This is a genomic window from Micromonospora sp. WMMD967, assembly GCF_029626165.1.
Lineage (GTDB): Bacteria > Actinomycetota > Actinomycetes > Mycobacteriales > Micromonosporaceae > Micromonospora > Micromonospora taraxaci.
In genome coordinates this window covers 6,947,200-7,003,197 of sequence record NZ_JARUBK010000001.1, presented here as the reverse complement: position 1 = coordinate 7,003,197, position 55,998 = coordinate 6,947,200, and the positions used below count along the sequence as shown (strand labels likewise).

The 55,998-nt window shown below is 71.4% G+C and carries 60 protein-coding genes and 1 pseudogene (2 of these 61 cut by a window edge); 43 read left to right on the top strand and 18 right to left on the bottom strand.

Going from position 1 to position 55,998, the window contains the following annotated elements; translation table 11 throughout:
- Positions 1-129, top strand: partial view of a GNAT family N-acetyltransferase gene (locus O7631_RS31565; protein ID WP_278147574.1) — the end only. It extends 321 nt beyond the left edge of the window; only the last 129 of its 450 coding nucleotides appear in the window; its start codon lies off the left edge, out of view; its stop codon occupies positions 127-129.
- Between the two features lie 15 nt (positions 130-144).
- On the opposite strand, the gene O7631_RS31560 is transcribed toward O7631_RS31565, so the two are convergent.
- Both O7631_RS31560 and O7631_RS31555 read right to left on the bottom strand, forming a co-directional pair.
- Positions 145-804 carry a DUF6766 family protein gene (locus O7631_RS31560; protein ID WP_278147573.1) on the bottom strand — a complete coding sequence of 220 codons (660 nt, stop codon included), beginning with the start codon at positions 802-804 and terminating at the stop codon, positions 145-147.
- A gap of 63 nt (positions 805-867) precedes the next feature.
- A complete protein-coding gene (locus O7631_RS31555; protein ID WP_278147572.1) occupies positions 868-1,359 on the bottom strand; it encodes a DUF4383 domain-containing protein in 492 nt (163 codons plus the stop codon).
- 231 nt (positions 1,360-1,590) lie between these two features.
- Here O7631_RS31555 and O7631_RS31550 point away from each other — a divergent pair, with 231 nt between their 5' ends.
- Genes O7631_RS31550 through O7631_RS31540 form a run of 3 tightly spaced genes read left to right on the top strand, consistent with a single transcriptional unit; the run spans position 1,591 to position 3,606 of the window.
- Entirely contained in the window at positions 1,591-2,460 is an 870-nt protein-coding gene (locus tag O7631_RS31550; protein WP_278147571.1) for a hypothetical protein, read from the top strand.
- A gap of 31 nt (positions 2,461-2,491) precedes the next feature.
- Complete coding sequence (locus O7631_RS31545; protein WP_278147570.1) at positions 2,492-2,959, top strand: phage holin family protein; 468 nt, start codon at positions 2,492-2,494, stop codon at positions 2,957-2,959.
- The gene (locus O7631_RS31540) at positions 2,956-3,606 is read left to right on the top strand and encodes a DUF3618 domain-containing protein (protein WP_278147569.1); all 651 of its coding nucleotides are present in this window, start codon (positions 2,956-2,958) and stop codon (positions 3,604-3,606) included. Before O7631_RS31545 ends, O7631_RS31540 begins: the two co-directional genes overlap by 4 nt.
- Here the strand turns inward: O7631_RS31540 and O7631_RS31535 are convergent.
- Positions 3,596-4,633, bottom strand: a complete 1,038-nt coding sequence (locus tag O7631_RS31535; RefSeq protein WP_278147568.1) for a glycosyltransferase family 2 protein — start codon at positions 4,631-4,633, stop codon at positions 3,596-3,598. The genes O7631_RS31540 and O7631_RS31535 overlap by 11 nt on opposite strands.
- A 76-nt stretch (positions 4,634-4,709) precedes the next feature.
- The gene (locus tag O7631_RS31530) at positions 4,710-5,957 is read right to left on the bottom strand and encodes a cytochrome P450 (protein ID WP_278147567.1); all 1,248 of its coding nucleotides are present in this window, start codon (positions 5,955-5,957) and stop codon (positions 4,710-4,712) included.
- Between the two features lie 141 nt (positions 5,958-6,098).
- Here O7631_RS31530 and O7631_RS31525 point away from each other — a divergent pair, with 141 nt between their 5' ends.
- Positions 6,099-6,506: a hypothetical protein gene (locus O7631_RS31525; protein WP_278147566.1), complete on the top strand. Its 408-nt coding sequence runs from the start codon at positions 6,099-6,101 to the stop codon at positions 6,504-6,506.
- Between the two features lie 90 nt (positions 6,507-6,596).
- Here the strand turns inward: O7631_RS31525 and O7631_RS31520 are convergent, their stop codons facing one another.
- Positions 6,597-6,815 carry a DUF397 domain-containing protein gene (locus O7631_RS31520; protein ID WP_030491749.1) on the bottom strand — a complete coding sequence of 73 codons (219 nt, stop codon included), beginning with the start codon at positions 6,813-6,815 and terminating at the stop codon, positions 6,597-6,599.
- 69 nt (positions 6,816-6,884) lie between these two features.
- Between O7631_RS31520 and pepN the strand changes: the two genes are divergently transcribed.
- From pepN to O7631_RS31495, 5 genes are all read left to right on the top strand, one after another.
- Positions 6,885-9,401, top strand: coding sequence for an aminopeptidase N (gene pepN, locus O7631_RS31515; RefSeq protein WP_278147565.1), 2,517 nt, complete (start codon positions 6,885-6,887; stop codon positions 9,399-9,401).
- A 108-nt stretch (positions 9,402-9,509) separates the two neighbouring features.
- Entirely contained in the window at positions 9,510-10,106 is a 597-nt protein-coding gene (gene nadD / locus O7631_RS31510; RefSeq protein WP_269682755.1) for a nicotinate-nucleotide adenylyltransferase, read from the top strand.
- 110 nt (positions 10,107-10,216) lie between these two features.
- Positions 10,217-10,624, top strand: a complete 408-nt coding sequence (gene rsfS, locus O7631_RS31505) for a ribosome silencing factor (RefSeq protein WP_269682756.1) — start codon at positions 10,217-10,219, stop codon at positions 10,622-10,624.
- Entirely contained in the window at positions 10,621-11,250 is a 630-nt protein-coding gene (locus tag O7631_RS31500) for a histidine phosphatase family protein (RefSeq protein ID WP_278147564.1), read from the top strand. The genes rsfS and O7631_RS31500 overlap by 4 nt, the downstream gene beginning before the upstream one ends.
- Positions 11,251-11,322: 72 nt before the next feature.
- A complete protein-coding gene (locus tag O7631_RS31495) occupies positions 11,323-12,177 on the top strand; it encodes a DegV family protein (RefSeq protein ID WP_278147563.1) in 855 nt (284 codons plus the stop codon).
- A 149-nt stretch (positions 12,178-12,326) separates the two neighbouring features.
- On the opposite strand, the pseudogene tnpA reads toward O7631_RS31495, so the two are convergent.
- Positions 12,327-12,742, bottom strand: a pseudogene (gene tnpA / locus O7631_RS31490) (IS200/IS605 family transposase).
- 25 nt (positions 12,743-12,767) lie between these two features.
- Here tnpA and O7631_RS31485 point away from each other — a divergent pair.
- From O7631_RS31485 to O7631_RS31460, 6 genes are all read left to right on the top strand, one after another.
- The gene (locus tag O7631_RS31485; protein ID WP_278147562.1) at positions 12,768-14,174 is read left to right on the top strand and encodes a transposase; all 1,407 of its coding nucleotides are present in this window, start codon (positions 12,768-12,770) and stop codon (positions 14,172-14,174) included.
- Positions 14,171-14,410, top strand: a complete 240-nt coding sequence (locus O7631_RS31480) for a hypothetical protein (protein ID WP_278147561.1) — start codon at positions 14,171-14,173, stop codon at positions 14,408-14,410. Before O7631_RS31485 ends, O7631_RS31480 begins: the two co-directional genes overlap by 4 nt.
- A 281-nt stretch (positions 14,411-14,691) precedes the next feature.
- Positions 14,692-15,498 (top strand): ComEA family DNA-binding protein, encoded by an 807-nt coding sequence (locus O7631_RS31475; protein WP_278147560.1) that lies wholly within the window; start codon positions 14,692-14,694, stop codon positions 15,496-15,498.
- A gap of 35 nt (positions 15,499-15,533) precedes the next feature.
- Positions 15,534-17,927, top strand: coding sequence for a ComEC/Rec2 family competence protein (locus O7631_RS31470; protein ID WP_278148079.1), 2,394 nt, complete (start codon positions 15,534-15,536; stop codon positions 17,925-17,927).
- 140 nt (positions 17,928-18,067) lie between these two features.
- Positions 18,068-19,048, top strand: a complete 981-nt coding sequence (holA, locus tag O7631_RS31465) for a DNA polymerase III subunit delta (RefSeq protein ID WP_278148078.1) — start codon at positions 18,068-18,070, stop codon at positions 19,046-19,048.
- On the top strand, positions 19,045-19,467 hold the full coding sequence (locus O7631_RS31460; RefSeq protein WP_278147559.1) for a hypothetical protein: 423 nt from the start codon (positions 19,045-19,047) through the stop codon (positions 19,465-19,467). Before holA ends, O7631_RS31460 begins: the two co-directional genes overlap by 4 nt.
- Positions 19,468-19,644: 177 nt before the next feature.
- Here the strand turns inward: O7631_RS31460 and rpsT are convergent, their stop codons facing one another.
- A complete protein-coding gene (rpsT, locus tag O7631_RS31455) occupies positions 19,645-19,911 on the bottom strand; it encodes a 30S ribosomal protein S20 (protein ID WP_030336508.1) in 267 nt (88 codons plus the stop codon).
- 302 nt (positions 19,912-20,213) lie between these two features.
- Positions 20,214-21,200 carry an aminoglycoside phosphotransferase family protein gene (locus tag O7631_RS31450; RefSeq protein WP_278147558.1) on the bottom strand — a complete coding sequence of 329 codons (987 nt, stop codon included), beginning with the start codon at positions 21,198-21,200 and terminating at the stop codon, positions 20,214-20,216.
- 61 nt (positions 21,201-21,261) lie between these two features.
- Here O7631_RS31450 and O7631_RS31445 point away from each other — a divergent pair, with 61 nt between their 5' ends.
- The 8 genes from O7631_RS31445 to O7631_RS31410 all read left to right on the top strand — a co-directional run bounded on the left by O7631_RS31445 (position 21,262) and on the right by O7631_RS31410 (position 29,318).
- The gene (locus O7631_RS31445) at positions 21,262-21,798 is read left to right on the top strand and encodes a DUF4240 domain-containing protein (protein WP_278147557.1); all 537 of its coding nucleotides are present in this window, start codon (positions 21,262-21,264) and stop codon (positions 21,796-21,798) included.
- Between the two features lie 116 nt (positions 21,799-21,914).
- Positions 21,915-23,789: a translation elongation factor 4 gene (gene lepA / locus O7631_RS31440; protein WP_278147556.1), complete on the top strand. Its 1,875-nt coding sequence runs from the start codon at positions 21,915-21,917 to the stop codon at positions 23,787-23,789.
- A 339-nt stretch (positions 23,790-24,128) separates the two neighbouring features.
- Entirely contained in the window at positions 24,129-24,413 is a 285-nt protein-coding gene (locus O7631_RS31435; protein WP_278147555.1) for a GlsB/YeaQ/YmgE family stress response membrane protein, read from the top strand.
- Positions 24,414-24,989: 576 nt separating this feature from the next.
- Positions 24,990-25,274, top strand: coding sequence for a GlsB/YeaQ/YmgE family stress response membrane protein (locus tag O7631_RS31430; RefSeq protein WP_278147554.1), 285 nt, complete (start codon positions 24,990-24,992; stop codon positions 25,272-25,274).
- Between the two features lie 247 nt (positions 25,275-25,521).
- Positions 25,522-26,808, top strand: coding sequence for a sugar ABC transporter substrate-binding protein (locus O7631_RS31425; RefSeq protein ID WP_278147553.1), 1,287 nt, complete (start codon positions 25,522-25,524; stop codon positions 26,806-26,808).
- Complete coding sequence (locus tag O7631_RS31420) at positions 26,805-27,791, top strand: sugar ABC transporter permease (RefSeq protein ID WP_278147552.1); 987 nt, start codon at positions 26,805-26,807, stop codon at positions 27,789-27,791. Before O7631_RS31425 ends, O7631_RS31420 begins: the two co-directional genes overlap by 4 nt.
- Complete coding sequence (locus tag O7631_RS31415; protein ID WP_269682769.1) at positions 27,788-28,618, top strand: carbohydrate ABC transporter permease; 831 nt, start codon at positions 27,788-27,790, stop codon at positions 28,616-28,618. Before O7631_RS31420 ends, O7631_RS31415 begins: the two co-directional genes overlap by 4 nt.
- 58 nt (positions 28,619-28,676) lie before the next feature.
- Positions 28,677-29,318 (top strand): MOSC domain-containing protein, encoded by a 642-nt coding sequence (locus O7631_RS31410; protein ID WP_278147551.1) that lies wholly within the window; start codon positions 28,677-28,679, stop codon positions 29,316-29,318.
- A gap of 217 nt (positions 29,319-29,535) precedes the next feature.
- Here O7631_RS31410 and O7631_RS31405 read toward each other — a convergent pair whose 3' ends face one another.
- Together O7631_RS31405 and O7631_RS31400 are read right to left on the bottom strand one after the other, a co-directional pair.
- Entirely contained in the window at positions 29,536-30,438 is a 903-nt protein-coding gene (locus O7631_RS31405; RefSeq protein WP_088988074.1) for a phytanoyl-CoA dioxygenase family protein, read from the bottom strand.
- A 221-nt stretch (positions 30,439-30,659) separates the two neighbouring features.
- On the bottom strand, positions 30,660-31,520 hold the full coding sequence (locus O7631_RS31400; RefSeq protein WP_278147550.1) for a hypothetical protein: 861 nt from the start codon (positions 31,518-31,520) through the stop codon (positions 30,660-30,662).
- A gap of 334 nt (positions 31,521-31,854) precedes the next feature.
- On the opposite strand from O7631_RS31400, the gene O7631_RS31395 reads away from it, so the two are divergent.
- Complete coding sequence (locus O7631_RS31395) at positions 31,855-32,619, top strand: SDR family NAD(P)-dependent oxidoreductase (RefSeq protein WP_278147549.1); 765 nt, start codon at positions 31,855-31,857, stop codon at positions 32,617-32,619.
- 89 nt (positions 32,620-32,708) lie between these two features.
- On the opposite strand, the gene O7631_RS31390 is transcribed toward O7631_RS31395, so the two are convergent.
- Positions 32,709-33,518 carry an enoyl-CoA hydratase-related protein gene (locus tag O7631_RS31390; protein ID WP_278147548.1) on the bottom strand — a complete coding sequence of 270 codons (810 nt, stop codon included), beginning with the start codon at positions 33,516-33,518 and terminating at the stop codon, positions 32,709-32,711.
- Between the two features lie 19 nt (positions 33,519-33,537).
- On the opposite strand from O7631_RS31390, the gene hemW reads away from it, so the two are divergent.
- On the top strand, positions 33,538-34,761 hold the full coding sequence (gene hemW / locus O7631_RS31385) for a radical SAM family heme chaperone HemW (protein ID WP_278148077.1): 1,224 nt from the start codon (positions 33,538-33,540) through the stop codon (positions 34,759-34,761).
- Between the two features lie 121 nt (positions 34,762-34,882).
- On the opposite strand, the gene O7631_RS31380 is transcribed toward hemW, so the two are convergent.
- On the bottom strand, positions 34,883-35,515 hold the full coding sequence (locus O7631_RS31380) for a DUF4870 domain-containing protein (RefSeq protein WP_278147547.1): 633 nt from the start codon (positions 35,513-35,515) through the stop codon (positions 34,883-34,885).
- A gap of 226 nt (positions 35,516-35,741) precedes the next feature.
- Between O7631_RS31380 and hrcA the strand changes: the two genes are divergently transcribed.
- From hrcA to O7631_RS31365, 3 genes are all read left to right on the top strand, one after another.
- Positions 35,742-36,764 carry a heat-inducible transcriptional repressor HrcA gene (hrcA, locus tag O7631_RS31375; protein WP_130403671.1) on the top strand — a complete coding sequence of 341 codons (1,023 nt, stop codon included), beginning with the start codon at positions 35,742-35,744 and terminating at the stop codon, positions 36,762-36,764.
- A 71-nt stretch (positions 36,765-36,835) separates the two neighbouring features.
- Positions 36,836-37,981 (top strand): molecular chaperone DnaJ, encoded by a 1,146-nt coding sequence (gene dnaJ, locus O7631_RS31370; protein ID WP_030491782.1) that lies wholly within the window; start codon positions 36,836-36,838, stop codon positions 37,979-37,981.
- A gap of 1 nt (position 37,982) precedes the next feature.
- Positions 37,983-38,717: a 16S rRNA (uracil(1498)-N(3))-methyltransferase gene (locus tag O7631_RS31365; RefSeq protein ID WP_278147546.1), complete on the top strand. Its 735-nt coding sequence runs from the start codon at positions 37,983-37,985 to the stop codon at positions 38,715-38,717.
- Positions 38,718-38,721: 4 nt separating this feature from the next.
- Here O7631_RS31365 and ppk2 read toward each other — a convergent pair whose 3' ends face one another.
- Entirely contained in the window at positions 38,722-39,633 is a 912-nt protein-coding gene (gene ppk2, locus O7631_RS31360; protein WP_278147545.1) for a polyphosphate kinase 2, read from the bottom strand.
- Between the two features lie 72 nt (positions 39,634-39,705).
- Positions 39,706-40,467, bottom strand: a complete 762-nt coding sequence (locus tag O7631_RS31355; RefSeq protein ID WP_278147544.1) for an SDR family oxidoreductase — start codon at positions 40,465-40,467, stop codon at positions 39,706-39,708.
- A gap of 46 nt (positions 40,468-40,513) precedes the next feature.
- On the opposite strand from O7631_RS31355, the gene O7631_RS31350 reads away from it, so the two are divergent.
- The 8 genes from O7631_RS31350 (at position 40,514) to O7631_RS31315 (ending at position 48,033) form a co-directional block, all read left to right on the top strand.
- Positions 40,514-40,873, top strand: a complete 360-nt coding sequence (locus tag O7631_RS31350) for a histidine triad nucleotide-binding protein (RefSeq protein ID WP_088949690.1) — start codon at positions 40,514-40,516, stop codon at positions 40,871-40,873.
- 156 nt (positions 40,874-41,029) lie between these two features.
- On the top strand, positions 41,030-42,418 hold the full coding sequence (locus O7631_RS31345; protein WP_278147543.1) for a serine hydrolase domain-containing protein: 1,389 nt from the start codon (positions 41,030-41,032) through the stop codon (positions 42,416-42,418).
- 130 nt (positions 42,419-42,548) lie between these two features.
- Complete coding sequence (locus O7631_RS31340) at positions 42,549-43,607, top strand: PhoH family protein (protein ID WP_269682781.1); 1,059 nt, start codon at positions 42,549-42,551, stop codon at positions 43,605-43,607.
- Positions 43,608-43,622: 15 nt separating this feature from the next.
- Positions 43,623-44,096 carry an rRNA maturation RNase YbeY gene (ybeY, locus tag O7631_RS31335; RefSeq protein WP_088988085.1) on the top strand — a complete coding sequence of 158 codons (474 nt, stop codon included), beginning with the start codon at positions 43,623-43,625 and terminating at the stop codon, positions 44,094-44,096.
- Complete coding sequence (locus tag O7631_RS31330; protein WP_278148076.1) at positions 44,072-45,496, top strand: hemolysin family protein; 1,425 nt, start codon at positions 44,072-44,074, stop codon at positions 45,494-45,496. The genes ybeY and O7631_RS31330 overlap by 25 nt, the downstream gene beginning before the upstream one ends.
- Positions 45,489-45,875: a cytidine deaminase gene (locus O7631_RS31325; RefSeq protein WP_278147542.1), complete on the top strand. Its 387-nt coding sequence runs from the start codon at positions 45,489-45,491 to the stop codon at positions 45,873-45,875. Before O7631_RS31330 ends, O7631_RS31325 begins: the two co-directional genes overlap by 8 nt.
- Positions 45,872-46,777: a GTPase Era gene (era, locus tag O7631_RS31320; protein ID WP_278147541.1), complete on the top strand. Its 906-nt coding sequence runs from the start codon at positions 45,872-45,874 to the stop codon at positions 46,775-46,777. Before O7631_RS31325 ends, era begins: the two co-directional genes overlap by 4 nt.
- A 188-nt stretch (positions 46,778-46,965) precedes the next feature.
- Entirely contained in the window at positions 46,966-48,033 is a 1,068-nt protein-coding gene (locus O7631_RS31315) for an acyltransferase (RefSeq protein WP_278147540.1), read from the top strand.
- Here O7631_RS31315 and O7631_RS31310 read toward each other — a convergent pair.
- On the bottom strand, positions 48,020-48,826 hold the full coding sequence (locus O7631_RS31310) for a DUF4097 family beta strand repeat-containing protein (protein ID WP_278147539.1): 807 nt from the start codon (positions 48,824-48,826) through the stop codon (positions 48,020-48,022). The genes O7631_RS31315 and O7631_RS31310 overlap by 14 nt on opposite strands.
- 102 nt (positions 48,827-48,928) lie before the next feature.
- On the opposite strand from O7631_RS31310, the gene recO reads away from it, so the two are divergent.
- The 5 genes from recO (at position 48,929) to O7631_RS31285 (ending at position 52,128) form a co-directional block, all read left to right on the top strand.
- Positions 48,929-49,795 carry a DNA repair protein RecO gene (gene recO / locus O7631_RS31305; RefSeq protein WP_145779420.1) on the top strand — a complete coding sequence of 289 codons (867 nt, stop codon included), beginning with the start codon at positions 48,929-48,931 and terminating at the stop codon, positions 49,793-49,795.
- Between the two features lie 4 nt (positions 49,796-49,799).
- Entirely contained in the window at positions 49,800-50,615 is an 816-nt protein-coding gene (locus O7631_RS31300; protein WP_278147538.1) for an isoprenyl transferase, read from the top strand.
- Between the two features lie 66 nt (positions 50,616-50,681).
- Positions 50,682-50,867: a hypothetical protein gene (locus O7631_RS31295; protein ID WP_030491795.1), complete on the top strand. Its 186-nt coding sequence runs from the start codon at positions 50,682-50,684 to the stop codon at positions 50,865-50,867.
- Between the two features lie 275 nt (positions 50,868-51,142).
- On the top strand, positions 51,143-51,370 hold the full coding sequence (locus O7631_RS31290) for a thioredoxin reductase (protein ID WP_088988091.1): 228 nt from the start codon (positions 51,143-51,145) through the stop codon (positions 51,368-51,370).
- The gene (locus O7631_RS31285) at positions 51,367-52,128 is read left to right on the top strand and encodes a pirin-like bicupin family protein (RefSeq protein ID WP_088988092.1); all 762 of its coding nucleotides are present in this window, start codon (positions 51,367-51,369) and stop codon (positions 52,126-52,128) included. The genes O7631_RS31290 and O7631_RS31285 overlap by 4 nt, the downstream gene beginning before the upstream one ends.
- Before the next feature lie 289 nt (positions 52,129-52,417).
- Here O7631_RS31285 and gndA read toward each other — a convergent pair whose 3' ends face one another.
- Both gndA and O7631_RS31275 read right to left on the bottom strand, forming a co-directional pair.
- On the bottom strand, positions 52,418-53,860 hold the full coding sequence (gene gndA / locus O7631_RS31280) for an NADP-dependent phosphogluconate dehydrogenase (protein WP_278147537.1): 1,443 nt from the start codon (positions 53,858-53,860) through the stop codon (positions 52,418-52,420).
- Between the two features lie 131 nt (positions 53,861-53,991).
- Entirely contained in the window at positions 53,992-54,288 is a 297-nt protein-coding gene (locus O7631_RS31275; protein ID WP_269682789.1) for a thiamine-binding protein, read from the bottom strand.
- Positions 54,289-54,577: 289 nt separating this feature from the next.
- Between O7631_RS31275 and O7631_RS31270 the strand changes: the two genes are divergently transcribed.
- A complete protein-coding gene (locus O7631_RS31270) occupies positions 54,578-55,093 on the top strand; it encodes a hypothetical protein (RefSeq protein ID WP_278147536.1) in 516 nt (171 codons plus the stop codon).
- A gap of 279 nt (positions 55,094-55,372) precedes the next feature.
- On the opposite strand, the gene O7631_RS31265 is transcribed toward O7631_RS31270, so the two are convergent.
- Positions 55,373-55,998, bottom strand: the 3' portion of a protein-coding gene (locus O7631_RS31265; protein ID WP_278147535.1) for an energy-coupling factor transporter transmembrane component T. 175 nt of this gene lie beyond the right edge of the window; the window shows 626 of its 801 coding nt (coding positions 176-801); the start codon falls outside the window, past its right edge; the stop codon is at positions 55,373-55,375.

Genomic DNA, 55,998 nt, shown 5'->3' with positions numbered 1-55,998 from the left:
GGCACCTACCTGCCGGCCGCCATCGGGTTGTACACCTCGTGCGGCTACGACCCGATCCCGGTGTACGGCGAGTACGTGGACAACCCGTACAGCGTCTGTTTCGCCAAGCGGCTGCCGGTCGCGGCCTGACCGCCGCGTCTCCGCTCAGGCGCCGGTGCTGGCGTGCTCGACGGTCACCGGCTTCGACTCCGGCGAGCCGTGTTGGCGCAGCACGATGCTCAGCAGGATGAGCGCGCCGACGGCGAGGAACTCGCTCTGCCAGTTCTGCATGGACTGGAACCAGAAGTCGCTGGTGCCCAGGAACTCCCACACCCCGATCGGCGGCGCCCCGCTCTGTAGCGCCTGCTCCTGGTTGTACGCGGCGGTGCCGCCGAGCAGGTGACCGACGAACGAGCCGGCGAAGATCAGCAGCAGGGCGAGGGAGAGGCTGTTGCGGTAGACCACCAGCGGCAGGCCACCGACGCGTACCGGCCACGGTGACCGCGGGGTGGCCCGGCGCTCGTCGTCCTCCGGCCGGTCGGTCTGGTCCACCGGCTTCGACTCGGCCGAGCCCCGCTGCACCAGGTACGCGGTGAGCAGCACGTACCCGCCCATCTGGAGGAACTCGGACTCCCAGTTCTCGAAGACGGCTTCGACGAAGTGCCCGCTGGTCAGGTACGCCGGCCAGCTCAGCGGCGCGGCCCCGAACTCGGTCAACTCCTCGTTGTGGGTCTGCCACCCGAAGACGCTCTGCAGCACGAGGAAGACCAGGAACGCGCCGATCATGGCGACGGCCAGCGCGTTGTCGCGGAGCCAGCGAGGCATGTCGTACCTCCTTCGCTGGCCGATTACCCCTGTCGGCGTGACCGCGAAACCCGTAGCGCCAGGTCAGTGGCGGTCGGCGGGGCTGTCGAGGCGGCCGCCGGTGCCGGCCTGGTTCGACAGCAGCAGCCCGAGCGCGAGCATCCCGAAGCCGAGCGCCAGGTGCAGCCAGTTGTCGGCGTCGTTGACCGGCAGGATGTTCGCCCCGCCCTCCGGGTTGATGGCCTCGATCACCAGCCCGTAGAGCCAGAGTGCCAGGTAGATCGCACCGCCGGCGGCCAGGAAGACGCGGGCGCCGGCGACGCTGCGGGCCAACGCCAGGCCGGCCAGCCCGAAGATCAGGTGCACCGCGTTGTGCAGGATCGACACCTGGAACAGCCCGAGCAGCTTGGCGTCCGAGTGGTGTCCGCCGAACCTCAGGTCGCCGTAGTCGGTGGTGATGCCGGGGATGAAGCCGAGGACGCCGATCAGCAGGAAGACACCGGCGACGGCCAACGCGGCCACCTGGACCCGGGGCCGGGGGGCGGCCGCTCGGCCACCTCGCGCGTCTCGTGCCATCGCTGCCCCCTCCGTGGATCTGCCAGCCCTCGCGAACCTCGCTGTCCGCAGCGGCGCGGTGACGCAGCCCGACGATCCTCCATTTTGAAGTCGATCCGGCCGGCCGCGCAGAGGAATGCAGGAAGAGGTATGGAAGCCGAAACGCAGGGTAGGTGAATGGTCAGCGGTCGTGGCGACACGATCGCATCCCCCCAGTGCAACCGCTACGACTTTCCGAGCGGAAGGGAAATCATGTCTTACGAAGTTTCACCTACGTCTTCCACGTACGGGCAGGAGTCGGCCAACGGCGGTGGCGTCCGCGAACAGGCGCGCCAGGTTGGTTCCGAGGCCGCGCACGCCGGCGGCGCTGTCGCGCAGACCGCCAAGGAGCAGGGCACCGAGGTCGGCCGTGAGGCGGCCCGGCAGGCCCGCAACCTGTACGGCGAGGCCCGCACCCAACTCGCCAGCCAGACCGGTGAGCAGCAGCGCAAGGCCGCCGGTGGGCTGCGTTCACTGGCCGACGAGATGCGCTCGATGGCCGAGCAGGGTGGCCAGGCCGGCCCGGTGACCGAGCTGGCCCGCCAGGCCGCGGACCGGGTGCACGGTGTGGCCGGCTGGCTGGAGGAGCGCGAGCCCGGTGACCTGATCACCGAGGTCCGCGACTACGCACGGCGCAACCCGGGCACCTTCCTGGTCGGCGCGGCGGTCCTCGGTGTGCTCGCCGGCCGACTGACCCGCAGCATCTCCGCCGCCGGCGACGACTCCGGCAACGGATCCTCGACCTACCGGGGTGCCGGGGCGTACGACCCGGAGCAGACCGCCGTGATCCCGACGCCGCCCCCGGCGCCGCGCACCACGCCGGACGCTGTCCCGCAGGGCGGCTACACCGCCCCGACGTCCGGTGGCTATGCCGACCCGACTCCGGGCGGCTACACCACCCCGACGTCCGGTGGCTATGCCGACCCGACTCCGGGCGGCTACACCGACCCGACTCCGGGCAGCTACGCCGAGCCCACCCGGGGCGGTTACCCGCAGCACTCCGGCACCGGGCAGCCGCTGCCTCCGGTGACCCAGACCGACCCGCTGCCGGGCGTGCCGTCCACCGGCAGCCCTCGTCCGTGAGCCACCGACTCATCCAAAGGGAGGCGACGGCATGACCATGCCGACGCAGGGGCCCGGACCGGGCTCCGGCTACCACCCCGACGCGGGTGCCCCGCACACCGCCGACGAGGTGCGCAACAGCTCGTTGGGTGACCTGATGCGTCAGGTCACCACCGACCTGTCGACGCTGATGCGTCAGGAGGTCGAACTGGCCAAGGCGGAGATCCGCCAGGAGGGCAAGAAGGCCGGCAAGGCCGCCGGGCTCTTCGGCGGGGCCGGCTTCGGCGGCTACATGGTGGCGCTCTTCGTGTCCATCGCCGTGTGGCAGTTCCTGGACAACGTCATGGACTCCGGTCTGGCCGCGCTGATCGTGGCCGTGATCTGGGCCGCGGCCGCCGCCGTCCTCTACTCCATGGCCAAGAAGAACGCCCAGCACGTACGCGGGCTCAAGAAGACCAACGACAGCGTGCAGCGGATCCCCGACGCGCTCAAGCCGCACCCGGAGGGAGTCACCCGATGAGCACCGATCCCGATCAGATCCGCCGGGAGATCGAAGCCACCCGTAACAGCCTCAGCTCCGATGTGGACGCGTTGGCGTACAAGGTCAGCCCGAGCCGCATCGTCGACGACCGCAAGCAGCGGGCCCGTTCCGCTCTGCAGAATGTGAGGGACAAGGTCATGGGAACCGCGTCTGACCTCGGCCACGGCACCGGCCACGCCGCCCACTCCGTGGGTGACCGTGCCTCGTCGGCGGCCTCCAGCGTCAGTGACGCCGCGCAGTCGGCGGCTGCCACGGTCAGCGACGCCGCCCACAGCGCGCCGCGGGTGATCCGGCAGAAGTCCCAGGGCAACCCTCTCGCCGCCGGTCTGATCGCGTTCGGTGTCGGCTGGCTGGCCTCGTCGCTGATCCCGGCCTCCCGCCGTGAGCAGCAGGCCGCGACCCAGCTCAAGGAGCGGGTCAGCGAGCACAGCGGCGCGGTGACGGAGAAGCTGAGCGCGGTGGCGAGCGAGCTGAAGGAAGAGCTGCGCGAGCCGGCCCAGCAGGCCGCCGAGTCGGTGAAGTCCACCGCTCAGGACGCGGTGCACGCGGTCAAGGACGACACGACGTCCGCCGCGCACGACGTCAAGGACCAGGCCCAGCAGGCCCGGCACCAGGTCAGCCCCTGAAGCGGCCGATCACCGTTGCGACAGCTCGCGGCCACTCCGGTGACCGCGAGCTGTCGTGCTGTCCGGGGCTCGGACGCCGCCCCTGGTGGGCGCGCAGGGCACGGGTCCGGTGGGCGGCCCGGCGGATCCGGCCGTCGCCGTACCGGACGCCGCCGAGCAGTAACCGTTGGGCGACGGCGAGCCAACCGCACATCCCGCGTTCCAGCAGCCAGACCGGCGCCGCCAGCGCCGTCGTCGGAGGGAAGACCGCGGTGCCGCCCGCGCGGCGGCGACCCACCTCGGCGAGAGCGACGGTGCCGGCCGCCGCGCCGAGCACCAGCGCGGGTCGCCGGGCCGCGACCGCCGCGGCCAGTGCCGGCAGGACCGCGAGCGCGGCCAGCAGACGCGCCGGCTGGGCCAGGTCGTCGTACGCCTGACGGACCCGTTGGCGTCGGAAGTGCGCCGCGTCCGGAGGCAACCGGCGTACGTACAGCCAGGCCGGCGTCGCCTCGGTGCGGTCGTACGCGCGCATCGTGCGGATCAGTTCCAGGTTCTCGAAGAGCACGTCCGGGTCGTACCCGCCGACGGCGAGGAACGCGCTGCGCCGCACGGCGAGGGTCCCCGGGTAGTCCGCGCCGAAGGCCCGGTTGAGCAGCGTCCGGCCGGTGTCCCACCAGGCGTGCCAGGGCAGCGGGTCGAAGTAGTTCTGCGGGCGGACCAGGTCGACCTCGTCGAGCAGGAGTTGTACGGCGGTCAGCCCGGCCTCGTCGTACCGGACGTCGTCGTCGGCGATCACCACGTGTTCGTGCTCCGCCGCGCGGACGCCGGTGCGGACGCCGAGCACCTTCCCGTTGAGCCCGGAGCCTGTGCTGTCGGGTGGGAGGTGTCGGACCAGCCCCGCCCAGGCGTCGGCGTGCCGGGCGAAGAGGTCCGGTGCCGAGCCGTCGACCACGAGCACGTCGACGCGGTCGGCCAGCCAGCGCAGGTAGTCGGTCAACTCGGCCAGGCCGCTGTCGGAGTGCCAGCGCAGCGGCAGCACGTACGTCATCGGCAGGCGGACCGGCGGAGCCGGCCCTCGCCGTACCTCTGCACGCCGTGGTTGATCGCGCACGGGCGTCGTCCGATCAGTCGGTGCGGCGGATGTTGGTGATGGTCAGGCCGAGGGGCGGCAGCGCCGGTATCCGGCGCAGGTCCAGGGTCAGGTCCTGGACCGGTACGTCGTAGCGCATGGTGGTGGTCAGGTTGGCGACCGCCCGTTTCATCAGGTCGATGGTGATCCACTCACCGGCGCACCGGTGTCCGGCCCAGTGGTCGCCGCCGCCCTGCGGGATCAGCGCGAACGGGTCCACGCGTCGTCCGGCGAACCGTTCCGGACGGAACAACTCCGGTTCCGGCCAGAGCGCCGGGTGGTGGTTGGTGCCGTACAGGTCGAGCAGCACCCGACGGCCGGCGGGGAAGTGGTGGCCCTGCCATTCGAAGGAGCGTCGGACCCGGGCCGCCGCCATGGGGAAGAACGGGTAGTAGCGGCGTACCTCCTGGACGAACTGCTCGGTGGCCCCGTCGTCGTCGCGGACCCGGTCCGACCAGCCGGGATGGTCGTGCAGGGCGAGTGCGGCGAAGGTCATGTACTGGTCGACGGCGACCACCGGGCGCAGCAGGTTCAGGAGCTCCACCGCCGCGATCCGGCGGGGGAGCAGGTTGCCCCGCCCGTCCCGGTGTTCGGCGATCACTGCCAGGGCGCTGCCGGCCGGCGCCGGAGCGAGACCGGTCCGGGTCCGTTCGACCAGGGCGGCGAGTCGGCGTTCGGCGCGCCGACGGGCGAGCCGTCCCCGCCAGTGCCGGGGCCCGGCCAGCGCCGGTGCCTCGATCATGGCGTGCAGCTCGACGGCGCGGTCCGCGACCTGCGAGGCGGGCAGTGGCGCCCCGACCCAGGCGTACACCACCCGGGTGAGCAGTCGGCCCAGTTCGTCGTAGAGCGACACCGGCCCGGCGGCCTCCCAGGCGGGGATCCGGGCCCGCCACTCGTCGTCGAAGAGCTGGCCGAGCTGCCGGATGGCGGCCGGCGTCATGATCGACATGAACATGGCCTTACGGTCGGCGTGTTCCGTTCCGTCGAGTCCCTGCACACCACCCCGACCGGTGAGGGTCCGCTGCACCCGCAGTGGCATGGCGGTGGCGCGTTGGAAGCGTTCGGTGTCGTAGAACAACTCGGTCGCCGGCCGGCCGCGGAGGCAGATGGTCGGGGCGAGCAGGATCCGGGTCCGGAACAGGTCGCTGTCGTAGCGCTCACAGCGTTCGCCGATGAAGCGGTAGCCGGCACGGAGCAGCGCGAGGGTGCTGTCCGGGCTGCGGTCGGCCGGCATGCTCGCCATCGGGTCTCCTCACGCGGGGTCCGGCCGGCTGTCTACCCCGGTCGCCGCAGCTGAATCCCCGTGCGGACGGCACACCGGCTGGCCCCTCCCAGGGGCAGCGGAACCTGGTTTGCTGCTGGTGGGGCAACCACGGGAGGGCGGATGCGCGACAACACATCACCGCACTGGCGGCAGCGACGGGCGCTCGGCGCGCTGGGCGGGAGCCGTGACGGGCGGTCACTGATCGGGCCGCCCCGGCGGCCCACCCGGCCGCGCCGGTTCTTCACCGTGCACCTGGGCTTTACCGCGCCCGACGCGGCCGAGGCCCGCGAGCTGGCGGTGGCGTACGCGGAGGCGCTGAGCCTGCTCCGCGCGGAGGTCGCCCTCGGTGCGGCGGCGCTGTCACCGGCGGACGCCTGGCAGCGGGCCGAGCGGCTGTTCTGCGGTGCGGTCGGCCCGGACGGCGAGCGCTGCGTCGACGTCGCCGACCATCCTGGTTTCCACCACGCCCCCGGGCCGGGCGGCCTCGGCTGGGGCGACGGCGACGGCCCCGGCCGGGCCGATGGTTGACCACCGGCCCCGGCCGGTCGTGCCGGCGGGGGAGCGGTCCGTGCCGGCGCCCCGACGGCGGGCACCGGCACGGCACACCGGCCGGGGCGTTCAGTCCAGGTCGAACTCGCCGTCCTGGGCGCCGGCCACGAACGCGTCCCACTCGGCCTGGGTGAAGACCAGCACCGGTCCCTCCGGCTCGGCCGAGTTGCGCATCCCGATCAGATCGTCGACGAAGGCGACCTCCACGGCGCTGTCGGAGGTGTCCCCCTCGGCCCGCTGCCAGACCGCCCGCGAGAGGTCGAAGTCGCCCTTGGGGTGCTGCGCCATGGTTCTTTCCTCCAGTGCCGAGGGTCGTGTGGTGACCGGGTGCCGATCCCCATCGGGCAGGATAAGCGGATGCCGAGCCTGACCCGTGTAGAGGCGACCGCGCGTGGCGCGGCGATTACTGTCGAGTCCTACCAGGTGGACCTCGACCTGACCGGCGGCCCGGAGCTGTTCCGGTCCCGCGTGGAGATCCGGTTCCGGGCGACCCCCGGCACCGCGACCTTCGCCGAGGTCAAGCCCACCACCCTGCTGGGTGTACGCCTCAACGACCGCGACCTGGACCCCGGCCTGCTCGCCGGCAACCGGCTGCCGCTCGACGACCTCGACGCGGAGAACACGCTCGTCGTCGAGGCGGAGATGGCGTATTCCAACGCGGGCGAGGGGATGCACCGCTTCGTCGACCCGGCCGACGGCGAGACCTACCTCTACGCGATGTCGTTCCTCGACAACGCGCAGCGCATCTTCGCCGCCTTCGACCAACCCGACCTCAAGGCCCCGTTCACCCTCTCGGTGACCGCGCCGACGCAGTGGACGGTCTCCGGCAACGCCGAGGTGGTCGCCAACCCCGCTCCCGGTCGCTGGGAGTTCGCCCCGAGCGCGCCCCTGGCGACGTACTTCTTCTCGCTCATCGCGGGGCCGTGGCACGTCCGGCGGGCCGAGCACGACGGTGTGCCACTGGGCATCTACTGCCGCCGGTCGCAGGCCGCGCACCTGGACGCCGACGCCGACGAGATCTTCACCGTGACCCGGCAGTGCCTGGACCGGTTCCACGAGCTCTTCACCGAGCGCTACCCGTTCGGCAAGTACGACCAGGCGTTCGTGCCCGAGTTCAACGCCGGCGCGATGGAAAACCCGGGCATCGTCACCTTCCGCGACGACTACATCTTCCGCTCCGCGGTCACCGACACCCAGCGCGAGCAGCGGGCCAGCACCATCGCCCACGAGATGGCCCACATGTGGTTCGGTGACCTGGTCACCATGCGCTGGTGGGACGACCTGTGGTTGAACGAGTCCTTCGCGGAGTACCTGGGCACCCGGGTCACCGCCGAGGCGACCCGTTTCGACCAGGCATGGACCACCTTCGCGATGCGCCGCAAGGCGTGGGGTTACGCCGCCGACCAGCGCCCCTCCACCCACCCGATCGCCCCGGAGGAGGTCGCCGACGCCGACGAGGGCCTGCTCAACTTCGACGGCATCTCGTACGCCAAGGGGGCCAGCGTGCTGCGGCAACTGGTCGCGTGGCTCGGCGACGAGGCGTTCCTGGCCGGCCTCAACGCGCACTTCGCCGCGCACCGCTTCGGCAACGCCACCCTCGACGACCTGCTGGCCAGCCTCACCAGCGCCAGCGGGCGGGACCTCTCCGGCTGGGCCGAGCTGTGGTTGCGTCGGCCGCAGGTCAACACGTTGCGCGCCGAGGTCGCCGTGGACGCCGAGGGCCGTTACACCGAGGTGGCGGTGGTGCAGACGGCGCCCGAGTCGCACCCGGTGCGGCGTCCGCACCGCATCGGCGTGGGCCGCTACTCGGCGGACGGCAGCGTCCTCCGTGACGAGGTGGACATCGACCCGGCCGTCGACGGTGATCGGACCGTGCTGGGTCAGCTGGAGGGCCTGCCGGCGGCCCGGCTGCTGCTGCTCAACGACGGTGATCTCACCTTCGCCAAGGTACGTCTCGACCCGGCGTCGGCGGCGGCCGTTCCGCTGGTGCTGCCCGGTCTGACCGACCCGCTGGCCAGGGCTGTGCTGTGGGGCGAGGCACTGGACGCGGCTACCGACGGGGAGCGGCCGGTAGCCGGCCTGGTCGACCTGATGGTCGCCGCGCTGCCCGCCGAGACCGAGGTGATCATCGCCGAGGACGTGCTGACCCTCAGCCGGTCGCTCGTCGACCGCTACCTCGACCCGCTGACCCGGTCGGCGGCGCTGGCCCGGGTCGCCGAGGCGTGCCAGCGCCTGCTCGACGGCGCACCGGCCGGAGAGTCGTTGCAGCTCGCCGCCGCACGGGGCTGGATCGCCGCGACCACCGACGACGACCTGCTCGTCGGCTGGCTCGCCGGGCGGGATGTGCCGGCCGGCCTGAAGGTCGACGCGGAGCTGCGCTGGGCGGTGCTGCGCCGGCTGGTGGTGCTGGGCGCCGCCGGCGAGGCGGAGATCGCCATCGAGGCAGCGGCCGACGTCAGCGCCACGGGCGCGGAACGGGCCGCCCACTGCCGGGCAGCCCTGCCCGACCCGGCGGCGAAGCAGGCCGCCTGGGAGATCCTCGTGCGGGACACCGACCTGTCCAACCGGCTGTTGGAAGCGACAGCCGAGGGGTTCTGGCAACCCGAACAGGCCGAGCTGACCGCCGCGTACGTCGACAGGTACTTCGCGGAGATGCCGGCCGCCGCGAGTCGGCGTACCCCCTGGACGGCCGACCGGGTGGCGGCCCTGGCGTTCCCCCGCTACGCCGTGGCGCAGCCGACCCGGGAGGCGGCCGCGGCGTTGCTGGCCCGCGACGACCTGACCCCCGGCCTGCGCCGGGTGGTGACCGACGCCGACGACGACCTGCGCCGCGCGCTCGTCGCCCGGACGGCGGTGGCGGCCGCGTCGGCATGAGAGCCGTCGGGCGTGGGGTGGCCGCCGAGCCACCCCACGCCCACCGCCCTGGCCGGAACTGCCCCGGGCCGCAACAGCACGCTCACGTGGTCGGCCTACGATCACGGGGTGGAGGAAGATATCCGGCGGATCGGGATCATGGGTGGCACCTTCGACCCGATCCACCACGGGCACCTCGTCGCTGCCAGCGAGGTGGCCGACCGGTTCGGCCTGGACGAGGTGGTCTTCGTTCCGACCGGGCAGCCGTGGCAGAAGGCCGACGAACCGGTGAGCCCGGCCGAGGACCGCTACCTGATGACGGTCATCGCGACCGCCTCCAACCCCCGCTTTCAGGTCAGCCGGGTCGACATCGACCGCAGTGGGCCGACGTACACGGTCGACACCCTGCGCGACCTCCAGGCCGAGTACGGCCCCAAGGTGCAGCTGTTCTTCATCACCGGAGCGGACGCCCTGCAACGCATCCTGTCCTGGAAGGACCTGGACGAGATCTTCGAGCTGGCCCACTTCGTCGGTGTGACCCGGCCCGGGTTCGCGTTGACCGACAAGCACCTTCCGGCGGACACCGTCAGTCTGATCCAGGTGCCGGCGATGTCCATCTCGTCGACGGACTGCCGCGCCCGGGTCGCCCGGGGCGAACCTGTGTGGTACCTGGTCCCCGACGGTGTGGTGCAGTACATCGCCAAGCGGAGCCTCTATCAGCGCTGAACCCGCCCGGAATGACCCTGTTACTGCCTGAAACCGACCAGAACTGCCCGGTCGGTCCGCCGACGGGTGTGAGACGCTTGGAGGATCGCACGCCTGATCGAAGGAGAACGGTGACAGTTTCCGAACGCGCTCACGAGCTGGCTATCGCGGCCGCCCAGGCCGCCGCCGACAAGAAGGCGCAGGACATCACGATCATCGACGTCGGCGACCAGCTCGCCATCACCGACGCGTTCGTGCTCGCCGCCGCCCCCAACGAGCGTCAGGTGCTGGCCATCGTCGACGCCATCGAGGAAAGCCTGCTGGAGCTTCCGGACAAGGCGAAGCCGGTACGGCGCGAGGGTGAGCGCGGTGGCCGTTGGGTGCTGCTCGACTACGTCGACATCGTGGTGCACGTCCAGCACACCGAGGAGCGCGAGTTCTACGCCCTCGACCGGCTCTGGAAGGACTGCCCCACCATCCCGTTCGTCGACCGCGACCTGGTCGAGGCCGACGCCAGCGGGTCCGCCGCAGCCGAATGACCAAGCTGATCGTCTGGCGGCACGGCAACACCGACTGGAACGCCGCCAACCGGGTCCAGGGGCAGACCGACGTACCCCTCAACGAGCTGGGTCGCGACCAGGCCCGCGCCGCCGCGCCGTTGCTCGCCGCGCTGCGGCCCGACGCCATCGTGTCCAGTGACCTGGGCCGCGCCGCGGAGACCGCCGCCGCGCTGGTCGCGCTGACCGGCCTGCCGGTCCGCACCGACGCACGGCTGCGCGAGCGGCACTTCGGCCAGTGGCAGGGCCTGCACCTCACCGAGGTCGCCGAGCGCTTCCCCGATGAGTACGCCCGCTGGCAGGCCGGCGACCCCGCTCCCGGGGTCGACGTGGAACCGTTGCCCGACCTCGGGGACCGGGTCGCCGCCGCGCTGCTGGAGGCCGCCCACGCGGCACCGGGCGGCACCGTGGTGATCGCCACCCACGGCGGGGCCTCCCGGCAGGGCGTCGGTCACCTGCTCGGCTGGGACGCGACAGTGCTGCGTGCCGTCGGTTCGCTCGCCAACTGCCACTGGACCGAGCTGCGCCACGACGACGTCCGCGGTTGGCAGTTGCGGGCGCACAACGTCGGCCTGATCACCGCCCCGGTCGCCGTCGACGCGGTCTGAGCACCACCCTCGCCCCGGCCGGGCGTCATCGCGCTTCGTCGTTCGGCGTCCCGATCGGCTAGCGTGCCGGGCATGCCCGTCGCGGTCGTCATCGACTCCACCGCCTACCTGCCGCCCGAGCTGGTGCACGCGCACCGGCTGACCGTCGTGCCGTTGACAGTCGTCCTCAACGGTGCGGAGGGGTTGGAGGGGGTGGAGACCCAGCCGGCCGACGCCACACTGGCGTTGAGCGCCCGCCGGGTCACCGCGACCACCTCCCGGCCGGCACCGGAACAGTTCGCCCGGACGTACCGCCGACTGCTGGACGACGGCGCCGACGGGATCGTCTCGGTGCACATCTCCGCCGCGCTGTCCGGCACCGTCGAGGCCGCCCGCCTGGCCGCCGCCGACCTCGACGGCCGCGTCGAGGTCGTGGACAGTTGCTCGACCGGCATGGGTCTCGGCTTCCCGGCCATCGCGGCCGCCACCGCCGCCGAGGCCGGCGTCGACCTCGCCGGTGTACGCGACGCCGCGCTCGCCGCCGTCGCCCGTACCACCGTCTGGTTCTACGTCGACACGCTCGAGTTCCTCCGCCGAGGCGGCCGGATCAACGCCGCCGAGGCGCTGCTCGGGACCGCCCTCTCCGTCAAGCCGATCATGCACATGCCGGACGGGGCGATCGTGCTGCGGGAGAAGGTCCGCACCGCCAGCCGCGGCGTGGCCCGGCTCGTCGACCTGGCCGTCGAGGCGGCCGGGGACGACGACGTCGACCTCGGGGTGCACCACCTGGCCGCGCCGCAGCGAGCCGAGGCGTTGCTCGTCGCCCTGACCGGGCGGTTCGGTGACCGGCTGCACGACACGTACGTCTCCGAGGCCGGCGCGGTCGTCGCCGCCCACGCCGGCCCGGGTCTGGCCTGTGTGGTCGTCCACCGTCGTCCGGCCGGCTGACCGACCCGCCCCGCCGTGTTAGCCTCCGTGCGCGCCCCAGATGGGCCTACCCCCCGGAGGTTCTGGCTACCGGAATGCGGGCCAGTCCTCCGCCCTTCAGGCCGGGGTGAAGGCCCGCGTTGGGGGGCCGCCAAGGCCCGAGCAGTGCATTAACCGGGACGGTTCTGCTGCTCGATGTACTGCTTCACGACGGACAGCGACGCCCCGCCGACCGAGCCTGCGAAGTACGAGCCCGACCAGAGCTTGTTGGCCCGGTAGTAGTGCCGCACGAGATCGGGGAACTCCTGCCCAGCCGTCGCGAGGACACGCCCTTGAGGCTGTTGACCAGCCGGGCCACGGCCATTTTGGGCGGGTAGTTCACGAGAAGGTGGACGTGGTTGTTCTCGCCGTTGAACTCGACCAGATCCGCCTCGAAGTCGGCGCACACGTCCTGCATGATCTATTCCATGCGGGACAGGTGCCGGTCGGCGAACACCTTGTGCCGGAACTTCGTCACGAAAACCAAGTGGGCGTGCATCACGAAAACGCAGTGCCTACCAGTACGGATGCCTTCAAGCTGTGCCATAGACCAACTTGGTACGGTGCTTTCCGTGCAGCTGCGTTACCAGTTCCGCGTTGATCCGACGCCTGGCCAGCAGATCGAGTTGGCCAGGGCGTTTGGGTGCGCGAGGGTGGTGTTCAACGATGGGCTGCGCCTGCGGCAGGAGGCCCGCGAGCAGGGCTTGCCGTACGTGTCGGACGCCGAACTGTCGCGCCGCCTGATTACGGAGGCAAAAGCGACGCCGGAACGGGCTTGGCTTTCCGAGGTGTCGGCCGTGGTGTTGCAGCAGGCCCTGGGGGACCTGAATAACGCGTACCGCAACTTCTTCGCCTCGATCTCGGGCAAGCGCAAGGGCCGCAAGACGGCCCCGCCCCGGTACCGGTCCCGCAAGGACAATCGACAGGCCATCCGGTTCACCAAGAACAGTCGATTCAAGGTCCTGGACAACGGCCGGTTGCGCCTGCCGAAGATCGGGGACCTCGCGGTCCGCTGGTCCCGCACGCTGCCCTCGGACCCGTCGTCCGTGGCGATCATCCGGGATGCGGCCGGGCGGTACTTTGCCTCGTTCGTCGTGCAGGCGGGCGAGGGCGAGACGCTGCCGCCGGTCGAGTCCGAGGTCGGTATCGACCTGGGCCTGACCCACTTCGCCGTCATGTCGGACGGCACGAAGGTCGCCGCGCCGACGTTCCTGCGCCGCGCGGCCCGCAAGCTCAAGCGGCTGCAACAGGACCTCTCGCGCAAGCAGCGCGGGAGTCAGAACCGCAAGAAGGCCGCCGTGAAGGTCGCACGGGCGCACGCCCGGGTGGCCGACACCCGGCGCGACTGGCAGCACAAGCTGTCCACGACGGTGGTCCGCGAGAACCAAGCGATCTATGTCGAGGACCTGTGCGTGACCGGTCTCGGCCGGACCCGGCTCGCCAAGAGCGTGCACGACGCGGGGTGGTCCAGCTTCACCGCCATGCTGGAGTACAAGGCCGCCCGGTACGGCAGGGTGTTCGGCCGGGTGGACCGGTTCTTCCCGTCCACCCGCATGTGCTCGGCATGTGGGCGGATCAACGAGAAGATGGCGCTCAACGTCCGAGCATGGGAATGCCCCTGCGGAGCAGTCCACGATCGTGACCACAACGCCGCCATCAACATCAAGGCCGCCGGACAGGCGGACTTCAACGCCCGTGGAGCACACGTAAGACCGGGACTCGTCCCGGCGGCGCGCAGAGAAGCGGGAACCCACCTGGACGCCGCGTATTCCACACGCAGCGTGGAGGGAATCTCCGTCCTTCAGGACGGAGAGGATGTCAATTCAGCCACCACGCCGAGACTGACGCCGTACGCGCGGCTCTCGTGCGGGATCCGGGGCGTCGGTGCCCTCGGGGTCGTGTCATCGGGGTGGCTGGGTGAACGCTGTGGGCTTCCGGTCGGGTCTACGGATCGACCGGGAAGAAGACGGTACGGATGACAGTCACGTTCAACCACACCATCGTCGTCAGCAAGGACCGGAACGCCTCGGCCTCGTTCTACCGGGCGCTGTTCGAGTTGCCGGAAGCGCCGTCGTGGGGACCGTTCGTCAACGTCCAGCTAGACGAGGGCGTGCTGCTCCAGTTCGCCGAGCCGCCGGTGGACGTCCAGCTACAGCACTACGCGTTCCTCGTCGACGACGAGTTGTCTACTTCATGGACCCGTCGGGCCACATGATCGAGATCATCACCCGGCCGCACCTGTAGCCGCCGAATCGACCGGCGCCAGCTCCGGCGGTTCGTCCGCCGAAGCCTGCGCGACGACTCGGCGGCCGAGCGCGGGTGACCGTCGGGCCGGCCTCGGCGCCGACGCTCGTGGAGGAGCACCCGACGACGGCCTGGCCCGTGCGGCCATAGCAGATCGGGGCATGATCAGGGCGTTGTCCACAGTGGCGTCGCCTGTCCACAGGGCGATGCCGAGGCGTCCCGCTGCGGCGTCCGCCGCCATAGCGTCGCCCTGTGTCGCACGACGAGGAGACAGAGGTACGCCAGCGCCTGCGGCGGCTGACGGAGACGGTCGCCGCACCGGTGCCACCCCGGCCAGAGAGGACGCCCGTGGGCGTACCCGTGGGTGGCGTGCTGCCGTCCCGGGTCGCCGCGCCACTCGCGGAGCCGGCGCCCGGCGGCCTCGCGAGCGAGCCCGAGTCGCGACTGGCCGGTCCGGGGGCGTTCGATCCAGGGCGACGCGGGGTACGGGCGTTGGCTGTCGTCGCCGTGGTGGTGGTGTTGGGTGCGGCCGGCTGGGCCTGGCGGTCCCGGCCCCAGTCGGAGGCGGTCGCGCCGCTGGTCGGCGAGACCCCGTCGGCCGCCTCGACGAGTGACCCCAGCGGGCCCGGCTCCGGCGAGCTGGTGGTGGCGGTCGCGGGCAAGGTCCGCAAGCCCGGTCTGGTACGGCTGCCGGCCGGCTCCCGGCTCGCCGATGCGGTCCAGGCGGCAGGTGGTCCACTGCCCGGTGTCGACCTGGCGCTGCTCAACCCCGCCCGCAAGGTCACCGACGGGGAGCTGATCGTGGTCGGGGTGACGCCTCCGCCGGCACCGGCCGGCCCGGCGGGAGGTGGGGCCGCGACGGCCACCGGCCCGCTGAACCTCAACACGGCCACCCTGGCCCAACTCGACGCGCTGCCCGGGGTCGGGCCGGTGCTCGCCCAGCGGATCCTCAGCCACCGGGACCAGCACGGCGGGTTCAAGGCCGTCGGCGACCTGCGGCAGGTCGACGGGATCGGCGACGCACGGTACGAGCAGCTCAAGGATCTGGTGACGGTGTGACGAAGCCCGCCGCCGCTGGCCTGCGGCTGACCACCGTGGCCGCTGGCGCGCCGCAAGCGCCGCCGGCCGACCAGGCCCCCGCCCAACCGCCGGATCTGCGACTGGCTGGGCTCGCCGTGGCGGCCTGGCTCACCGCGCTCGCTGGCCTGCACCTGGGCGGCTTGGCCGTCCTGCTGGGCGCCGGCGGGGCGGCCGGTGTGACAGCGGCCGGTGCTCTGCATCTGCTCGGCCGCCTCGGCCGTCCCGGGGCCGTGGCGCGGCGCTACGGGTGGATCGCCGTGGCGGTCGGCCTCGGCGTGGTCGCCGGTGGTGCGGCCACCGGAGCGCGCCTGGCCGTTCGCGACGCACCGGCTATCCGTGCCCTGGCCGAGCAGCGTGCTCTGGTCACAGTCGATCTGGTGGTGCGGGACGATCCGCGTCCGATCCGGAGCGCCGGCCGACCGGGCATGCTCCTGGTGTCGACGGAGTCGGTCCGGCTCACCGGCCCGGATGGCCGCCGGATTCACGCGTCGGCGCGGCTGCTCGTCCTGGCGACCGACCCGACCTGGCGGGGCCTGCTGCCCGGGCAGCGCCTCAGCGCCGACGGCCGGCTCGGCGTTCCGCGTGGTGGCGACCTCACCGCGGCCGTGCTCAGCGTCGACGGCCCGCCGCAGCGGCATGGTGTGTCGTCCTGGGCGCAGCGTGCCGCCGGTTCGCTGCGAGCCGGCCTGCAACGGGCCTGCACCCCGCTGCCCGACGATCCGGGTGGGCTGCTGCCCGGGCTGGTGGTGGGGGACACCAGCCGGCTGCCGCCCGACGTCGAGGCGGACTTCCAGGCAACCGGAATGACGCATCTCAATGCGGTGTCGGGGAGCAATGTCGCGATTGTCGTAGGCGCCGTGTTGCTGCTGGCCCGATGGTCACGGGCCGGGCCATGGCTCGCCGTCGGGCTCTGCGGGGTCGCGCTGGTGGGCTTCGTCATCCTGGTCCGTCCGTCGCCCAGTGTCGTACGGGCGGCGACGATGGGAGCGATCGGGCTCGCCGCGCTGGCCGCCGGTCGGCCCCGAGCCGCGTTGCCCGCGCTTGCCGCCGCCGTCACCGTGCTGGTGCTGGTCGACCCCGAGTTGGCCGGTGATCCCGGGTTCGCGCTCTCCGTGCTGGCCACCGGCGGTCTGTTGCTGCTCGCGCCGCGCTGGCGGGACGGGTTGCGTCGCCGGGGCGTACCGGCGGGGCTGGCGGAGGCGCTGGCAGTGCCGGCGGCCGCACAACTGGCCTGCGGCCCGGTCGTCGCCGGCATCTCCGGCACGGTCAGCCTGGTGGCGGTTCCGGCCAACCTGCTGGCGGTGCCGGCCATCGCGCCGGCGACAGTGCTGGGCGTGTTGGCGGCCATGGTGTCGCCGGTCTGGCCGGGTGGCGCCGAGTTCCTCGCCTGGCTGGCGAGCTGGCCGGCCTGGTGGTTGGTGGTCGTCGCCCGGCAGGGCGCCCGGCTGCCGGGCGGCACCGTGCCGTGGTTGGGCGGGCTGCCCGGCGCTCTGCTGTTGACCGCGCTGACCGTCGCGCTGCTGGTCGCGGTGCGCCGACCACTCGTACGGCGGCTGGTGGCGGTCGTCGGGGTGGCCACGGTGCTGGGTGCGCTTCCGGTACGGCTGGTCTTCGCCGGCTGGCCGCCGCCGGGTTGGGTGGTGGTGGTCTGCGCCGTGGGCCAGGGCGACGCCGTGGTGCTGCCGGTCGCACCCGGCCGGGCCGTGGTGGTGGACGCCGGGCCGGAGCCGGGTGCTGTGGACGGCTGCCTGAGGCGGCTCGGCGTACGGGAGGTGCCACTGCTGGTGATCAGTCACTTCCACGCCGACCACGTGGGTGGGGTTGCCGGGGTGTTCCGGGGACGGCGGGTCGGGGCCGTGCTGACGCCGTCGTCGACCGACCCGGAGAGCGGCCGGGACCTCGTCCGGGCGGCGGCGGCCGGCGGGCGGGCCGCGTTGCTGACCACCGTGGCCGGCGCCCGACACCCCGTGGGTGGGGTCGAGCTGCTGGTGCTCGGCCCGCCGTACCCGCTGGCCGGCACCAGGTCCGACCCGAACAACAACTCGTTGGTGCTGCGCGCCACGGTGGCCGGGGTGCGGATCCTGCTCGCCGGCGACGCGGAGGCCGAGGAGCAGCACGCGATGGTGGCGAGGGCGACGCCCGGCCAGTTGCGGGCGGACGTGCTGAAAGTCGCCCACCACGGTTCGGCGTACCAGGATCTCGGATTTCTCGACGCGGTGCGGCCCGCCGTCGCGCTCGTGCCGGTCGGCGCCGGCAACACCTACGGGCATCCGAGCCCCGGGCTGCTCAGTCGGTTGGGCAGGGGCGGTGCCCGGGTGCTGCGTACCGACACCGACGGTGACCTGGCAGCGGTTCGGACGAGGAACGGCCTGGCAGTGGCCCACCGAGGGGTGCCACCGGGGCGGTAGACCTGAGACGGGCGAGCCAACCTTGCCTGAATTGCGCACCAAATGGCAATTGAGATAGATGTCGGGATTTGCGTTGTGTGCGGGCTGCGCCGACCGAGCAGCTGATGAGCAGGCACGATCCCACGCCGGGGCGTGCGAATATGGGCGGCGTGACCCCCGCCAGCCTCGCCCCCATTCTGCTCGTCCTCGGTGACGAGGAGCTGCTCGCCACGCGCGCGGTCACCGAAGCTGTCGCCAAGGTTCGCAGCGTCGACCCCGAGGTGGACGTCCGCGAGTACCAGGCCGGAACGCTCACCGTCGGCGAGATCGCCGAGATGCTCAGCCCGTCGCTGTTCGGTGGGCGGCGGCTGCTGATCCTGCGTTCCGGTCAGGACGCGCGCAAGGACCTGGTCGCCGCGCTGCTGGCGTACGCGAAGAATCCCGACCCGGACGTCCAACTGCTGGTGCTGCACCTGGGTGCCGCCAAGGGCAAGGCGTTCGCCGACGGGCTGCGGGCAGCCGGCGCGACCGTCGTGCCGGCCGCCAAGCTCAAGGGACACCGCGACCGGGTGGCCTTCGTCCGGGACGAGATCCGCCGAGCTGGAGGCAGGTGCACCGACGACGCCGCCGAGGCGCTCATCGCGGCCGTCGGCAACGACCTCCGCGAACTGGCCGCCGCCTGCTCCCAGCTGATCGCCGACACCGACGGGCGGATCAGCGCCGAGACCGTCGCCCGCTACTACCGGGGTCGGGTCGAAGTGACCGGCTTCACGGTGGCGGACGCCACCATGGTCGGTGACGTACCGGGGGCATTGGAGGCGCTGCGCTGGGCCCTGCACGTCGGGGTCGATCCGGTACCCATCGCCGATGCCCTGGCCGACGGAGTACGCACTGTGGCCCGGGTGGCGTCTGCCGGGCGGGGCAACCCGTACCAGCTGGCCAGCAGCCTCGGCATGCCCGCGTGGAAGATCGAAAGGGCGCAGCGACAGGGGCGCGGTTGGACCCCGGAGGGCCTGGTCCGGGCCATGCAGGTCGCCGCCGAGTGCAACGCGGCCGTCAAGGGCGGATCAGACGACCGGGCGTACGCCCTGGAACGGGCGGTTTTCTCCGTCGCGGCGGCCCGGCAGGGCAGCACCAGGTGACGGGGGCGAACCGCCCGGCGTGGGCCACCGTCGGAGTGGACGAGGAGCGGTACCGGCCGCTCTACGCCCGGATCCTCGGCCTGCGATTCGTCAACCCCGGCGGCGTGCTGTGCTTCCTCTTCTTCGAGGGCACCATCGCCCTGGCGGTGCTGCTCGCCCTCGCCGAACTTGTCACCTGGTGGGCGGTGCTGGTGCTGCCCGTCGTGGTGGCGGCGATGGTCAAGCTCAACGACATGGTGGCCGCGATCGTGGTCCGCTCCGCGGCGCTCGTGCCCGAGCAGGAACGGGACCGGTTCCGCCGCCAGATGGAACCGGCGGTCGGGCGAGCCCAGGTGGAGTGGGTCTCGCACAGTGTCACCGGCGTGGTGATCACTGCGGATTCGGTGCCACCTCCACGCCGCGCCCACCCGTCAGACTGAGCCCCGGCCGCCGGGAAACGACCCGGCAGGCCCAGACTGGCCGGGCCCGACTGCTGCTCGATGGGCCGCCTCCGGGTGAGCAACCCGAAGCGGGCCACCAGCCGGTTCCGGCCCTGGACACACGGAAGCCCCGGGCCTGGGCCCGGGGCTTTCCGAATCAGTCTGACGGTGAAGTCGTCAGGCGGAGAGCGCCACCACGCGCTTCGCGATCGCGGACTTGCGGTTCGCGGCCTGGTTGGAGTGGATCACGCCCTTGCTGACGGCCTTGTCCAGCTTGCGCGAGGCGTCCAGCATGAGCGCGGTCGCCTTCTCGACGTCACCGGCCTCGGCAGCCTCGTGGAACTTCCGGACGGCGGTCTTCAGCGACGACTTGACCGACTTGTTGCGCAGCCGGGCCTTTTCGTTCTGCCGGTTGCGCTTGATCTGGGACTTGATGTTCGCCACGCGACAGCCTCGTCTTGATAGCTCGGGTTGGTCAGCTTGTGCGCTGGATGACGAACATGCGTCACCGCCGCGCGAAGAGCCAGGTTACCAGGTCGCCCGGGACGAGCCAAAACGGCTCGGCCCGAACGGGGCTCCGTCCTGGGTGGGGAGCCTATCCGACCGCTCGGCCGTGCTGTCCCCGGTGATCAAGAGGTTTGCGTCACCAGACGGCCTTCTTCTGACGCAAACCTCTTGATCACCGCGTTGGTGTGCGGGGGGCTGGGGTTGCGGGCGGGGGGGCTGGGGTTGTGGGCGGGGCGCTGTCAGCGCCAGCCCTGACGGCGGGCCAACCAGTCGAGCGACTGTTCGCCGCTCCACCGTTGGTGGGCGGGCAGGTGTGGCGAAGCCGTCGGCGGTGCCGCCGCCGCTCCGGTGAGGTAGTAGCCGGCCAACGCCGCCAGGGTCGCGTCCAACGCGTCGGGCGGTGCGCCGGCGGTCGCCGGGTGGGTGGCGAAGAGCCGGTCGGCGTCGAGCCCACTGGCGTACGCGGTGAGGAGCAGACCGGCCAGGTCGAACCAGGCCGGCCCGGAACACACCCAGGTCCAGTCGCAGAACCAGGCTCGGCCGTCCGCGCCGATCAGCACGTTGTCTACCCGTAGGTCCCCGTGGATCAGACCGGTCGCCTCGGCGGCGTACCGGGGGAGGAGGGACTCCAACGCGACCAGGTCGGGCAACCGGTCCAGGGTCGACGAGGGCAGCGGGGGCGGGGGTTCCCGACCGGCGGCGACCTCCTCCCACCAGAGGATGTCCGAGCGGGCCAGGTCGGCCAGGTGTGGCAGGCCGAGGGCGGTCAGCTCGGCCGACGGCTCGGCCAGGGCGGCGGCGACCTCCGCGTACCCGGCGAGGGTGGCGTCCAGCTCGGCGGGCACCCAGGGCAGGCGTGGGGTGTGGCCGTCGACGGCGTCGGTGCAGAGCACGAACCAGCCGGCCTCGTAGAGCGTCCACCGGGGGCGGGGCGCCGGAAGGTCGGGCGGCAGCCGGTCCAGGATCGCTGCTTCCCGGGCGTACCACTCGACCAAGTGCTGTTGCTCGGCGGCGGGTGCTGCCTTCACGAAGGCCCGGCCACCGGCGGCGGTGTGGAGCACCGCGGCGAAGCCGCGGGTGAAGCCCGCACCCGCGACCCGGGCGGTGACCATCGGCGCGCCCAGCCGGTCGGCGACCGCGGCCCGCAGCGTCGCCGGCAACGTCGACCACGACGGCCGCTGGGCGCTCGCGTGGTACGGCACCGGCGGCAACGAGGGAGAGGACACCGCACCATGCTGCCCCGGGGTGCGTGCGCGACGCGCGGCGACACTGCCAGACTGCCAAGCCATGAGGACCGAGGACTTCTGGCAGCTGATCGACGAGGCTCGGGCCGGCGGCGGGGGAGAGCCCGGGCCGGTCGCCGCGCGGGCCGTCACCCTGCTCGCCGAGCGGGACCCGGAGGACATCGTCGGGTACGCCCGGCACCAGACGCGGGTGCTGGCCGCCTCGCACAAGGCGGACCTGTGGGGTGCGGCGTACCTGATCAACGGTGGTGCCTCGGCCGACGGCTTCGAGCACTTCCGGGGCTGGCTGATGACGCAGGGGCGGGCGGTCTTCGCCCGCGCGGTCGCCGAACCGGACTCGCTGGCCGAACTGCCGCAGGTGCGGGCAGCCTCGCTCAGCGGCGAGGAGTTCTCCGCCGAGCGGATGCTGTCGGTGCCCTGGGACGCGTACCGCAAGGCCACCGCCACCGATCTACCCGCGGACCGGGACCCGGTGCGGACGCCGGACCTGAACGACTTCTGGGACTTCGACGACGAGGAGGAGGCGCGTCGGCGGTTGCCCCGGTTGGCCGCGCTCTTCGTCGAACCGCCGCTGGAGTGAGGCGTCCGCGGACCGATGCATCGCCCGCGCAGTGGGCGTACCCCGGCGGCGTGGGAACATAGAGGGGGTCGGCGGCGCGCCGGCCTGTTCACGTCAGCCGACCAGAACGGACCGCTGTGCCACCGAAGCTCGATCCCGGCGCGAACGCCCCTGGTTCCACCGACCCCGGTCGCATCCGGAACTTCGGCATCATCGCCCACATCGACCACGGGAAGTCGACCCTGGCCGACCGGATGCTGCAGCTCACCGGCGTGGTCGACCCCCGGCAGATGCGCGCGCAGTATCTGGACCGGATGGACATCGAGCGCGAGCGCGGCATCACCATCAAGAGCCAGGCCGTCCGCATGCCCTGGACCATCCGTGAGGGTGAGCGGGCCGGCGACCACGCGGTGCTCAACATGATCGACACCCCGGGGCACGTCGACTTCACCTACGAGGTGTCCCGGTCGCTCGCCGCCTGCGAGGGCGCCGTGCTGCTGGTCGACGCCGCGCAGGGCATCGAGGCGCAGACCCTGGCGAACCTCTACCTGGCGCTCGAGAACGACCTGCGCATCATCCCGGTGCTCAACAAGATCGACCTGCCGGCCGCCCAGCCGGAGAAGTACGCCGAGGAGTTGGCCCACCTCATCGGCGGTGACCCCGCCGACTGCATCCGGGTCTCCGGCAAGACCGGCGAGGGCGTCCCGCACCTGCTCGACGAGATCGTCCGGCAGTTCGTTCCGCCGGTCGGTGACGCCGAGGCGCCCGCCCGGGCCATGATCTTCGATTCGGTGTACGACGTGTACCGCGGCGTCGTCACGTACGTCCGGGTCATCGACGGTCGGATCAGCGCCCGCGACCGCATCAAGATGATGTCCACCGGCGCCGTGCACGAGCTGCTGGAGATCGGCGTCATCTCGCCCGAGATGGTCAAGGCCGAGGCGCTCGGCGTCGGCGAGGTCGGCTACCTGATCACCGGTGTGAAGGACGTCCGGCAGTCCCGGGTCGGTGACACCGTCACCATCAACAGCCGGCCGGCGGCCGAGCCGCTCGGTGGCTACAAGGACCCGAAGCCGATGGTCTACTCCGGCCTCTACCCGATCGACGGGTCCGACTACCCGAACCTTCGCGAGGCCCTGGACAAGCTCAAGCTCAACGACGCCGCCCTGGACTACGAGCCGGAGACCTCCGGCGCGCTTGGTTTCGGCTTCCGCTGCGGCTTCCTCGGCCTGCTCCACCTGGAGATCATCCGGGAGCGGTTGGAGCGCGAGTACAACCTCGACCTGATCTCCACGGCCCCGAACGTCGTCTACCGGGCGATCACCGACGACGGCGCGGAGATCGTCGTGACCAACCCGAGCGAGTACCCCACCGGCAAGATCGCCGAGGTGTACGAGCCGGTGGTCCGGGCCACCGTGCTGACCCCGAACGACTACGTGGGTGCGGTGATGGAGCTCTGCCAGGGCCGGCGCGGCACCCTGCTGGGCATGGACTACCTCTCCGCCGACCGGGTGGAGCTGCGCTACACGCTGCCCCTCGCGGAGATCATCTACGACTTCTTCGACCAGTTGAAGAGCCGTACCAAGGGCTACGCGTCGCTCGACTACGAGCCCTCCGGCGAGCAGGCGTCCGACCTGGTGAAGGTGGACATCCTGCTGCACGGCGAGCCGGTGGACGCGTTCAGCGCCATCGTGCACAAGGACAAGGCGTACAACTACGGCGTCACCATCGCCGCCAAGCTCCGTACCCTGATCCCGCGCCAGCAGTTCGAGGTGCCGATCCAGGCGGCCATCGGCAGCCGGGTCATCGCCCGGGAGACCATCCGTGCCATCCGCAAGGACGTGCTCGCCAAGTGCTACGGCGGTGACATCAGCCGTAAGCGCAAGCTGCTGGAGAAGCAGAAGGAAGGCAAGAAGCGGATGAAGATGGTCGGTCGGGTCGAGGTGCCGCAGGAGGCCTTCATCGCCGCCCTGTCCTCCGACTCCGGCGACAACAAGGCCCCCAAGAAGTAACCCCACCTGGGGCTGCCCGCCGCTGCTTGCGGTGATCAAGAGGTTTGCGTCATCCGAGCCCCGGATTTTGACGCAAACCTCTTGATCATCGGCGTGCGGGCGTGGCTGGGTGTGTGGGCAGGATTTTTTTGGGGCTCTGCGTCCGGTAGTCGCCCCGGGCAACATGATGCCTGACCTGTGTGGACGCGCTCCCAACCCAATCGACGCAACCTCTCGGCATCGATGCTGGCAACTTGTTTGTGACTGAGTCGGTTTGGATTTTCGTTGGCTCGGGCATCTAACCGTCACGACAGGAAGCACACAGATCGTGTGTCAGACATTCTTTGAGGGAGGGTGGCCGTGGAGCTCACCGTGTGGGGCATCATCACTGCGATCGTTGTTGGTCTCATCGTCGGCGCGCTCGGCCGCCTGGTGGTTCCGGGTCGGCAGGACATGCCGATCTGGCTGCACCTGTTGATCGGTATTGGTGCGGCGCTGCTGGGTACGGTGCTGGCGCGGGCGATGGGTATCGCGACGGAGACCGCTGGTGTGGACTGGACTGAGCTGCTGGTTCAGGTGGTCGTCGCGGCGGTCGCTGTCGCGTTGGTGGCCGGTGTCGGTGGGCGTCGCCGCGTCACCCGATAACACCAGCACTGATGTAACAACGCTCGCGAAGGGCGCCCAGCCGACAGGCCGGGCGCCCTTCGCGTTTCTCCTCCTGAGTGTGGTGGCGCTCGGGCCCGGTTCGTCGGCCCGATCCGCCGACAGCAGCCGTGATCGGCTCGGGTTCCGTGAAGTCGGGCTGTCCCGGTGCCGCGGATACCCCCGTTTCAGCGACCTCGTGTCGATCATGCGAGGCCGACGTGGTGGTCGACTCCGTATCGCCGATCTGGCGGTATCCGGCTGACCGGATGCCGCAATATCGCCGAGCTGGAGTCGATCAAGCGCGCGCAGGTGCGCGGCCCAGCGCTGCCCAGCCCGGTCCTGCCGGCCGAGCGGCCCGAGCGGTGCCCCGCCGGCCGAGCGCTGCCCCGCCGGCCTGGTCGGCGGGGCAGTGGGGTCGTGACCGTCCAGCCTGCTTGGTGGAACGTGTCCTGGTCGGCCACCTCGTGATCGTTTGGTGGGCGAAGTCGGTTTGGATTTTCGGCGGGTCGGGAACTTAGGGGTCACGACAGAAAGCACACACATCGTGTGTCAGACATTCTTTGAGGGAGGGTGGCCGTGGAGCTCACCGTGTGGGGCATCATCACTGCGATCGTTGTTGGTCTCATCGTCGGCGCGCTCGGCCGCCTGGTGGTTCCGGGTCGGCAGAACATGCCGATCTGGCTGCACCTGTTGATCGGTGTGGGTGCGGCGCTGCTGGGTACGGTGCTGGCGCGGGCGATCGGTATTGCGACTGAGACCGCTGGTGTGGACTGGGGCGAGCTGCTGGTTCAGGTGGTCGTCGCGGCGGTCGCGGTCGCGTTGGTGGCCGGTGTCGGTGGGCGTCGCCGCGTCACCCGATAACGACAGTGCATCACCTGGCAGGACAGCACTGACAAGACAGCACCAATCGAAAGAGCGCCCGGCCTCGGCCGGGCGCTCTTTCGTGCGGATGTGCCCGACTTCGACCCGGTGCCGCAGGGGCATTGGTCGGGCCGCTGCGGTACGGTCGCCTCGCTTCGGCCAGTCCCGCCCACTGTCGTAAAGGAATTCTCCGTACTAGGGTGCGGCGGAGAAGGTTAGTTCCAGGCGGCGCGAGGGGAGAAGTGGCGTGAACAGGTGGAAGCGGCTGGCCCCGGTCACCGCCATGGTGGCCTCGGCCGCGATGGTGCTGACCGGCTGTGGGGGCTCCGGCGAGGACGCTGCCGACGACAGCAAGCTCACGGTCTGGATGATGGGTGAGGGTGGCGAGGCGCAGAACACCTTCCTCGACTCCGTCGAGACGGAGTTCCGCCAGAAGCACCCCGACACCGACGTGGTGGTGCAGTACATCCCCTGGCTGGAGGCGCCCAAGAAGTTCCAGGCGGCGCTCGCCGGCGGTGAGGGCCCGGACATCACCGAGCTGGGCAACACCGAGACCCAGGGCTGGGCGGCCCAGGAGGCGCTCGCGGACGTGAGTGGCCGGATGGGTGGCTGGGCCGACGGCAAGGACCTGCTGCCCGACCTGGTCCGCAACGCGCAGCTCGACGGCAAGCAGTACGGCGTTCCCTGGTACGCCGGGGTGCGCGCGATCTACTACCGCACCGACTGGTTCGCCGAGGCCGGCGTGCAGCCCCCGAAGACCTGGGACGACCTGGTCACCGTGGCCAAGACCGTGCAGGCGAAGAAGAAGGGCACCTACGGCATCGCCCTTCCCGGCAACTCCGAGCTGCCCTTCTACTCCTTCCTCTGGGGTGCCGGCGGCGAGATCGCCAACAACCAGGGCGGCACCTGGAAGTCCGGTTACACCACGCCGGAGGCGCAGAAGGCCGTCAAGTACTGGACCGACCTGGTCACCGTGCACAAGGTGGCCCCGCCCGCGGCGGCCGGCTGGAACGAGATCGACGCGCGGACCCAGTTCGCCACCGGCAAGGCGGCGATGGCCTTCGCCGGAAGCTGGCAGCAGGGCGCCATCAAGAAGGACAACCCCGAGATCGAGAAGGTCTGGGGTACGTTCCCGATCCCCGGCCCGGACGGCAAGGCGGCACCCGGCTTCGCCGGTGGCTCGGACGTGGCGATCTGGAAGGACAGCGAGCGGCAGGACCTGGCCTGGGACTACCTGACCGTGCTGCTGAACAAGAAGAACGCGCAGAGCTTCGCGAGCAGCCTCGGGTTCTTCCCGGTCTTCCAGGATCTGGTCGCGGGTGACACCTACGCCAACGACAAGGTCATGGCGGCGTTCGCCACCACCATGCAGAACACCAAGCTCACGCCGCTCACCCCGAAGTGGGTGGAGGTCAGCCGGACCAAGACGGTGACCCAGGCGATGAACAGCTCGGTCATGAAGGGTCAGAAGACGGTCGAGAAGGCCACCGCCGATGCGGCCGCCGAGATGGAAAGCATTTTGAACAGCAAGTGAGCTCACAGACAAAGAGCCCGGAGACGGCCGCCGCGCGGGAAGCCCCCGTGCGGCGGCGTCGCCGGGTGGACCGCCTGCCCTACCTGCTGCTCCTGCCCGCGCTGGTGATCATCGGGGTGTTGCTGCTCTGGCCGCTCGGCCAGGTGGTGGTGATGTCCTTCTACCGGCTGAACAACGTCCGGCAGTTGCGCGGCGACCGCGAGTGGCCCTGGGTGGGGCTGGGCAACTACGCCGACATCCTCTCCGACCCGTTCTTCCTGACCGTGTTGCGCAACACGGTCCTGTTCGCCGCTGCGAACGTGCTGCTCACCATGGTCCTCGGCACCCTGGTCGGCCTCCTGCTCAACCGGCTCGGGCGCAAGATGGCGACCTTCGTGGCCAGTTGCGTGATGCTCGCCTGGGCCACCCCGGCACTGACCGGCACCATCGTCTGGAAGTGGATTTTCGACGACACGAGCGGCCTTGCCACGTGGCTGTTCAACGCCCTGCCCGACGGGCTCTCGAACGCTCTGTTCGGGAGGAGCGACTGGACCGGCTACGGCTGGTTCAACTCGCCGCTGCTCTTCTTCGCCATCCTCACCCTGGTGGTGGTCTGGCACTCGTTCCCGTTCATCGCGGTGAGCGTGCTGGCCGGTCTCAAGAGCGTGCCGAGCGAGCTGCACGAAGCGGCCCGGGTGGACGGGGCGAGCCCGTGGCGGGTCTTCTGGAAGATCACCTTCCCCTTGCTGCGCCCGGTCTTCGGGATCCTGATCATTCTCTCCACGATCTGGGACTTCAAGGTCTTCACCCAGCAGTTCGTGCTGGCCGGCGGCACCCAGGACCGGCCGACGTTCATGCTCGCCATCTACTCGTACGCCGAAGCCTTCTCTCCGCCGCCGAAGTACGGACTCGGCGCGGCCATCGCGGTGATCCTCACGCTGATCCTGCTCGTGGTCACCGGCTTCTACGTTCGGATGGTGCTCAGGCAGGAGGACGAGTCGTGAAGAAGGTCGCCCTCAACGCAGCGGGCCTGTTGGTCGCGCTCTTCGCGGCGTTCCCGGTCTACTGGATGATTTCCACGTCGCTGAAGCCCAGCAACGAGATCTTCTCGGCCACTCCGCAGCCGGTGCCGACCCACCCGACGCTGGCGCACTACCGGGAGATCCTGACCGGCAACCTGATCCCCGGCGTGAGCTTCCTCGACTTCTTCCTCAACAGCGCGCTGGTCGCCGTCTCCACAGTGGTGCTCAGCGGCCTGGTCGCCCTGCTGGCCGCGACAGCGGTGGCCCGGTTCCGCTTCAAGCTGCGGACCAGCTTCCTGATCATGCTGTTGGTGGTGCAGATGATCCCGCTGGAGGCACTGGTCATCCCGCTGTTCCTGATGATCCAGCGGCTGGGGCTCTACAACACCCTGCCCAGCCTGATCCTCACGTACCTCGGGTTCTCGCTGCCCTTCGCGGTCTGGATGCTGCGCGGATTCGTCGCCGCGGTGCCCAAGGAGTTGGAGGAGGCGGCGGCCATCGACGGGGCGAGTCGGGCCCAGACCTTCCGGCGGGTCCTCTTTCCGCTGGTCGCGCCCGGCCTGGTAGCCACCAGCATCTTCTCCTTCATCACCGCGTGGAACGAGCTGATCTTCGCGTTGACGTTCATCAACGACCAGGGGAGCTACACGCTGCCGGTGGCGATGACCTTCTTCTTCGGCCGCGACGACACCAACTGGGGGCCGGTGATGGCCGCGTCCACCCTGTTCACCCTGCCGGTGATCATTTTCTTCCTGCTGGTGCAGCGCCGGATGGTCTCCGGCCTGGTGGCCGGCGCCGTGAAGGGCTGACCTCGGCGTCGTCAAGGGCTGACTGCCGCGCCACGAGGGCGGGCCTATGCTGGCCGTCATGACGGGCAGGGTGGCAGCGGTGAACCTCGGCGCGGTGACCGAGGCGGAGTGGGCCGGCGACGCGAGCGGTCGCAGCGGCATCGACAAGCGGCCGGTGGACGGCCCGGTGCTGGTCCGCGTCGACGGGGTGGTTGGCGACTTCATCGGCGAGCGCGCCCACCACGGCGGCCCCGACCAGGCGGTGTACGCCTACGCGGAGGAGGACGCCGCCTGGTGGGCGGCGGAGCTGGGGCGCGACGTCCGACCGGGTGGCTTCGGGGAGAACCTGTCCACCTACGCGGTCGACGTGACCGGCGCGGTGATCGGCGAGCAGTGGCTGGTCGGTTCCGCCCTGCTCCAGGTCACCAAGCCGCGTACGCCGTGCACCACGTTCGCCGGGTTCTGGGGCGTACCGGATCTGATCAAGCGGTTCACCGCCCGGGCGCTGCCCGGCGCCTACCTGCGGGTGTTGCGCGAGGGGGAGGTCGGCCCGGGCGACCCGGTCGAGGTGGTGGAACGGCCGGCGCACGGTGTGACCATCGGCGAGGTGTTCCGGGCGACCAGCCTGGAGCCGGAGCTGCTGCCTCGGCTGCTCGAAGCGGAGGACCTGCCGGAGCCGATCCGGGAGAAGGCCCGCCGCCGCCTCGCCGCCCGGGGTTGAGATACGAAAAAGCCCCTGCCGTCACCGGACGGCAGGGGCTTAAGGGCCTGTTTCATAAGAACTGGCCGGCCTGCGGCGGGCCCGGACGACGGCCGGCGGCGTTGCGGTTTCATCCGGATACGACACCGGTATCCGGACGAAACCGCGCCTTGCCGGGTCGCCGTCCGGACTCCGCCTCGGCTCGACCGCCCTTATGAACAGGCCCTACGCGATCGGGTCAGCGGAGCCAGGGGATGTTGCGGTCGAGCAGACCGCGCTCCTTGAGCTCCTTGCGCAGCGGGATCTCGTCGTCGACGTACCCGTCCCAGTTGATGCCCCAGTAGTTGGCGGTGTGGGTGCCCTCACCGATCAGCTGGCGCTGGACCGGGGTGCGGTTGCGGTACCACTCGCCGTTCACGTCGGGGTGCAGCTCGTCCAGGGGACGGATCCACCGGTAGGTGTAGCCGACGAAGAGCATCTTGCGGGTGATGGTCGACAGGTTCGTCGAGCGCGAGTGCCACTGCCGGCGGTCGAAGATGAAGGCGTCACCCGGGTTGGCGGTGATCTCTACAGTGCCCTCCGGGTCCGGGTTGTGCACGCTGAGGTCCTTGGGCCGGTCCAGGGAGTTCCACAGGTGGCTGCCCGGGATGACCTTGGTGGCGCCGCGGCCGGTCTCGGAGAGGTCCGAGAGCACGTACGCGACCTTCAGCGAGAACATCGGCCGAGGCAGGTTCGGGTCCATCGTCTCCGGGTCGGAGTTCTGGCGGTACCCGTCCTGGTGCCAACCCCAGTACGGCTTCTCCGGCTCGGCGGCCGGCGGGGTGACGTCGAGGTGGTTGTGGTGGGTGTAGATGTTCCAGCCGGCCAGCCCCCACATGTACGGGAAGGCGATCGGGTGGGTGAGCAGCTCGCCGAAGAGCTCGTCGCGCTCCAGGAAGCCCAGCAGGTGCAGGGTGCCGTCCTTCTTGGTGGTGCCCTTGGCCTGCTCCTCCGCGTAGACGCGGTCGACCGCCGCCTCCAGCGCCGCCCGGTGGTCCTCCGTCAGGACGTTGCGCAGCAGGAGGAAGCCCTGCTCGTGGAACTCCTTGCGGTCAGTGTCGCTGATCGGTTCGTAACCGGTCCGGTCGCCGTAATCGAACACCGCGTCGTACCCCTCCCCATGAGGTGAATCATTTTCTGGCACAGGCCGCCGATCGTAACGCGACGGACAAGGCCTCGGGGAGGAGGTCTTCGATGCGTGGGCCGCGGCGGGACCCCGTGCAGCGGGAGAACTGCGGAGAGTGAGATCTTCGTGATCGATACAGCCTTTGATGGGCACTTGTCCGATTGTGCGGTGACTGCCGGTTAAGAGATCCGGGTCGGTCAGCCCTCGTTGAACACCTCGGCGACGACCTGTCCGGCGGGGTTCTGCCCGCCGTTCGCCCGACCCCAGGTGCCCGCTCGCGCGGTCCACTCCAGGTCGCCGAAGCGGACGCGCTTCACCCCGTGGTCCTGTGCGTGCGACACCAGCCAGTGCGCGTACCGCCAGCCGTCGCGCTGGTCTTCCGGCGTGACCGCCAACCCGGTCGGGTCGCTCGGGTCGGTGCCCTTCAACCCCCAGTCCAGCACCAGGTTGCGGGTCAACTGCGCGGCCGCCGCCGCGCCGTGCATTGCCGGGGTGCGCCCCACAGTGCAGGCGACCGCACCGGTGGCGTCTCCCAGCAGGGCTCGGCTGAGCACCTCGGAGTCGTCGGCCCACTTCTGGTAGGCCTCCGGGAAGGCGGAGCGCTGGACCCGCTGGGCGGCGTCGGTGACGCGCATCTTCTCCCAGCCGCGCACCTTCTTGAGCGCCGCGTAGAAGCGGTTGGCCGCGTAGCGCGGGTCGCGGATCTGCGCCGGGGTGCCCCAGCCCTGGCTCGGCCGCTGCTGGAACAGGCCGACCGAGTCGCGGTCGCCGTCGGCGAGGTTGCGCAGCCCCGACTCCTGGTACGCGGTGGCCAACGCGACCACCACGGCCCGCTCGGGCATCTTGCGCTGGGCCCCGATCGCCGCGATGGTCGCCGCGTTGGCCATCTGGTCGGCGTCGAGTGCGACCCGGCCGTCGGCCTGCACCGTGCACTTCCGCGTTGCCAGCGGCAACTGGAGGCGGTCACCGACCTGTCGTACGACGAGCCAGATCGCGATCACGGCGACGAGGATGAGCACCACTCCACCCGCCACGGCTGCCCGAGTTCGCACCCACACCCCCAGATCGACAGTCCGACAAGCGTACGTCCCCCGGGGCCCTCTCCGGGTCGTCTGAGCGGTTCGGGACCGGCTCTGCCGAGGCGTGCCGATCGGGACTTTCCCGCTTTGCGCCCGGTCTCACCTGCCGAATGGCCGACAATCGGGGCATCTGGCATGCGCCCTGCCCGTCCGCCGCCAGCACCGTGCGTGGCCATGTCGCATCGGTCACGGCCTTGGCTCACCGGGAAGTGGTTGACCGGTCAAGGGGTTACCCGGGTTGACATGTCAATCGCTGACTCGCCCGGCCGCCGATCCAGGCGACCGGACCGGTCACGGAGCAAGGAGGAGTTCCATGGGAACGCTCGACGGCAAGGTCGTACTCGTCACCGGCACCGGGGGCGGTCTGGGACGCGTCGCCGCGCAGATCTTCGCGCGGGAAGGCGCGAAGGTCGTCGGAGCCGACATCCAGGTCGACGGCAACAACGAGACTGTCGAACTCGTTCGCGCCGCCGGCGGTGAAATGACGGGCATCGCGCCGGTCGACCTCACCGACCCGGAACAGGTGCGCACACTCGTCGAGGACGCCGTCGCCGCCTACGGCGGGCTCGACGTGGTCTACAACAACGCGGCGGCGCTGCGCTTCGGCCCGATGCCCGACTTCTCGGTCGACGACTGGCGCTACACCATCACCGGCGAACTCGACATTCCGTACTTCGTGTCGAAGTTCGCCTGGCCGCACCTGGTGCGACGCGGTGGTGGCGTGATCATCAACGCCGCCTCCATGGCGGGGACGATCGCCGGGCACGTCCCCCCGATGGTCGGCCACACCGCGGCGAACGCCGGCGTCATCGGTCTGACCCGACAACTCGCTCTCGAAGGCGCGCCGCACGGCATCCGGGCGGTAGCGGTCAGCCCCGGGCCCATCATCAGCCCGGCCAGTGAGCGCGACCTGGGGGACAACCAGGCGGCCCGGGACGCGATCACCGGCAAGACGCTGCTGAAGCGGTTCGCCCAACCCGAGGAGGTCGCCGAACTGGTGGTGTTCCTGGCCTCCGACCGGGCGTCCTACATCACCGGCGCGAACTACCCGGTCGACGGCGGCGCGACCGCGTGGTGACCGAAATGTGGGCGCCGCCGCACCCCGGCGGCGCCCACGACGGTCACCGGGGCGCGCCGGCCCGGTCTGCCGACCGGTGAGCCCTGGTCCTACCCGGCATGATCAGCGGAACCACCGTCCAGAGCGGCCACCCATCGAGTCAATCTCTTCTCCCGGAACGCGGTGACCCCCTCGCGCCCCTCGTCGGAGAGGAAATAGCTCGTCGACAGGGCGGACAGCCGGGCCAGGTCGGCGCGCAACTCGGCGGTGTCCGGCCGGCGCAGCAACTCCTTCGCGCCCGCCAACGCGCCGGGAGCGCCCCGCACCAGCGAATCGCAGTAGCCCCGCACCGCGGCGTCCAGCTCGGCGGCGGGCACGGAGGCCGTGACCAGGCCGACCTGGGCGGCCCGCCGCCCGTCGAAGGTGTCCCCGGTCAGGTACAGCTCGGCCGCGGCACGCGGGTGCAACCGGGGCAGCACGGTCGCCGAGATCACCGCCGGGATCACCCCGATCCGCACCTCGGTGAACGCGAACGTCGCCTCGTCGGCGCAGACCGCGAGATCGGCGGCGGCGATCAGGCCCAGACCGCCCGCCCGCGCCGGCCCACCGACCCGGGCCAGCACCGGCTTCGGGCACTCCCAGATCGCCGCGAGCACGTCACCGAGCATGCCGGCCGGCACCGTCCCGCTGGCGTACGCGGCGGCCGTCTCCTTCAGGTCCGCACCGGAGCAGAAGACCGGGCCGGTGTGGTCGAGCACGATCGCCCGTACCGCCTCGTCGGCGATCGCGTCGCCCAGCCCGGCCAGCAGTTGGGTCATGAGACCTGTGGAGAGCGCGTTGCGGTTGTGGGGGCTGTCGAGGGTGAGGGTGGTCACCCCACGGGCCGTGGCGACCCGCACGAGGACGTCGGGAGAGGTCATGCCGGGCACACTAGTGGCCATGCCCGGCGTCCTTCCAGATGGTGAGACCGTCCCCGTCGACGGATCGCTGCCCGCCACCGCCACCACGGCGGTCGGCGCGCGCGGCTTCGGCGTGTACGTCCACGTGCCGTTCTGCGCCAGTCGCTGCGGCTACTGCGACTTCAACACCTACACGGCGGCCGAGCTGGGCGGCGGCGCGAGCCGCGACGGGTACGCCGACACCGTCCTGGCCGAGCTGGCGCTCGCCGCCCGGGTGCTGGGCGACAGCCCACCGCCCCGGGTCGACACCGTCTTCGTCGGCGGCGGTACGCCCACCCTGCTCCCCGCCGACGACCTGGCCCGCATCCTCGACGGCATCGACCGCACCTGGGGGTTGGCCGCCGACGCCGAAGTGACCACCGAAGCGAACCCGGAATCGGTCACCCCGGAATCGTTGAAGCTGCTACGGGCTGCCGGCTACACCCGGATCTCGCTGGGCATGCAGTCCGCGTCGCCGGGAGTGCTGGCGATCCTGGACCGCAAACACAGCGCCGGCCGGGCCACCGCCGCCGCTCTGGAAGCCCGCGACGCCGGGTTCGAGCACGTGAACCTGGACCTGATCTACGGGACGCCGGGAGAGCGGGCCGAGGACTTCGCCGCCTCGTTGGAGCAGGTGGTCGTCGCCGGGGTGGACCACGTCAGCGCGTACGCCCTGATCGTCGAGGACGGCACCCGGCTCGCCGCCCGGATGCGGCGCGGCGAACTGGCGTACCCCAGTGACGACGTGGCCGCGGACCGCTACCTGGCCGCGGAGGCCGCGCTCGACGCGGCCGGACTCTCCTGGTACGAGGTCTCCAACTGGGCGGCCACCGACGAGGCCCGGTGCCGGCACAACCTGCTCTACTGGACCGGCGCGGACTGGTGGGGGCTGGGGCCGGGAGCACACAGCCACGTCGGCGGCGTGCGGTGGTGGAACGTCAAACACCCCTCCGCGTACGCCCAGCGGCTGGCCGCCGGCGCGTCTCCGGGCCTCGCCCGGGAGGTGCTCACGGCCGACGAGGCGCACATGGAGGACGTGATGTTGCGGCTGCGCCTCGCCAGCGGCCTGCCGTTGACAGTGCTCGACGCCGCCGGCCGGGCCGGCGCCGAGCGGGCGCTGGCCGACGGCCTGCTGGCCGCCGACGAGTACGCGGCCGGCCGGGCCGTGCTCACGCTGCGCGGGCGGCTGCTCGCCGACGCCGTCGTGCGCGACCTGCTGCCCTAGGGCCTCTGCCAAAGCCCCTGGCCGGCGTGCGGCGGGCCCGGACTCCGCCTCGGCTCGACCGAGGACCTTGACAAAGGCCCTAGCGGGGCGGGCCGGCCGGGGGAGCGGCCGGCCCGAGGTCTCACTTGACGAAGCTCGCGGAGAGCGGGTAGCGGTAGAGCTGCCCCTCGTTGGCCTTGATGCCGGCGATGATGCCGAACACGGCGCCGAGGATGATGGCCGCGCCGACCCCGATGAAGCCGATCAGGATGCAGGACAGCACCCAGCCGATGAGGCCGACGATCGACCAGATGAGCTGGAAGTTGAGCGCCGCCACGGCGTGCGTCCGCACGGTGGGGGACTGGTTGCCACGAGCCAGCATGGCCACCAGTGGGCCGATCCAGCCGAGCACGCCGCCGCTGATGATCATGCCGGCGGCGCCGCCGAAGTGCGCGACGAGCGCCCAGGTCTTGTCCTCGTTGTTGGCGAAGCCGCCGCCGGGGCCGCCGTACGCGCCGCCGGTCGGGTAGCCGCCGCCGGGCGGGGGATAGCCCCCGGGCGGAGGGTAGCCACCCGCCGGAGGGTAGCCACCTGACGGCGGTTGGTCACCGGTGGGCGGCGGATAGCCACCGGGCGGGGGATAGCCGCCCGGGCCGGGTGCCCCGGACAGTGGTGCGGTGGGTGGCTCGGCCGACGGGTACGAACCCGGGGAGGTCGGCTCCGGCGGGTAGTTGCCGGGGTCACCCGCGCCGGGAGGGCGAGGAGGTTCAGTCATGGATGTCACGGTAGGGGCATCTGGCAACGCCGCACCAGAGGAACACCTCCCGGCAGTGTGGGCCGTTCGGGTCCGGCGGGGTGGCGCGGGCCGCACCGACGGGCCGCCGTTGATCATCGCGTCGACGGGTACCTCGACGTAGACTGGCACTCGCTACAGTCGAGTGCCAGGACGGCCCGGCCGGCTCAGGAAGCCGGCGGCCGACGTGCGACAGGAGGTGCGGAGGATGGGTCTCGACGACCGCAAACTCGCCGTGCTCCGCGCCATCGTCGAGGACTACGTCTCCACCCAGGAGCCGGTCGGCAGCAAGGCGCTGGTCGAGCGGCACCAGCTCGGTGTCTCCCCGGCCACGGTCCGCAACGACATGGCCGTGCTGGAGGAGGAGGGCTACATCCGGCAGCCGCACACGAGTGCCGGCCGGGTGCCCACCGACCGCGGTTACCGACTCTTCGTCGACCGGTTGTCCCGGGTCAAGCCGCTCAGCCCGGCCGAGCGCCGGGCCATCGAGCGCTTCCTGGTCGGGGCGGTGGACCTCGACGACGTGGTGCACCGCACGGTACGGCTGCTCGCCCAGTTGACGCGGCAGGTGGCCGTCGTGCAGTACCCGTCGCTGGCCCGCTCCTCGGTGCGGCACCTGGAGCTGGTGCCGATCTCCACCACCCGGCTGATGCTCGTCATGATCGCCGACACCGGGCGGGTGGAGCAGCGGCTGGTGGAGCTGCCCGGTCCGGTGCCCGCCGACGACGTCACCGACCTGCGTCGGCTGGTCAACGAAAAGCTGGCCGGAGCCCGGCTGTCCGACACGCCACCACTGGTGCAGGCGTTGGTCGAGGAGGCGCCGGCCCAGCTGCGGCCGATGATGACGATGCTCTCCACGGTGCTGCTGGAGACGCTCGTCGAGCGGCACGAGGAACGCATCGCGCTGGCCGGCACCGCGAACCTCACCCGGGGTGGCCTGCTCGACTTCCAGGGTTCCCTGCGGCCGATCCTCGAGGCCCTGGAGGAGGAGGTCGTGCTCCTCAAACTCATCGGTGAGACCGAGCCGAGCACGACCCGGGTGCTGATCGGCGACGAGAACGAGTTCGACAACCTGCGGGCCGCGTCGGTGGTCAGCACCGGCTACGGCCCGGGCGCGACGATCGTCGGCGGTCTGGGGGTGCTGGGGCCCACCCGGATGGACTACCCCGGCAACATCGCCACGGTGCGCGCCGTGGCACGCTACGTGGGCGAGTTGCTGGCCCAGAACTGACCAGTCAGGGCCGACGGCCGGCGGCTGCCGGATCGGCGCAACGCGAGACGAACATGAGGACACGGAACGCAGTGGCCAGGGACTACTACGGCATTCTCGGTGTGAGCCGGGAAGCCTCCGATGACGAGATCAAGCGCGCCTACCGCAAGCTGGCGCGCCAGTTCCACCCGGACGTCAATCCGGACCCGGAGGCTCAGGAGAAGTTCAAGGACATCAACGCCGCGTACGAGGTCCTCTCGGACGACCGGAAGCGGCAGATCGTCGACCTGGGTGGCGACCCGCTAGCCCCGGGCGGCGGTGGCGCGGGAGGCCCCGGTGGTCCCGGTGGCGCGGGCCCGTTCGTCGGTTTCCAGGACATCATGGACGCGTTCTTCGGCGGTGCCGGGGGCAACGCCCGTGGTCCGCGCCCGCGTACCCGTCCGGGCGCCGACGCCATCCTGCGACTCGAACTCGACCTGCACGAGACGGCGTTCGGCGTCGAGGCGCCGATCACCGTCGACACCGCTGTGCTCTGCACCACCTGCTCCGGCGCCGGCACGGCCGCCGGCACCCACCTGGCGACCTGCGAGGCGTGTGCCGGTCGGGGCGAGGTGCAGTCGGTGCAGCGCACCTTCCTCGGCCAGGTGGTCTCCGCCCGGCCGTGCACGGTGTGCCAGGGCTACGGCACCACCATCCCGCACCCCTGCCCCACCTGCGCCGGCGACGGCCGGGTGCGCACCCGCCGCTCGCTGACCGTCAAGATCCCGGCCGGTGTCGAGGACGGCATGCGGATCCGGCTGGCCCAGCAGGGCGAGGTCGGCCCGGGTGGCGGCACCGCCGGCGACCTCTACGTGGAGATCCACGAGCGGCCGCACGACGTCTACTCCCGCAAGGGTGACGACCTGCACTGCCGGGTCACCGTGCCGATGACCGCGGCGGCGCTGGGCACCCGGCTGACCATCAAGACCCTGGACAGCGAGGAGACCGTGGACGTCAAGGCCGGCACCCAGCCGGCCAGCACGCTGCGACTGCGCGCCCGGGGCGTGCCGCACCTGCGCGGCACCGGCCGGGGCGACCTCTACGTGCACCTGGACGTGCGGACCCCGACCAAGCTCGACCCGGACCAGGAGAAGATGCTGCGCGACTTCGCCAAGACCCGCGGTGAGGAGGTCGCCGAGTTGTCCAAGCAGGGCGGCTTCTTCTCCCGGATGCGCGACGCGTTCAACGGGCACGCCTGAGGTGTCCGCACCGCTGTTCCTGGTCGAGGCGCTGCCCACCGGCGACGCGCTGACCCTGGACGGCCCGGAGGGGCACCACGCGGCCACCGTGCAGCGGCTGCGCGTCGGCGAGGAGTTGCTGCTCGCCGACGGGCGCGGCGGCACCGCCGCCGCCGTGGTCACGGCCGTCGGCCGGGGCAGCCTGGAGGTCACCGTCACCTCCCGGGGGTACGCGGACGCGCCCGTACCCCGGATCGTCACCGTGCAGGGCATCGCGAAGGGCGACCGGGGCGAGTTGGCGGTGCAGGCAATGACCGAGGTCGGCGTCGACGAGATCGTGCCGTGGGCGGCGTCGCGCTCGGTGACCCAGTGGCGCGGTGACCGGGGCGTACGCGCACGGGAGAAGTGGGTGGCGACCGCCCGGGAGGCAGCCAAGCAGGCCCGCCGGCCGTGGTTGCCGGTGGTGGCCGGCTCGCCCGACGAGTCGACCGCCACGGTGGCCCGTCGGATCGCCGGTGCCGCCGCCGGGTTCGTGCTGCACGAGGAGGCCGACGAGCGGCTCACCACCGCCGACCTGCCGACCGCCGGTGAGATCGTCCTGGTGGTCGGCCCGGAGGGCGGCATCGCCCCGGCCGAGCTGGCTGCGTTCCGCGAGGCCGGCGGCCGGCCGGTGCGACTCGGGCCGGCCGTGCTGCGCACCTCGACCGCCGGCGTGGCCGCGCTCAGCGTGCTCGCCACCCGCCTCGGCCGCTGGTGACCGCTCAGGGCCTCGGGAACACCGGCACGACCTCCTCCTCCGGCCCCAGGTCCAGCCCGGCGTTCCCGATGATCTGCGGGTCCGGTGTGCCGACCACCTCAGGATCCTTGCCGGCGTAGTCGAAGCGGTTCAGCACGTGTCGCATGGCCTCCAGTCGGGCCCGCTTCTTGTCGTTGCTCTTCACCACCGTCCACGGCGCGTCGGCCGTGTCGGTCCAGAAGAACATCGCCTCCTTGGCCTCCGTGTAGTCGTCCCAGCGGTCCAGCGAGGCGATGTCCATCGGGGACAGCTTCCACTGCCGGACCGGGTCGACCTGGCGGATCGCGAACCGGGTGCGCTGCTCGTTCTGGGAGACGGAGAACCAGAACTTGACCAACCGGATGCCCGAGCGCACCAGCATCCGCTCCAACTCCGGGGCCTGTCGCAGGAACTCCAGGTACTCCTTGCGCCCACAGAAGCCCATCACCCGCTCGACGCCGGCCCTGTTGTACCAGGACCTGTCGAACAGCACGATCTCACCGGCCGCCGGCAGGTGCGCCAGCCACCGCTGGAAGTACCACTGGCCGGCCTCCCGTTCGTCCGGCTTGGCGAGTGCCACCACCGACGCGCCGCGCGGGTTGAGGTGCTCCATGAAGCGCTTGATGGTGCCGCCCTTGCCGGCCGCGTCCCGGCCCTCGAAGATGATCAGCAGCCGCTCTCCGGACTCCTTGATCCAGTCCTGGAGTTTCAACAGCTCGATCTGGAGCAGCCGCTTGTCCCGGTCGTACTCGTCGCGGTCCATCCGGTCGTCGTACGGGTAGTCCTCGCGCCAGGTCTCGACGGGCGTCCCGTCGGGTCGGAGCAGGACGGGGTCGTCGTCGTGGCCGTCGGCCACCCGGTAGTCGGCAGTGAGGTCCAGCAACGCGGAGTCGGCCATGTCGAAGGCCCTTACCCGCCCGCGCACCCCCAACCACCTGTTCGACCAGGTGATGTGCCGCCGATTGCGGGATCAGCTGCGCAGGTAGGAGGCGCCGTTGAGGTCGACGATCGTCCCGGACGTCCACTCGGCCTGCGGCGAGGCCAGCCAGTGCACCGCGGCCGCGATCTCCTCCGGTCGGCCCACACGGTCGAACGGGCTCTGCGCCCGGATCGCCGCGCCCTGCTCACCGTGCAGGTACTCGGTGACCATGTCCGTCGCCACGAAGCCCGGCGCGACAGTGGCGACAGTGATGCCGTACGGCGCGAGCGCCACGGCGAGGGATTGACCCAACGCGTTCAGCCCCGCCTTGCTGGCACCGTACGCCGGCTGGTGCGGCTCGCCGCGGAACGCGCCCCGGGACGAGACGTTGACGATCCGCCCACCACTGTCGCGCATGTGCTGGGCAGCGCACCAGATGACGTTGCCGGCACCGGTCAGGTTGGTCTCCAGCACCTGCCGCCAGCGCTTCTGCCACTCCTCGTACGAGGCGCCGAAGATCGGGTGCGGGTCGTCCCGGTCGCCGTACGTCCCGGCGTTGTTCACCAGGACGTCCAACCCGCCGAGCGCCTCGGCGGCCCGGTCCACCATCGCCCGGACGGCGTCCGGGTCGGTGAGGTCCGCGCGGACCACCACGTGCCCGGCGCCGGGGAGTCGCCCGCGCACCTCCTCGGCCGCGTCGCCGGAGTCGCGGTGGTGGATCGCCACCCGGTCGCCGCTCTCGGCGAACGCCCGCGCCACGGCGGCGCCGATCCCGCGCGAGGCTCCGGTCACCAGTACCGCCCGATCCGTCATGCCGGCCATCCTGCCCGAGCCGCCTGCCTCTCCTTACACTGCCCCGATGGGATCCGACTGCCTGTTCTGCCGCATCGTCGCCGGGGAGATCCCGGCCACCGTGGTCCGGGAGACCGACACCACGCTCGCCTTCCGCGACATCGACCCGAAGGCGCCGGTGCACGTCCTGGTCATTCCGAAGGAGCACTACGCCGACGTCGCCACCCTCGCGCAGGGTGACCCGGCGCTGGCCGCCGACGTGCTCGCGACGTCCGCCGCCGTGGCCGAGGACGAGGGTCTGCTCGGCGACGGTTTCCGGTTGATGTTCAACACCGGCGCGTACGGCGGGCAGGAGGTGTTCCACGTGCACGCGCACCTGCTCGGTGGCGCGCCGCTCGGCCCGATGCTCGCCCGGGACCTGACATGAGCGAGCGTAGTGAGCGAATCATGGGGCTCGGTGCGGAGGTGTCTCATGGCGGCACGCGGCGAAGCGGAGTGACGGCATGAGCGAGCGTAGTGAGCGAATCATGGGGCTCGGTGCGGAGCTGTCTCATGGCGGCACGCAGCGAAGCGGAGTGACGGCATGAGCGAACCCGACGGTCGCGTGCACGAACACCTGGGTCGACTCGTCCGGCAGGTGCAGGCCGACGCCCGGGTGCCGGCGGTGTCGGTGGCGCTGCACCGGGCCGACCGGCCGCTCTGGACCTGCACCGTCGGCGAGACCGGGACGGACAGCCCGTTGACGCCGGACACCCAGTTCCGGATCGGTTCGGTGACGAAGACCTTCACCGCGGCGCTCACCCTCCAGTGCCGCGACGACGGGCTGCTGGACCTGGACGACCCGGTCGGCCGGCACCTGGACCTGCCCGCACACGGCGAGCTGACCGTGCGCCGGTTGCTGTCGCACACCGCCGGCCTGCAACGCGAGCCGTTCGGCGACGTGTGGGACAGCCTGCACGCACCGGACGACGACCAGTTGGTGGCGGAGCTGGTCCGGGCCGAGCGGGTGCTGCCGACGGGCCGCCGGTTCCACTACTCCAACCTGGGCATGGCCGTGCTCGGCCAACTGGTCGCCCGGCTGCGCGGCGAGAGCTGGGCGCAGGCGCTCACCGAGCGGATCCTGACGCCACTCGGGCTGATCGACACCACGGTGACCCCCCGGCCGACGGCGGCCACCGGGTTCCTGGTCGACGCGTACTCCGACGAGGCACACCCGGAGCCACCGACCGACTTCGGCGCTGTCGGCCCGGCCGCGCAGCTCTGGAGCACCGCCACCGACATGGCGCGGTGGGCGGCGTTCCTGGCCGACCCGGTGGCACTGGACCCGGCCGGCGCGGTGCTCGCCCCCGCGACGCTGGACGAGATGCGCTGGCCGGTGACCACCACCGACGAGACGCTCTGGGGCGCCGGCTTCGGGCTCGGGCTGATCCTGATCCCGCAGGGGGAACGGGTGATGCACGTGGGGCACGACGGGGCGATGCCCGGTTTCCTCGCCGGTGTCTACGGTCGGCGGGGAGGCGACGGCACGGCCGGTGCGATGGGCGCCGCGGTGCTCGGCTCGTCCGGTACGGCGGCCGAACTGTTCGACCTGACGCACCGGCTGCTCGGCGCGGCGGTCGAGCGGGACCCGGCCGACATCGCGCCGTGGCGGCCGGGGGCGCCCGCGCCGGCGGCAGTGCGGGGCATGCTCGGCCGCTGGTGGGGAGAGGGTTCCGAATACGTCTTCTCCTGGCACGACGGATCCCTGCGGGCGCGTGGGGTGGGGGATCCGGCCGGACGTCCGCCGGCGGTCTTCGAACCCCTACCGGGGCAGCCGGACGTGTTCCGCACGGCCTCCGGCCGGGAGGTCGGCGAGCTGCTGCGACTGACCCGGGACGAGGCCGGCGTGGTGGTCCGGATGCACTGGGCGACGTACCGGTTCACCCGCCACCAGGAGACCTTCGACAGGTACGACTTCCGGGCCGGGCGTTGATCGCGGCCAGCGGAAATGGGCGCGATGCGGCCCGCGTCGAACGGATACGATGGGTGTAACGTCCGCACGCCGGCCAGCAGGCCGGCGCCGAGATCGAGAGCAGGTGGCGCAGGGCCCTTCGGCCCGACCTATGACCGGCACCCCACCTCCCGGCCCGCCCCGGGTGCAGACCAGGATCACCGTGCCCGACTCGAAGATCATGGTCAATCTGCTCGGCGCAGGCGACGAGATCCTCCGACTCGTCGAACGCTCGGTCAACAGTGACGTGCACGTCCGCGGCAACGAGATCACCATCACCGGTGACCCCGCGGACAACGCCCTCGCCGAGCGGGTCTTCAGCGAGCTGCTCGAACTCATCGAGAAAGGCGAGACCCTGACCACTGACGCCGTCCGGCGTACCGTCGGCATGCTCGAGCAGGGCAGCGCCGAGCGGCCCGCCGAGGTCCTGACGCTCAACATCCTCTCCCGTCGCGGGCGCACCATCCGACCCAAGACCCTCGGTCAGAAGCGCTACGTCGACGCGATCGACTCGAACACCATCGTCTTCGGCATCGGCCCGGCCGGCACCGGCAAGACCTACCTGGCGATGGCGAAGGCCGTCCAGGCGTTGCAGGCCAAGCAGGTCAACCGGATCATCCTGACCCGGCCGGCGGTCGAGGCGGGGGAGCGGCTGGGCTTCCTGCCCGGCACGCTCAACGAGAAGATCGACCCGTACCTGCGCCCGCTCTACGACGCGCTGCACGAGATGCTCGACCCGGAGACGATCCCGAAGCTGATGGCCCAGGGGACTATCGAGGTCGCGCCACTGGCGTACATGCGGGGTCGGACGCTGAGTGACGCGTTCATCATCCTGGACGAGGCGCAGAACACCACGCCCGAGCAGATGAAGATGTTCCTCACCCGACTCGGCTTCAACTCCAAGATCGTCGTCACCGGTGACGTCACCCAGGTGGACCTTCCCGGCGGGACGACCAGCGGTCTGCGGGTGGTCCGCGAGATCCTGGAAAACGTCGAGGACGTGCACTTCGCCCAGTTGTCCAGCTCCGACGTGGTTCGCCACCGGCTGGTCGGGGAGATCGTCGACGCGTACGCCCGCTGGGACGCCGAGCGGGAGAACCAGCAGGCGCAGGGCGTCCACGCCGTGCCCGGGCGACCCGCCCAGGGCGGCCGGGCCGGCCGCCGCCGCTAAAGCAGAGGAAAGCAGTTGTCCATCGAGATCGCCAACGAGTCCGGTGTCGACGTCGACACGGACGCCGTGCTCGCCGTCGCCCGGCACGCCCTCGACGAGATGGGGGTCAACCCCCTCGCCGAGCTGTCCGTGCTGCTGGTCGACGTCGAGTACATGACCGAGCTGAACCACCACTGGATGGGCGGCGACGGGCCGACCGACGTGCTCGCCTTCCCCATGGACGAGGGCAGCGTCGACCACGGCCCGGGTGAGTCCGCGCCGGCCGGCGGCGAGCCGGCCCTGCTCGGTGACATCGTGCTGTGCCCCGAGGTGGCGGCCAAGCAGGCGGCGACGGCCGGGCACACGCCCGCCGACGAGCTGCACCTGCTCACCGTGCACGGGGTGCTGCACCTGCTCGGTTACGACCACGCCGAGCCGGAGGAGGAGCGGGAGATGTTCGGGCTCCAGGCCCGGCTGCTGGCCAGCTGGCGGTCGACCCGCACCCAGTGATGTCCACTCCTCCGTTACTCGCGGCCGGTGCCACCGCCGGCCTTCCCGACCTGCAGCTGATCGTCTTCGCGGCCGGCCTGGTGGTGTTGGCCGGCCTGATCGCGATGACCGAGGCGGCACTCGCCGCGGTCTCGCCGGCCCGGGCCGCCGAGTTGGCCCGCGACGGTGTGCGTGGTGCCAAGACCCTCCAGGTCGTCGCCGGCGACGTCGTCCGGCACCTCAACCTGCTCCTGCTCCTGCGACTGCTCGCCGAGTTGACCGCCACCACGCTCGTCGCGTTGGTCGCGGTGGACAGCTTCGGCGCGGGCTGGCGGGCCGCACTGGTGACCGCCGGCGCGATGACGGTGGTCAGCTTCGTGGTGGTCGGCGTCGCGCCGCGCACCATCGGCCGGCAGCACGCGTACGCCGTGGGTCGAGCGGTCGCGCCGATGGTCCGCTGGCTGGGCCGGGCGCTCAACCCGCTCGCGTCGTTGCTGATCCTGATCGGCAACGCGGTCACCCCGGGGCGCGGCTTCCGGGAGGGGCCGTTCGCCACCCAGGTGGAGTTGCGGGAGCTTGTCGACCTGGCCGAGCAGCGCGGCGTGGTCGAGCACGGCGAACGTCAGATGATCCACTCGGTCTTCGCACTCGGCGACACCATCGCCCGCGAGGTGATGGTGCCGCGTACGGAGATGGTGTGGATCGAGGAGGGCAAGACGCTCGCGCAGGCGCTGGTGCTCTTCCTGCGCTCCGGCTTCTCCCGCATCCCGGTGATCGGCGAGAGCGTCGACGACGTGTTGGGTGTGCTCTACCTCAAGGACCTGATCCGTCGCTCCCGGGGCGGCGACCCGCAGGCCGAGCAGTTGCCGGTGGCCGAGTTGATGCGCCCGGCGACCTTCGTGCCGGAGTCCAAGCCGGTCGACGACCTGCTGTCGGAGATGCAGGCGGCCCGCAACCACCTGGTCATCGTCGTCGACGAGTACGGCGGCACCGGCGGCCTGGTCACCATCGAGGACATCTTGGAGGAGATCGTCGGTGAGATCACCGACGAGTACGATGTCGAACGCCCGCCCGTCGAACGTCTGGCGGACTCCTCGGTGCGGGTGACCGCCCGCCTGCCGGTGGAGAACCTGGGCGAGATGTTCGACACCGACCTGCCCACCGACGAGGTGGAAACGGTCGGTGGCCTGCTCGCCCAGTCGCTGGGGCGGGTGCCGATCCCCGGCGCGGAGGTCGAGGTCGCCGGCCTCCGGTTGGTCGCCGAGGGCACCACCGGCCGGCGCAACCGGATCGACACCGTCCTGGTCAGCAGGGTCGAGCCGGGCCACGAACACGACACCGCGGGGCGCGGCGAGCACGCCGCCCCCGGGGACGACACGGACAACTACCGAGACGACGAGAGGCAATCCGCCGATGCCTGACACACCCGCCGCGCCCACCGCCCGATCCACTCCCACCGCGGCGGCCGAGTTGAGCGCCGAGGACGGCAAGCTCGTCGTCCTGGCCCGGGGCGCCCGGGCGCGGGTCGGTGCCGTGGAGGGCGCCGCGGTCCGGGATCAGGACGGGCGGACGTACGCGGCGGCCAGTGTCGCGCTGCCCTCGCTGACCCTCACCGCGTTGCAGTTGGCGGTCGCGTCGGCGGTGGCGGCCGGGGCGAGCCGGCTGGAGGCCGCGGTGGTGGTGACCGAGGCGTCGACGCTGGACGGCGCCGGTCACGCGGCGGTACGCGACCTCGCGGCCGACGCCCCGATCCACGTTGCCGCACCCGACGGCACGGTCCTCGGCACGGTGACCCAGTGAGCCCCGTGCAGGACCCGGAGGCGCGGCCGTACCGGGCTGGTTTCGGCTGTTTCGTCGGTCGGCCCAACGCGGGCAAGTCGACGCTGACCAACGCCATCGTCGGCACCAAGATCGCCATCACCTCGAACAAGCCGCAGACCACCCGGCACGTCATCCGGGCCGTGCTGCACCGCCCGGAGTCGCAGCTGGTCCTGGTCGACACCCCGGGCCTGCACCGCCCTCGGACGCTGCTCGGCGAGCGCCTCAACGACCTGGTCCGGTCCACCTGGACGGAGGTCGACGTGATCGGTCTCTGCATCCCGGCGAACGAGCCGGTCGGACGCGGTGACAAGTTCATCACCGGCGAGCTGGCCGAGTTGAAGGCGACGGTGCTGGCGGTGGTCACCAAGACCGACCTGGTGGACAAGCGCCAGCTGGCCGAGCAGTTGCTCGCGGTCAGCAAGATGGGGGACTTCGCCGAGATCGTGCCGGTGAGCGCGGTCTCCGGGCACCAGGTGGACACACTCGTCGACGTGATGACCGGCTACCTGCCGCCGTCGCCGCAGCTCTACCCGGACGACATGCTGACCGACGACCCCGAGCAGGTGATGGTCGCGGAGCTGATCCGGGAGGCCGCCCTGGAGGGGGTCCGCGACGAGCTGCCACACTCCATCGCCGTCGTGGTGGAGGAGATGGTCCCCGAAGGTCAACTGACGAAGATCTACGCCGACGTGTACGTCGAGCGACCCAGCCAGAAGGCGATCGTGATCGGTCATCGGGCGAGCCGGCTCAAGGAGGTCGGCACCAACGCCCGTCGGCAGATCGAGGAGCTGCTGGGCGGCCGGGTCTATCTCGACCTGCACGTACGGGTGGCGAAGGACTGGCAGCGCGACCCGAGGCAGCTGCGCAAGCTGGGCTTCTGATCCACCGCACGGACCGGCCGGCGGATCGGGCCGGCCGGCATGGGGTACGGCTGTCGCCGTACCCCATGATCGTCTTCGGTCGTGTCGGTGGAAAGATTCACGTTCGGTCGGGGGTGTCGTCCGTTTCGCGCGGGCACCGCGCAGGGTAGGGGAACTACGCCAAGCGTCCCCGACCGAGATGCAGGCTGATGCGCAACAGGTACCTCGACGTGCTCCGTTTCCTGGCCATCGTCCGAGTGGTCGTCTACCACGTCACCGGGTGGGCGACCCTCACCCTCGTCTTCCCTGCCATGTCGGTGATGTTCGCGCTGGCCGGTTCGTTGATGGCCGCGTCGCTCACCCGATCCGGGCCGGCGGCGGTCGGGCGTCGGCTCCGACGGCTGCTGCCGTCGCTGTGGGTGCTCGCGGCGGTCTTCGTACCGGCCATGCTGCTCAGCGGGTTGCCGGTGACCCCTCGGGTGCTGCTGTGGCTGTTCCCCATCGCCGACCCACCGGCCAACGACTGGGGCGCCCTGGCCCTGAGCGTCATCTGGTACCTCCGCGACTACCTGTGGTTCGTGCTCGCCTCACCCGTCGCGTTCTGGCTCTTCCGGCGTGCCCCGCTGCCAACCCTGCTCGCCCCGTACCTCCTCCTGGTGGCGATCGAGGCGGGGATCTACCCGGCGCCACCGGTGCTGCGCGAGTTCGGGCTGTACTTCGGAGCGTGGATGCTGGGCTTCGCCCACCACGCCGGGATGCTGCGCCGGCTCTCCGGCCGGGTGTTGTACCCGGTGGCGATCGCCCTCGCGGTGGGCGGCGGCGCCTGGATCGTCGGGCATCCGGGCCCTCGCGGGTACGACCTGAACGACAACCACCTGGGCAACGCCCTCTGGTCGGCCGCGTTCATCCTGGTCGTCCTCGGTCGGGCTCCCTCCGGGGTGGAGTGGCTGGGTCGGAGCCGGTTGGTCGACCGGGCGGTGACGGTGGTCAACCGGCGGGCGCTCACCATCTACCTCTGGCACATGCCGTTCGTGGTGGCGCTCACTCCGCTGGTCGACGTGGTGGGTTGGTCCCACCAGGATCCGGTGGGGCTGGCCATCCGGGTGTTGCTGGTCTTCGCGCTGGTCGGCCTGGTCACCCTCGCCGTCGGCTGGGTCGAGGACGTCGCCGCCCGTCGCCGCCCGGAGGTGATCCCCGGTGGCCCGAGCCGACCGGTGGTGGTGCCCGCCCAGCGGCCGGCCGGGGAGCAGGCCACCGTCGACGTCAACGCAGGCTGATCGTCACGTTGCCGCTGCCGGCCGAACCGTCGAGCACCAGTGACGCGGTCGGGTCGTCGGCGACGGTGACCCGCGCGTCACCGGAGTCCGCGCCGGAACGGACCCGGTAACTGCCCGGCGGCACCAGCAACATCACGTCGCCGCTGGACGCGTGCGCCCGCGCCGCAGCCGGTTTGTCCAGCTCGACGGTGACATTGCCGGAGCCGGCCTCGGCATCCGTCGTGCCACCGAGCCGCCGTGCGGTGATGTCACCGGACCCGGCGCGTAGGCGGACGGCCCCGCTGACCTCGCTCACGTCGATGTTGCCGGAACCGGTCTCCACCTCGACCTTGCCGCTCGCGTCGACGACCCGCACGTCCCCCGAGCCCAGCCGAAGCTCCACCGCGCCGACCTTGCTCAGCTCCACGTCACCGGAACCGGACTCGCCCTGGAGGGCCACGCCCTCCGGCACCGTCACCTCGTAGGAGACGCTGCACCGGTCGCCACAGTCGGTGTCCAGCACCAGCTCGTTGCCCTTGATCTCGTACCGGGCCCGGGGCTCGCCACCCTGGTAGCGCACCACCCGCTTGATCCGCGCCTCCGCCGCCGTGCCGGTGCCCCGGACGACCACGTCGCCGGAACCCGGCAGCACCCGGATGCTGGTGATCTGCACCGGCTCGGTGTCGTCGTAGTCGAGCCGACGCATGGCCAGGTTGTCACACCCGGCAAGCACGATGAGAGTGGTTGCCAGCCCCAGGGCGACGGGGGCGGTGACGCGACGACGGAGACCGCCGGTGGTCGGTTGCATTGCCATGGCCAGCACGCTACGGCCGGTGGAGAGTCACGCGCATCGGGGTTACTCCGCGCGTCCACCCCGAACCAACCCTGATTTCACACCCCGAGGGAGAATGGCCCGATGGCCGGGTACCGCCGACAGCTCTACCGCGACGACGCGGTGGTGCTGCGTGTGCAGAAACTCGGCGAGTCCGACCGGATCATCACACTGCTCACCCGTCGACACGGCCGGCTGCGGGCGGTGGCCCGGGGGGTCCGCCGCACCATGAGCAAGTTCGGCGCCCGGCTGGAACCGTTCGGTCACGTCGACCTCCAACTCGCCGGTGACCCGAAGGGCAACCACGGCAGCGCGCTGCACACCGTCAGCCAGGTCGAGGGCATCGACCTGTACGGCAAACGGTTCCTGGGGGACTATCCGCGATACACGGCGGCCAGCGCGATCGCCGAGACCGCCGAACGGTTGACCCCGGTGGAGCGGGAGCCGTCCCTACGGCTGTTCCAGCTCACCCTGGGCGCACTGAAGGCACTGTCCCGGGGCGAGCACGCCACCACCCTGGTGCTCGACGCGTACCTCCTGCGGGGGATGGCCCTCGCCGGTTGGGCGCCGGCGCTGATCGCCTGCGCGGTCTGCGGCACCCCGGGTCGGCACCGGGCGTTCTCGGTGCCGGCCGGCGGCGCGGTCTGCCCGGACTGTCGACCACCCGGCGCGGCCCACCCCGCGCCGGCCACCATCGACCTGATGTCCGCGCTGACCACCGGCGACTGGGTGCTCGCCGACGCCACCGACACCGGGGTACGCCGGGAGTGCAGCGGGCTCGTCGCGGCTCACCTGCAGTGGCACCTGGAACGCGCGCTACGCTCGCTGCCGCTGGTCGACCGGGGTCCCTCGGCGGCCGGCGCGGCCTCGCCACCGGAAGGCGCCGGGGCCGTGGTGCTCCGGCCACGCGGCGACGTCGAGGCCGGAGCGGACGGTGCGAACAGGGAGTGACCGAGTGATCCGATCGAAGAAGGCCAGCCGGCGCGAGCCGACGCCGCCGACCCCACACCCGTCCGGCGCCCGGCCGCCAGCGCTGCCCGCCGGGGCGGTGCCGAAGCACGTGGCGGTGGTGATGGACGGCAACGGTCGGTGGGCCAAGGACCGCGGGCTGCCCCGCACCAAGGGGCACGAGGCGGGGGAGCACAGCCTCTTCGACACCATCGAGGGTGCCATCGAGATGGGCATCCCGTACCTGTCGGCGTACGCGTTCTCCACCGAGAACTGGCGGCGCTCGCCGGACGAGGTCCGGTTCCTGATGGGGTTCAACCGGGACGTCATCCGTCGCCGCCGCGACCAGTTGGTCGACCTCGGCGTCCGGGTGGTCTGGTCGGGTCGACCCGGGCGGCTGTGGAAGAGCGTCATCTCCGAGTTGCAAACCGCCGAGGAGATGTCCCAGGGCAACTCGACGCTGACCCTGCAGTTCTGCGTCAACTACGGCGGGCAGGCCGAGATCGGCGACGCCGCCGCGGCGATCGCCCGGGACGTGGCGGCCGGCAAGCTCGACCCGGCGAAGGTCACCGAGAAGACCGTCGCGAAGTACCTCTACCACCCGGAGATCCCGGAGGTGGACCTGTTCCTGCGCCCCTCCGGGGAGGAACGGATCTCCAACTTCCTGCTCTGGCAGACCGCGTACGCCGAGTTGGTCTTCCTGGACACGCTCTGGCCCGACTTCGACCGCCGTCACCTCTGGTACGCGTGCGAGCTGTTCGCACAGCGGGACCGCCGCTTCGGCGGCGCGCTGCCCAACCCGGTCGCCCCGGTTCTGAGCTGACGCGCTTACCCGCACGTCACACTGGGTACCAGTGATGTCAGAAGCCACTGACGGAGGTGAACCCACATGATCCAGAAGCGCATTGCCCAGTGGGCGGTGATGGCGGTCGCGGTGCCACTCGCGGCTGCCGGTGCCCGCCGACTCAGCCACACCCTGGAGGCCCGCCGTGGTCCCTCCGGAGCGACCCGGCTCCTGACCAAGGGTGCCGACCTGATCCGCCCCCAGAAGGCCAAGCGCCGCCGTTTCTTCTGACCCCGACACCCCCTGGCGCCGCCCGCGATCCTGCGGGCGGCGCTTGCGTCGCGCTGCGGCGCTGGGTTGGTGTGCGGCGCTGGGTTGGTGTGCGGCGCTGGCGTTGGAGCGGTGATCCACTCCAGGTCGGCGATGTGGGGGTATCTCGGTGAGGTGACACCCCCATATCGCCGACCTCGTGTGGATCAGAGGGCGCTGCTGTGCTGTTCCGGGATGCGGGGCACTGGCGGCGGGTAGGGTCCGAAAGTGGTGGGCCGACGGCGGTTGGAGTGCGCATGCGGGATCTCCGGTTCAAGATGATCATGGCGTTGAACGCGGCCGATCTGGGTGACCCGATCTGCGAGCAGGTGGCTGACATCTGTGCCGAGATCGCCGAGCAGCACTGCGCCGAGTTCGGCCACACACCGCAACTCCGGACCGGCGAGATCGCCGAACTGGCCACCGGAGAACCGGCCCTGACCTGGGCGCCCTCGACCCCCGACGCCGGGCAGCGTGCCTGGTGACCGCGCCAGCCCCCGCAGTGGACGTCCGTCGCGCCGACGACCGCTTCGCCACCCGGATCTCCTGGCTGGACTCGAAGCACTCGTTCTCGTTCTCCCGGCACTACGACCCAGCCAACACCCACCACGGTCTGCTGCTGGTCAACAACGACGACGTGGTCCGGCCGGGCGCCGGCTTCGAGACCCACCCGCACGAGGACATGGAGATCGTCACCTGGGTGCTCCGCGGCTCCCTGGTGCACCAGGACTCCACCGGGCACTCCGGGGTGATCTACCCGGGGCTCGCGCAGCGGATGAGCGCCGGCACCGGCATCCTGCACTCGGAGAAGAACGACGCCTGGCGGCTCAACAACCAGGAGCCGCACAGCGACCCGGTCCACTTCGTGCAGATGTGGGTGCTCCCCGACGAGCAGGGTGTCGACCCCGGCTACGAGCAACTGGAGATCGAGGACGAACTGCTCCGCGGTGGCCTGGTGCCGATCGCCTCCGGGATGGACCGCTACGACGGCGCGTCCGCGATCCGGATCCGCAACCGGTACGCGACGCTGCACGCCGCCCGACTCGCCCCCGGCGACGAGGTCACCATCCCCGACGCTCCCTTCGTGCACCTGTACGTGCCCGACGGCACCGTCACCCTGGAGGGCAGCGGGCCACTCGGCACCGGCGACGCGGCCCGGCTGACCATGACCGGCGGCCGACGCGTCACCGCCGACGAACCGGCCGAGATCCTCGTCTGGGAGATGCACGCCACGATCAACTGACCGGGGCATGCGCACCTGTCGTGTGCCCTGCTGCGCCGCCTGCCGTGCTGCGCCGCCTGCCGTGCTGCGCCGGGTGAGCGGCAGCGCGGCCACCGTCGGCCTGCCTCCCATGATCGTGCTCGAACATGGATGTAGTGGCCTCCCATCATCGGGAGGCCACTACATCAGGGATCGAGCACGATCTTGCCGTGGGCCGTGGGCCGTGGGCCGTGGGCCGTGGGCCGTGGGCCGTGGGCCGTGGGCCGTGGGCCGTGGGCCGTGGGCCGTGGGCTGTGGACTGTGGGCTTGTTTACGCCGGCGACTCGGTGCGGTCCGCGGCCCAGGTGGTGTGGAACGAACCGTCCCGGTCCACCCGCTGGTAGGTGTGCGCGCCGAAGTTGTCCCGCAGGCCCTGGATCAGCGCGGCGGGCAGCCGCTCGGCGCGCAGCGCGTCGAAGTACGCCAGCGACGACGAGAACGCGGGCGTCGGTACTCCGGCCCGGGTCGCGTCGCCCACCACCCGTCGCCAGCTCGGCACACCGGCGGCGACGGCGTCGGCGAAGTACGGTGCGACAAGCAGCGTCGGCAGGTCGGGCTGCTGGTCGTACGCCTCGCGGATGCGGTCGAGGAAGCGGGCCCGGATGATGCAGCCGCCCCGCCAGATCGTCGCCGTGCCGCCGAGGTCGATGTCCCAGTCGTACTCCTGGCTGCCGGCCCGGATGTGGTCGAAGCCCTGCGCGTACGCGACGATCTTGGAAGCGAGCAGCGCCCGACGGACGTCCTCGACGAACGCCTCCCGGTCGGTGACCTGCCACTTCTCACCCGCGTCGGGGAATGCCCGGCGGGCCGCCTCCCGCTGGTCGACGTGCCCGGACAGCGAGCGGGCGAAGGTGGCCTCGGCGATCCCGGTGATCGGGATGCCCAGGTCCAGGGCGCTCTGCACGGTCCACCGACCGGTGCCCTTCTGCTCGGCCCGGTCCTGCACGACGTCCACGAACGGTCGGCCGGTCTCCGCGTCGGTGTGCGCGAGCACGTCGGCGGTGATCTCGATGAGGAACGACCCCAGCTCGCCGTCGTTCCAGTCGCGGAAGATCTCCGCGATCTCCGCCGGCTTGGCGTCCAGACCGGAGCGGAGCAGATCGTACGCCTCGGCGATGAGCTGCATGTCGGCGTACTCGATGCCGTTGTGCACCATCTTGACGAAGTGCCCGGCGCCGTCCGGCCCGACGTGCATGCAGCACGGCACACCGTCCACCTGCGCGGCGATCTTCTCGAACATCGGCCCGAGCTTGGCGTACGACTCGGTGGAGCCGCCCGGCATGATGCTCGGGCCGAGCAGCGCGCCCTCCTCACCACCGGAGACACCGGTGCCGCTGAAGTGCAGCCCCTGCGCGCGCAGCGCCTCCTCCCGACGGCGGGTGTCGGCGAAGTGGGCGTTGCCGCAGTCGACGATGATGTCGCCCTCGTCCAGCAGCGGCACCAACTCGTCGATCACCGCGTCGGTCGGCGCACCGGCCTTGACCATGACGATGACCGCGCGAGGTCGTTCCAGTGACGCCACGAAGTCGGCCATCGTCTCGCCCGGCACGAAGGTGCCCTCGTCGCCGTGCTCCGCGACCAGGCTGCGGGTGCGCTCCGGCGACCGGTTGTGCACTGCCACCGTGAAGCCGTTGCGGGCCAGGTTGCGGGCCACGTTGCGACCCATCACCGCCAGCCCGGTCACACCGATTTGTGCCTTCGCCTGCTCAGCCATCCGTGCCGCCACCTCTCGTCACCACTATTGGCGTTCCGAACCTATCGTGATGTGGGCTGATCCGGGACCAGTGATCCACCCTCTGATACGCGGGGTGGTCGTGAAACTGCCGATGGTGGCGGCGCGACCGGTCAGCCCTCGGCGAGACGGGCCTCGACCCGGGCCACCTTGCCGGTGAGCGCGTCGGTGACTCCGGGCCGGACGTCGGCCTTGAGCACCACGCTCACCCGGGGCGCCCGTGCGGCGACAACGTCGACAGCGCGCTTCACCACCGCCATCACCTCGTCCCACTCGCCCTCGACGGTGGTGAACATGGCATCGGTCCGGTTGGGCAGGCCGGACGCCCGGACCACCCGCACCGCCTCGGCGACCAGGTCACCGACGGAGTCGTCGCCACCGAGCGGGGTGATCGAGAACGCGATCAGCATGTGCCGATCGTGCCAGTAAATCGGGTGCGCGTCCCGTCGGGCGGCCGTTAGGGTACGGACATGCGTTACTGACGCCCCATCTTCCGAGCCGGCCCGCCGCCCCGCGCCGCGGTCCGTGCGCTCGCGGGCGTCCGCATGTCCCTCCGCCGTTCGGCGGCGCTGGCTGTGCCCGATCCCGGCGAGCAGTCCCTCCACCGTTCGGCCGTCGCGTTGCGACGGTCACCAGCCGATCCGACCGGCCGCCGGCGCGCGGGACCGGCCGTTCCGGTCGGCATTGAAGGAGGCCCGCATGCCTGCCAGGCGCAATCCGAAGAAGTCCCGTAGAACACCGCTCGGCACCAACCCGACGACCGAACACGGCCGTCCCCGAGCAACCCGCCCCGACCTCGACCTCGCGGTCGAGCCGGCGGCCCAGGCCGAGCCGGCCGAGTCGGCGTCGCCGGCGGTGTTGGCGGAGCCGACGTTGCCGGCGGTGTTGGCGGAGCCGACGTTGCCGGCGGTGCTGATCGAGCCGGTGCTGCCTGCGGCCCTGGCGGAGCCGGCGTTGCCGGCGGTGCTGGTCGAGCCGGCGGAGCCGACGCTGCCGGCGGTGCGGGTCGAGTCGGCGGCGGTGCGCGACGAGCTGACGACGTCGATCGACGTGCCCGCAGCAGTCGACGCCCCGGCGGTGGGAGACCTGCCGAAGTCTGCCGGGCGACCGGCGGCACCGACGGCCGGGCCGCCCCAGGGCGGCGGCGGTCGCTCGGGCGGAGGCCGCAGCCAACAGGCCGGCCAGACCCGCCGCTACGCCTTCCGCCGCAGCTGATCGGACGTCCTGGCGCCCCGGCCACGCGGTGACGCCAGGACGTGGCAGCAACATCAGGGATGTAGTGGCCTCCTCCGCCAACGAGGCCACTACATCCCTGTTGTTGTGCGGATCATGGCGGCGGCCGGGCGGCGGGCGGCGGGCGGCGGACGCCGGCCAGCGGCGGCCAGCGGCGGGCGCCCAGGCGGCCGGGCTGCCAGCAGCGGGCGGCCGGACGACGGGCGGCGGCGAGACGGCGGCCAGGCGGCGGGCGGGCGCCCAGGCAGCGAAACGGCGGGCTCAGCCGATCAGGGGGCGGAAGGTGCCGAGGAGGACGCTCGTGGTCAGGGCCGCTCCGGCCAGGGCTGCCGCCCCGGCGACGAGGAGCCAGTCGGGGCGGGTGAAGTGCTGGCGGCGGGCCACGGTTCGGGGCGTACCGGCGTCGAAGCCACGCGCGTCCATCGCCACGGCCAGCCGGGTGCCCCGGCGGATCGCCCCGACCAGCAGCGCGAACGCGGTGGAGGCGAACAGTCGCAGCTTGGCCAGCGGGTTGCGTCCCGCCTCGACGCCCCGTGCCCGCCGCGCCATGCTGATCATCTGCCACTCCTGACCGAGCAGCGGTACCAGCCGGAACGCGGCGAGCGCCCCGATGGCGAACCGGGCCGGCGCTTTCGCGTTCTGGATCAACGCGTCGGCCAAATCGGTGGGGTCGGTGGTCGCGAAGACGATCACACCGGGCAGGGCCACCGCGAAGACCCGCAGCACCAGGCCGAGCGCGGTGAGCAGCACGCCGGTGCTCACGAACACCGGTCCCGCGTCCAGCAGGACCCGGCCGGACCGGTCGGCGGCGAAGAGCACCAGGGTGACCAGGATGCCGACGGCGCTGAGGAGCAGTGGCCAGGCCCGTCGCGCCAGCACCCGGTAGC

Coding starts and splice junctions, on each gene's coding strand:
- O7631_RS31560 (WP_278147573.1), bottom strand. CDS start 804: ATGCCTCGCTGGCTCCGCGACAACGCGCTGGCCGTCGCCATGATCGGC.
- O7631_RS31555 (WP_278147572.1), bottom strand. CDS start 1,359: ATGGCACGAGACGCGCGAGGTGGCCGAGCGGCCGCCCCCCGGCCCCGG.
- O7631_RS31550 (WP_278147571.1), top strand. CDS start 1,591: ATGTCTTACGAAGTTTCACCTACGTCTTCCACGTACGGGCAGGAGTCG.
- O7631_RS31545 (WP_278147570.1), top strand. CDS start 2,492: ATGACCATGCCGACGCAGGGGCCCGGACCGGGCTCCGGCTACCACCCC.
- O7631_RS31540 (WP_278147569.1), top strand. CDS start 2,956: ATGAGCACCGATCCCGATCAGATCCGCCGGGAGATCGAAGCCACCCGT.
- O7631_RS31535 (WP_278147568.1), bottom strand. CDS start 4,633: ATGACGTACGTGCTGCCGCTGCGCTGGCACTCCGACAGCGGCCTGGCC.
- O7631_RS31530 (WP_278147567.1), bottom strand. CDS start 5,957: ATGGCGAGCATGCCGGCCGACCGCAGCCCGGACAGCACCCTCGCGCTG.
- O7631_RS31525 (WP_278147566.1), top strand. CDS start 6,099: ATGCGCGACAACACATCACCGCACTGGCGGCAGCGACGGGCGCTCGGC.
- O7631_RS31520 (WP_030491749.1), bottom strand. CDS start 6,815: ATGGCGCAGCACCCCAAGGGCGACTTCGACCTCTCGCGGGCGGTCTGG.
- pepN (WP_278147565.1), top strand. CDS start 6,885: ATGCCGAGCCTGACCCGTGTAGAGGCGACCGCGCGTGGCGCGGCGATT.
- O7631_RS31500 (WP_278147564.1), top strand. CDS start 10,621: ATGACCAAGCTGATCGTCTGGCGGCACGGCAACACCGACTGGAACGCC.
- O7631_RS31495 (WP_278147563.1), top strand. CDS start 11,323: ATGCCCGTCGCGGTCGTCATCGACTCCACCGCCTACCTGCCGCCCGAG.
- O7631_RS31480 (WP_278147561.1), top strand. CDS start 14,171: ATGACAGTCACGTTCAACCACACCATCGTCGTCAGCAAGGACCGGAAC.
- holA (WP_278148078.1), top strand. CDS start 18,068: ATGGGCGGCGTGACCCCCGCCAGCCTCGCCCCCATTCTGCTCGTCCTC.
- O7631_RS31445 (WP_278147557.1), top strand. CDS start 21,262: ATGAGGACCGAGGACTTCTGGCAGCTGATCGACGAGGCTCGGGCCGGC.
- O7631_RS31410 (WP_278147551.1), top strand. CDS start 28,677: ATGACGGGCAGGGTGGCAGCGGTGAACCTCGGCGCGGTGACCGAGGCG.
- O7631_RS31395 (WP_278147549.1), top strand. CDS start 31,855: ATGGGAACGCTCGACGGCAAGGTCGTACTCGTCACCGGCACCGGGGGC.
- O7631_RS31390 (WP_278147548.1), bottom strand. CDS start 33,518: ATGACCTCTCCCGACGTCCTCGTGCGGGTCGCCACGGCCCGTGGGGTG.
- hemW (WP_278148077.1), top strand. CDS start 33,538: ATGCCCGGCGTCCTTCCAGATGGTGAGACCGTCCCCGTCGACGGATCG.
- O7631_RS31380 (WP_278147547.1), bottom strand. CDS start 35,515: ATGACTGAACCTCCTCGCCCTCCCGGCGCGGGTGACCCCGGCAACTAC.
- hrcA (WP_130403671.1), top strand. CDS start 35,742: ATGGGTCTCGACGACCGCAAACTCGCCGTGCTCCGCGCCATCGTCGAG.
- ppk2 (WP_278147545.1), bottom strand. CDS start 39,633: ATGGCCGACTCCGCGTTGCTGGACCTCACTGCCGACTACCGGGTGGCC.
- O7631_RS31355 (WP_278147544.1), bottom strand. CDS start 40,467: ATGACGGATCGGGCGGTACTGGTGACCGGAGCCTCGCGCGGGATCGGC.
- O7631_RS31350 (WP_088949690.1), top strand. CDS start 40,514: ATGGGATCCGACTGCCTGTTCTGCCGCATCGTCGCCGGGGAGATCCCG.
- O7631_RS31345 (WP_278147543.1), top strand. CDS start 41,030: ATGAGCGAACCCGACGGTCGCGTGCACGAACACCTGGGTCGACTCGTC.
- O7631_RS31340 (WP_269682781.1), top strand. CDS start 42,549: ATGACCGGCACCCCACCTCCCGGCCCGCCCCGGGTGCAGACCAGGATC.
- O7631_RS31325 (WP_278147542.1), top strand. CDS start 45,489: ATGCCTGACACACCCGCCGCGCCCACCGCCCGATCCACTCCCACCGCG.
- O7631_RS31315 (WP_278147540.1), top strand. CDS start 46,966: ATGCGCAACAGGTACCTCGACGTGCTCCGTTTCCTGGCCATCGTCCGA.
- O7631_RS31310 (WP_278147539.1), bottom strand. CDS start 48,826: ATGGCAATGCAACCGACCACCGGCGGTCTCCGTCGTCGCGTCACCGCC.
- recO (WP_145779420.1), top strand. CDS start 48,929: ATGGCCGGGTACCGCCGACAGCTCTACCGCGACGACGCGGTGGTGCTG.
- O7631_RS31295 (WP_030491795.1), top strand. CDS start 50,682: ATGATCCAGAAGCGCATTGCCCAGTGGGCGGTGATGGCGGTCGCGGTG.
- O7631_RS31290 (WP_088988091.1), top strand. CDS start 51,143: ATGCGGGATCTCCGGTTCAAGATGATCATGGCGTTGAACGCGGCCGAT.
- gndA (WP_278147537.1), bottom strand. CDS start 53,860: ATGGCTGAGCAGGCGAAGGCACAAATCGGTGTGACCGGGCTGGCGGTG.
- O7631_RS31275 (WP_269682789.1), bottom strand. CDS start 54,288: ATGCTGATCGCGTTCTCGATCACCCCGCTCGGTGGCGACGACTCCGTC.
- O7631_RS31270 (WP_278147536.1), top strand. CDS start 54,578: ATGCCTGCCAGGCGCAATCCGAAGAAGTCCCGTAGAACACCGCTCGGC.